Source organism: Marinisporobacter balticus (assembly GCF_004345705.1).
In the GTDB taxonomy this organism is placed as follows: Bacteria; Bacillota; Clostridia; order Peptostreptococcales; family Thermotaleaceae; genus Marinisporobacter; species Marinisporobacter balticus.
Genome location: NZ_SLWV01000005.1, coordinates 114,042 through 165,891 on the forward strand (window position 1 = coordinate 114,042; position 51,850 = coordinate 165,891).

Here is a 51,850-nt window from a genome sequence, read left to right on the forward strand (position 1 = left end):
GAGGTTTAATGATGGAAAACATATTAGAAATAAAAAATGTCACTAAAACTTTTAAAGGCTTTGAATTAAAAAATATTGGTTTTCACTTAGAGAAAGGCTATATTATGGGATTTATTGGTCCAAATGGTGCAGGAAAAACAACGACCATTAAACTTATTATGAATCTTATAAAAAGGGATACAGGCATCATAAAAGTTTTTGGATTAGATAATATAAAGGATGAACAATGCATAAAAAATAGAGTGGGTTTTGTTTATGGTGAAAATTATTTTTATGATGAACTTTCTTTATTAGAGATGAAAAAAATTGTTGCCCCTTTCTATTCAAGTTGGGATGACAAACAATTTTATCATTATATAAATAAATTTAATTTACCTTTAAACAAGAAAATTAAAGCACTTTCAAAGGGGATGAGAATGAAGTTTGCATTGGTGCTAGCCCTTTCTCACAATGCAGAATTTATTATTATGGATGAACCCACTTCAGGATTAGACCCTGTTTTTCGAAATGAACTTTTAGGAATATTATACGATCTTATGCAGGACGAAAATAAAGGCATCTTGTTTTCTACGCATATTACAACCGATTTAGATAAAATAGCAGATTATATTACTTTTATTAATAATGGCGAAATTATTTTTAGTGAGCAAAAGGATGCATTACTTGAAAGCTATGCCATTATTAAAGGTTCTAATGAGATTTTAGATAAGGATATAATGAAAGAATTTGTAGGGGTCAAAGAAAATCGCTTTGGTTTTGAAGCTTTAACAAAAGATATAGAAAAAGCGCGTCAAATTTTTAAAAATAGGGTAATCATTGAAAAACCTTCTTTAGAAGATATTATACTTTATACCGTAAGGGGGAATGTATAATGTTTCATTTAATCGTGAAGGAGTTACGTATTCAAAAAAGAAGTTTTCTACTTGCACTTTTTTATCCGATCTTTGCTATTTATGTTTTTGGTAAACCAGAGTTTTCAGAGTCTATATATATCATGATAGCTGTAGCAATCAGTTATATATTCGCATTAACAGCACTTGCTTATGATGAAAAAAACAATAGTGATGTCCTTCTTTTAAGTTTACCCATTAAGAAACGTCATATTGTAATCGCTAAATATTTATCTATATTTGTATTTTGTATAATCGGTATTGTCATTTCTGGAGGTATGGGCGCAATCCTTCACTTAAGTGGATATTTTTCAGATTTAAGATTTATCAATTTTATAGATATGATTGCTGTATTTACGAGCATGGGAATCTTAATGGCTTTGTATTATCCTTTTTATTTTAAATTTGGTGCCAATCACATACGATTATTAAATATTTGTTTCTTTATGCTAGTTTTCTTTGCGCCTAGTACACTGCTAAAGCTTTTACTTAAAAATGATAGTTCTCCTTTTATGCAACAGTTAATAAAAGTAATTACCCATATGTCTTCCAAGGTCTTTGGTTTATTTATGTTTATCATTGTTATGATCATCATGGCAATTTCTTTACTCATTTCTCTTAAGATTTATGAGCATAAGGATTTTTAATAATATTCATTTTTCATATTTTCAGCTTATAAATAGCCTATTGGGTTATTTGTAATAAATTATAAAATGGAGGGATAGAAATGAAAAACAAAAAAATCACTTTGCTGATGGTGCTAGTACTCATGGTATCTATGACCATCACATCTATGGCACAGGGGGAAATAACAAAAGACGGTTTGACTGCATCAGAAATGCTTATAAAAGCAAGTGAAACCATGGATACCACATATCATACCTTTAAGTTCAGCGGTACCATGAATATAAATACAAAAATTACAGGCTCTATGGCCACTCCCAAAACAGACGCTGAAGGAAATATAATTGAAGAAGAAAAGAAAATAGACAAAAATACAGAAATGATAATGACCCAAGAAGGAATCTTTCAAAAGCCTCAAAAGGTATATGTGAAAACAATCGCTTCATTAAAAAATATGCCAGAAGGACAAAATCAGACTTCTGAAGTATTCATGGAAAATGGATCTATGTATATGCGAACAGCCAAAGGTGAAAAATGGATCAAAATAGATATTGATCCGATTATGCAAGAATTTCAAAGCATGTTAGGCAGTAATTCATCTAATATAGCTCTAACAAAAGAGCAGATGGATCTATTTGGCATGTATGCTTCTTATGATGCGGATGCAGTCGTTGATGGTAAATCCTATTATGTGATGGATGTTACGATGAATAGTGCTGCTTTAAAAGAATTGTGCAGTAAAGTTGCTGATAAGATGTTAGATCAGATACAAAAAACAGAAACACAAACAGAAAAAACGGATGCCAAAACAGCACCGAAAATTAGTCAAGAAGAATTAAAACAACAAATACAAGAAACATTTTCTAAAATGAAGATGGAGATTACATACAAATACTATATAAACCAAGAAACAAAAATGTATGAATTTATGGATATTGCGCAAACAATAGATATGGATATGGAAAAAATGCATACAAATACCGTTTCAAATGGAAAATATAAATATTATGATTTCAACAAGGAAGTTACTTTCCCTGTAATCAACCCTGAAGATATCCAAGATCTCAGTCCATTAAAATAGTTCCTTAAAGCATATGAAAAACAACCTCTTTTACTTTTTATTTAGAGGTTGTTTTTTTATAAAAAATAATATAAGTAATTTGATATAAGCACCTTCCCTATTTGTTCAACCACAAAATAGATAAATTTAAAATCCCTGCAAATGCTACCCATACAATATAAGGTATGAATAAATACCCTGCAACCTTGTCTAATCGATAAAACTTGATACAAGTTATAATGATCAGTATTAACAATATGAGCAATTCAATCAATGCCAATCCCCTTAATGCCAATCCAAAGAAAAGGATAGACCAGAAAAAATTGAAAAATAATTGTAGCCCATAATAAAATAACGCATTTTTCCCCCTGGCTTTTTCTGATTTTAACATCCAGATTCTATAGCTAGCAATGCCCATAAGAAAAAATAAAATTGGCCAAACAACCCCAAATACCCACGGTGGTGGCGCAAATTTAGGTTGAATCAGATTTTGATACTTTCCATAAGCATCTTTCGTTAGAAAACCACTTAATAGTCCCACTAGTTCAGGTATAAAAATGCACACAATCAATGTAAAAATATTTTTCTTTCCTCTCATTTTTATAATATTTGGCATGATCCTTCCCTCCATTCATTGCAAAGGTCTTCTATTATTATAAGATATGTAATAAATTCTTAAAATATTATGCTTTCAAAAACTCTCCCGATACAAATGAAACTTTAAAAAATTATCGAGCAAGAAATTTTTGGATCTGATTTTAAAAATTGATACATTTTGTAGACAAGTTTTGGAAACACTTTTACTATACTAGAATAGAGGAGAGTGGAACTTGTTTATGAATACTACCGTTTCTTTGTCAAATGAACCCATTCATGTTGACTCTGCTACTGCTGTTTATGATTTTGATAAAATGTTTACAGCATATATAGACACTTATTTTACAAGTCAGTATAAGGATTTGGTCATTATATGTATTGGTACGGATCGGTCTACCGGAGATGCTTTAGGTCCTTTGATTGGACATAAACTAGAAAAATCTTTAAAAAGACATGATAATGTTTTTGTTCATGGCACATTAGATCAACCTGTCCACGCTAAGAACCTTGATACTTCCATTGATTTTATTTACAAAACATATAAAAGCCCCTTCGTCATTGCCATTGATGCTTGCCTAGGCAAATTAGAAAGCGTTGGCCGTATTCGTATAGGGAGTGGTCCATTAAAACCAGGAGCTGGTGTAAATAAAACGCTCCCTTCTATAGGAAATATGCATATTACAGGAATTGTAAATCTTGGAGGTTTTATGGAATACATTGTATTACAAAACACAAGGTTACATCTTGTCATGAAAATGGCAGATACGATTGCAGATGGTATTCAATATAGTCTATGGAAATATTTAAAAAGGATAGAAAAAGAGCAGACTATGATTAACTAAATCATAGTCTGCTCTTTTTTTACTTACTTAGGAAAGTATCACCTTTTTTAGAATAGGGATTCATACGCTCTCTTTTCTATCGCATAAATAATTTCATCCATATGCTTATTTTTTATATTGATTACAATAGCCCCTTTATCCATATCGATTACATTATCAAAATTACCCAGATAACTTAAGGAACTTTGATCACTATCATAAAGAATGGCATCTACAGTTCCTTCATAGTTTTCATATACCACTTTATATCCTCTTGACACTAATTCATTCTCTATACTTTTAAGATTATTTTGTACAGCCACGACCTTCGGCATATAAATACACCTCCTAGTTGTATTATTACTAGAAGGTTTTATTTTTATACTTTTCTATCATGCTATTTTTACGTATTCATCTAAAGATTTATTTTTTGCTCGATCTAATGCTTGAAGTTCCTCAGCTGAAAGCGTATGGGTCGATTTTCCATCTTTTATCGTTTTTCCATAAACGATACTATTATTTCTACTATATATATTTGTTAAAATAAATCCTGTGTTTTGCTCATTTAATAATGCAATCGTAAAGCTTAAGCTTCCTCCTACATCATCAAATGCATTGTATTGTACAAACCCTACCTTTTGAATACTATAAAGTAACTTTCTTTCAACGTTTTCTATGAGTGCATCCATTTTGTTCATTCGAATATCTAGATGATCTATCTTTTGATAGTACTCATGGATAATTTCTTCAATATTTTTCCCTTCAATATTATTAGATAATCGTTCATATTTTTTCTTTAACTTTGAAAGCTTCGCTCCTTGTATACATAAAATCACTAATGATAATATGCTTATAATAACGCTATACAACACAATTATTTCAAAATTCTGTTTTATAAAACTAAATATATAATCCATAATTTCCCACCCCTTCTAAATACTTTTCTATCCTCTATATTATCTCATGGAAACCCCAAAAAATAAATAGTATGTGCGATTTATTTTCACACATACCATCCTTTCCCATCAAGGAATTTATGCTTGCTCTAATTCATCACAAATTTTTTTTAACGCATCTACTGCTTTTTCTATATCATCCTTTGTTGTAAAATATCCTAAACTAAATCGTACGACGCCCTGCTCAAAGGTTCCAATTGTTTTGTGAGCAATAGGTGCACAATGGAGTCCTGCGCGAACAGCTATATTAAAAACTTTATCGAGTACATAGCTTACTTCTGATGAATCTTCATCACCAATATTTATTGCGATGACAGCTGCTTGTTTTTTTTCATCTTTTGGACCGTATATACGTATTTTTTCAATTTTCTGTAATTCTGAAATCATATATCCAGTCAATGCTTCTTCATGTTTTTGAATCTTGTCTAGTCCTTCTTTTAAAATAAATTCAATGCCCGCGCCTAGACCCACGATCCCTGGGGTATTCGGTGTTCCACTTTCATATCTATCAGGTATGATTTCTGGTTGGGTCAAGAGTTCTGATTTGCTTCCTGTCCCACCTTCTTTCATTTGCTGTAAAACTACACCTTCTCTTATATAGAGTATCCCCGTACCTTGAGGTCCTAGTAATCCTTTATGTCCTGGAGCAGCAAGTAAATCTATATTCATCTTCTCCACATCGATCTTATAAACGCCCGCTGTTTGTGCAGCATCTACTAAGAATAAAATATCATTTATTTTTGCAATTTCTCCTATTTTTTCTATTGGCATCAGGGTTCCTGTTACATTTGATGCATGGGTAGTTGCAATAAGTTTTGTATTCGCTTTTATCTCTTTTTCAATCCGTGTTGGATCAAGCATACCTGATACATCACATTGAACCATTGTATATTCTACCCCTAAAGCTTCAAGGGTAACGATCGGACGAATCATTGAGTTATGTTCCATACTTGTTGTAATCACATGGTCCCCCGGCTTTAGTATTCCTTTCAATGCCAAATTCAAAGAATCTGTAGCATTACAAGTAAAAATAAGTTGCATAGGATTGTCAATATTAAATAGTTTGCAAATTAATTCTCTTGTATTATGAATGGCTCTCCCTGCCTCTAATGCTAATTTATGGCCGGATCTTCCAGGATTTGCACCATATTCTCGCATGCATTTATCCATGGCTACATATACATTTTCTGGCTTAGGATAAGTGGTTGCAGCATTATCTAAATAAATCACCCTAAATCCCCCTCGTATTTTATTCATCTTTTTTATCATTGTATGCATAAAAAACTTCACATGAAACGCAATTATATTGCTTGGGCTACAATAATAATATTAGATACCTCAAATATTTTTTTGATTAAATCAAAATACTCTCGAATAATAATCGCTCTATGGTTTTCCCCATGGGTAATAATAATCATATCTTTTTCATGCTTTTTTATTTTAATCAAACTATTAAAATATTTTTCAAAATCTTTTATTTCTACTGTTTGTTTTAATTTTTGAAAAGCTTCTTCTATATTTGTATTCTTTAGTCGTTCTTCCATAGGTGTAAATTTCTCCATATATATTTCTTCTGGAATATCTAGGAATGACTTCATATATACATCTTGATTCATCATTTTCCTCCTCATAATTCTGATTTACGTATATTATATCAAATGTTCTTCCATCCTATCATAAATTTTTTCTATGATTATTAAAGTAGTATAGAATGATTTTGAAAATTTCCTAGGAAATATCCAAAAACTTTAAACAATCCACTAATTTTCAAGCATATTATTGTTTATTTCATAAAATCAATACCTATGTTTTTCTTTCGACTTATTTCAGGGTGTTTATGCAGTAAAATAATAAACCATATTCCTAATGTAACACCTTTTACTATGCTGCTGATGCTAATACTCCACCATACACCATTTAAGCCAAGTAACCTACTCGATGATAAAATCATGGCTGCTGGCACACGAAGTCCAGTAAATAATATCCCCACAATAGATGGTGGAATAGTTCTTCCAAGTCCATTAAACGCACCTGCTGTAGCAAGTTCTATACACATAAAAAGCTGGGATAAACCTAAAATTTTCAAATAATCTATACCATACAAAATAGCTTTTTCCTCTGGAATAAAAATAGAAAACACAGGCCTTGCCCCAAATATTAAAAGACCCGATGCAATAATACCAATCACACTTACAATCCCTATGCCTATGAAATAACCTCTATAAACACGGTCTCCTTTTTTTGCACCATAATTTTGACCTACAAATGTGCCAATAGCAGTTGAAAATCCCCCTGCGCTCATCCAAGAAATCGCTTCTATTTGAGATCCTACCTTTTGAACAGCTATGGGAATTGGCCCCCACTGCGCAATAATCCTCGCTATAAACATTGAAAATATTGTGAACAGCCCACTTTGCAATGCTACAGGAAATCCAAGATTTATAATTTTTTTTATGTAATTTCTATTCGGTAAATCGAATAATTTAAAACCCGAAAACAACAAGAATTTTTTTCTTATACTATAGATAAAAACTATTGTCACAATAAATTGCGCAATAATTGTTGCAATAGCAGCACCTTTTACCCCTAAAGCAGGAAATGGTCCCATTCCAAAAATAAGCACAGGATCAAGAATCATATTTACAACTAATCCTATCCCATTCATTATAAATGGTGTCTTACTATCTCCATATCCATTATAAATTCCTGTAAACACTGGATTAATAAAGTAAAAAACAATGCCAAAAGTCACAATCACCAAATAGTCAATAGCCATATGTATAACTTGTATATCTCCTAGATTGAAAAAACCAATCAATTCTTTTCGAAAAATCAAAAGACAACTTCCATATAATATTGCTAAAACAATATCTATTTGAATCGTATGCCGTGCATAGGATTTTGCACCTTCTAAATCATTTTTCCCTACTGACTGAGCTACCCCAATTTCAGCTCCTACTTTGGGTATAATGATAAAAGCCACTGCAAGCCAAGTAAAAAACCCTGCTGTTCCAACAGCCGCAACAGATTTACTTCCTACTCTTCCAATCCAAATCATATCTGTCATATTATAAGCCATTTGAACAAAAGAGGTTCCCATAATGGGCAACGCTAATTTTATTAATGCTTTTAAAATATTTCCTTCTGATAAATTGTTGCTTTTAATCATTTTTTCTTCCTTCTTTCAAGTTAATCAAAAAACTACTACCAGGTACTTTTATTTTTCCTAAAATACATGGACAGGCTATATAAAATGGTTATCCCTACACTAATATATATACCTGTATAATAAAGATTAGCTATTCCATAATTTTCAATAATCCATCCCCCTCCATAGCTTCCAGAAATACCGCTCATTCCTATAAATACAGCTGACCCAACAGTTTGTGCTGTAGCTTTAAGCTCCTGTGGCGCTAAGGAATCCATATAATAAACTGCTCCTGTTAGGAAAAGTGCAAAGGAAAATCCCTGCAGCATTTGAATCAATATGATATGAATAGGTGAAGAAGCAATATAAAAAAGGATTTGGCGTAAAATAAAAAATATAGTTGAAAACAAAAGAATATAAATGGGTTTTACCCTATAAATAAATTTCTTTGAAAAAAGAAATATAGGGACTTCACTAAGTGCCATAGTAGATAATGCAATCCCTAAATGCACTTTATTTCCTCCAACTGCATCCATTACTCTAGGTAAAAAAATAAATGCTGCTCTATGCGGAATAAAAAGAACCATTGCAAATACTAAAAAAGCACTATAATCATAATTCTTGAATAACCGGCTTATTTTAAGATTTTTTGTAACTTTAGATGCAATTGGATCATCTACATTTACTCTGGAACATAAAAAAATAGTAATGATCCCCAAAAAAGCATAACCAACATATAGTATCCAGACACCCTTTATTTCTATCAATTGCCCAAAAATATATACCATCAAAGCAAATCCTAAAGATCCCCATAACCGAATCGTTCCATAAGATATTTCTGATTCACTTTGAATACTCATGATAATCCAACCATCTAGTAGTGGGGCTAATGCCGTTTCAAAAAATGTAATGACAACAAATATAATTCCCAATAAAATAACGCCTTCATAGAAAGGAAGGGAACCAATCAAAATAACTGCAATCGATAAAAGGATGATGAAAACCTTTTTTATAGATTGCATTCGATCACTCACCATCCCCCAAAAGGGTTGTGCAAAAATAGCAATAAATGAATTTATTCCTAAAATGGTTCCGATTTGAATATTATCAAGTCCTTTACTGTCAAGGAAAATGATCAGATAAGGATAATACGTAGCAAATGTAGCCCAAAAAAAGAACTCTAATGTACAAAACCGCATTAATCTTTTATTATTTTTCATTTTTTCTCCTAATTTATGTTATCAATTCTACTTTCTACTATATTTTAACATGAATATTGAATAAAGCACCTCTTTCTTTTTATAAATTTTTAAGAAAAATTTAAAGTGTGACTGCAAATAAAATCCCTAAAATTTGGGTAAATAAGCATGGAAAACTGGGAAAAGTTCAAGAAATTTATTTTCCAAATTTTCTCTAAATGTGGTTGATGTTTACAGCATACCTGTGATATATTGTAAATATGTAAAAAATTGTATCAATAAGTGAATAAAGGGGTGTTTTTATGAAAAAATTATTGGTAGTTATATTAACTGTAGCTATTATATTCTCTGGTTGCACAACACAAGAAAGTGAACAAAACGAAAAGGAATCGCAAGAAAGTACGCCAGTAGTAAAAGAAGATCCACAAATCACAAATGAACAAGCAGAAAAAATTATGCTTGAGTATAATGAATTGCTTACAAAGGGGAAACCTTATGAAGTTCTAGAATTAATGGATCAATCTATTGGAAAACTATCAGAAGAAGATGCAAACGAAATGATTCTAGAATTAGAAAAAGTACAAAAACAATACATGGCTGAATATACAGATGCTTTATTTGAAAACGATTATGAAAAACAAAGTCAATTGCATAAGATTTTTGGATCTAAATTTAATAAAGATAAAGTGGAATCTATAGAGGATGAAAATTTAAAGTCTCTTGTTGTAGAAATCCTTAAGGGCGGATATCAATTTGTTTCATTAGAAGGTGACTTTTATCCAACGATCAATTATCAATACCTAAAAAGATATATACCCTATTTATCTAATGACCTGAAAGATTATATAGATCTTGCTGCTATAGAATCAACTGAACTTACTTTTAGCGATGGAGCAGTAGCGATATCTTGGGATGCATTAGCTAATAGAGCACTAAAAGCTGAAGCATATTTATCAAAATATCCCGAAGGGGCAATGAGAAAAGAAGTAGGGGAATTGTATACCATGTATATTGGTGCATATATCAATCCTATGTATGATTTTGAAACACACAAATTAGATAATACATTTATAGATAGCTATAAAAAGTTGATTTCTCAGGGTGAAGGAACAGTAACTGCTGAAATTACAAAAGAATATCTTATTTTTATAGAAAAAAATGATTACGCAGAAAGTGATCTGGTAAGAGACGAGTCAAACCGTCTTTATAAGAAGGCTCTTGAAAATCTGAATCTTGGAGAAGGATCTGCAGATTATAATGCACAATAATAGAGATAGAATCATGTAGTAAGTACAAAAACTTGCGTAATTACCGCAAGTTTTTGTTTTCTACTCGATATTGTTTGGGTGTAGCTTTTATATATTTTTTAAACATATATCCAAAATAACTCATATTGTTATATCCAACTTTTTTACTTATTTCAGCGATCTTAAGTTCCGTATTTTTTAAGTATTCTTTCGCTTTCTCTATCCTAATTTTATTAATATAATCCGTTAAGGATATTTTATTTTGTTCATTAAATAGGGTACTTAAATAGTTAGGACTTACATAAAATATATTTGAAATTAAATTTAATGTCAAATCTTTATAATAGTTTTCATTGATATACGTATTCACTTTTTCAATTAAATTGTATGTCCCATTTAAAAGAACATGTCTAAGCAAATCAGTCATCTCCGTAACAAATAGAATCATACATTGTGTTAAATCTTCATAGGTCTGGCTATAGAAGATAGATCCTTTATATTTTTCTCTAATTTTAGACATAATCTCAATATCATCAGTTTCCCTATATAACATCCTGCTTATAACAGCAACCATCTCATCGAGGATGTTTTTTGTTTTACTTAAAGAAATATTTCTATCTTTATAATAAAATATTATTCTTTTAACAACTTGAATACTATTGTTTTCATCTAAAGCTTGTATATACTTTTCTAACCCTATTTCCATCGAAAAAGGATATTCTATTTTTTCAATCGTTGAAAATACACCTTCAGCTTTTCTTGGTAACTTTAGATTGGACGTTACCTGTGTTTTTAAAAGCTTTAAGTTTACTTGCTTTAAAGCATCTTCTAAATATAACTTTTCTTGTGTTTTTTCTAATATTTGGTTATTTTTCTCGCGCAACTCTTTTTCAATCATGCTATTTATAATAATTTCAGTTATATATTTTGCTACAATAGTAAGGGCTTCAATCAAAGCATACAATCTACTTTTAAGAACGATCGGTAAGCTTTCGTAGGCTTCTAATATTTCTTCATAGGCTATATTTTCTTCCTTAGATAGGGCTAACAATTTTTCTTCTATATCTTTTAATTTATTAATTAGTAGATTTCCACACTTTACATATCCTATAATTTCTCCATTTACCATAATGGGAATGGATAGCGTAATCACATTATAATAACACGTAAATATCTTATGGTTATTGTTTAAGGATTGATTTAAACTTGAATAGTCTTCTTCCTCACATGATTTATGCTTTGCGCACAATGTACAAAAACAATTTAAATAAGTACCCTCTGTGATTTTTTTATTTTTTTCATCGGTTATAACAATCGATAGATTTAAGAGATTGGATATTTCTTCTTGAATATTTTCTAATATTTCTAAATCAACACTTTTTAATGTATAATGTTTACTAATAATAGATAGGTTTTGGTGAATGTCCTCTAATTTTGATGGGGTATACACAATAAGAAGAATGAGTTCCATATCTTCTGTATTGATGACCTCATGGGAAGAATACGGAGGACAATGAACGATCATTCCTTCATATATATCTTTCTCTTGATCGTTTACCTTATGCAAACCCTTCCCTTTTAGAACATATAACAATTGTTCTTCCCCTAAGTGAAAATGGCTTGTATGCTTTGACTTTGAAAAAATCTTAACAAGTGCAGCACTTAAACGCTGGTTTTCAACATTTGATGGCTCATGAAGCCACAAAACTTCACCCCAATCAAATGTTTGTGTGTTTTCATTATTATCTGAAAAAAATATATTTTTATTCATTTATAACTTCACCCTTTGATATACATAATTTGATTGAGAAATAATTTGAAACTAAATTCTTTAACAATATTAATTTTTTTATTATCCTCAATTTTATTATACCATATCTATCAATAGATGTTATTTTCACAATATTTCCAAGCCTTTTATCCTATCTACTAAAACAGTACTAACTTTATCCTTTTTTAATCATTGAAAAAATTAATAGCAGTTCATAAAATGAACCGCTATTAACAAATAAAATGTTTCTATTTCTTTTTTTATGAAATAAGAATCTATTATTATTTTAATACAGCACCCGTATTGGCAGAAGTAACGAGTTTGGCATATCTCGCTAAATATCCCTTCGTTACCTTTGGTTGAGGTTTTTTGAAATTCGCTTTTCTTATATTTATTTCATCATCACTTAATTTTGCTTCTATCTTTTTATTTGGAATATCAATTTCTATCCTATCTCCATTTTTTATCAATGCGATTAGTCCATCTTCCATCGCTTCTGGAGAGATATGTCCGATTGCAGCTCCCCTTGTAGCCCCAGAGAATCTTCCATCTGTTAGGAGTGCTACATCCTTATCAAGTCCCATCCCTGCTATTGCAGCAGTAGGGGCTAACATTTCCTTCATACCAGGACCACCCTTGGGTCCTTCGTATCTTATGACAACTACATCACCTTTTTCTATTTTTCCATCAAAAATAGCTTTTACCGCCTTCTCCTCCGAATCAAATACTTTTGCAGGACCTTCATGGCTTAACATTTCTTGTGCTACAGCAGCTTCCTTTACAACGCAACCATCTAATGCTAAATTTCCTTTTAGGATGGCTAATCCTCCTGTATTTCTATATGGCTCATCAATAGGATGGATTATTTTATAATCTCTCACAGATTTATTTTTAATATTTTCACCTACAGTAGCCCCTGTAACGGTAATTAAGTTCTCATGAATCAATACTTTCTTTGAAAGCTCATTCATCAGTGCAGGAATTCCTCCGGCTAAATGCAAATCCTCCATGTGATGAACCCCACTAGGACTTAATTTGCTTAAATATGGCGTCTTTTTACTAATCTCATCAAACAAATCTAATTCTAAATCAATCTCTGCCTCATGTGCGATGGCTGGCAAGTGAAGTACAGTATTGGTTGATCCAGCCATTGCCATATCTACAGTGATTGCATTTTCAAAAGCATCTATTGTTAAAATATCAAGTGGTCTTATATTTTCTCTAACTAAATCCATAATCTTCATCCCTGCAGTCTTTGCAAGTCTTATTCTTTCTCCCGAATGCGCCATAGCTGTTCCATTGTATGGTAATCCCATGCCTAAAACTTCTGTTAGACAGTTCATACTGTTTGCTGTAAATAAGCCAGAACAAGAACCGCATCCTGGACATGCATTCATCGCAATATCTTCTAATTCTTCCTCAGTAATTAATTCTTTTTGATATGCACCTACATTCTCAATGCATGTACTAAAATCAATTTCCTCATCATTGTGTTTCCCAGCTCGCATAGGACCTCCGCTCACTACAATAGAAGGAATATTTAGTCTTGCCGCTGCCATAAGCATCCCTGGGATAATCTTATCGCAGTTAGGAATCAATACGAGTCCATCAAATCCATGTGCACTTGCCATTGCTTCAATTGAATCTGCTATTAATTCTCTACTTGCAAGAGGATAACGCATGCCATCATGTCCCATAGCAATACCATCACAAATCCCTATAGCAGGAAATTCTATAGGTGTTCCCCCTGCCATTGCAACACCCTTTTTTGCTGCCTCAGCGATTCTATCTAAATGTATATGTCCAGCTATAATTTCATTATGCGCATTTACGATACCAATAAGAGGTCTATCAATTTCTTCTCTCGTATAACCCATTCCATAAAATAATGATCTTGCTGGTGCTCCTTTTGATCCTTTTTTTACAATATCACTTCTCAATATGTCCACGCTCCTTTATTCTATTATATATTGATAGAATGTTGATAATTTACTGAAAACATCTTCTTTATTTTAGAGATTTTTATATAAAAATATTCATATTTTTTATAGATATATTAAGAAATGCCTCGTGTTTTCTAACTCCTTGACGCATAGTCATCTTTCTTTACTCTTTAATTGTATAGATACCCATGGGTATATTTGCTCTAGCATATTCCTCTTTGTCATAAATTGTCTTAATCAATCCACTTAATACTGGCTTACGTGCCAAGGAATTGTAACTAAAAAAAATACTGCCCTTTACTTGCATAAATTTACTATTCAATTCAAGCTGTCTTTCCATTTCAGAAAATCCGTACCATGGACTATCTAGACTTTCATTTCCGGCTTTGTAGGCAGCTTGTCCAATATATAAATCAACATTTGTTCCTTCAGTTGTTTCCATCCACCAATTTAATATTTTGCTATAATCCGCAACAGCAAATCCAATATGCCAATATATCTGTGGTGCAATATAATCTATCATTCCTTCTTTTACCCATTTTCTGGTATCTGCATATTGTTTATAATAGGATTGCATTCCCTTTGTATCACTACCGAGGGGATTCGTAGCTTTATTTGCCCATATGCCAAAAGGACTAATCCCAAAGCGAATATTCTTGGATGCATCCTTAATCGCCCTCGATACATCTCCTATAAGTAAATTAACGTTTTCTCTTCTCCAATCATCAATATTTATAAAACCACTTCCATACTTCTCGTAAGAGTCTTTATCATTAAAATCCTGTCCTGGATAGAAATAATCATCAAAGTGAATCCCATCCACATCATAATTTTCTATGATCTCAAGAACACCATCGATAACGAGTTTCCTTACTTCTGGAATTCCTGGATCAAAGTATAAATTTCCATCCGAATGCATTACTACCCAATTGGGGTTATATAAAGCAGGATGATTGCTGTCTAAAGAAGCAAAATCATGCTTCACCTCATTCATCGTTTTTTTAGTTATTCTATAGGGATTCACCCATGCATGCAACGCAATCCCCCTTTTATGTGCTTCATCTACCCAAAACTTAAGTGGATCAAAGTCATCATTGGGCATTAACCCCTGTTTTCCTGTAAGGTATTTAGACCATGGAAAATATTTAGATGGATATAAAGCATCCCCAGAAGGTCTCACCTGTAAAAATACTGCATTTAACCCCATATTTTTCACATGATCTAAAATGTCAATCGCTTCTTTTTTTAATATACTTGAGTCAGTAGTTGGTTTTGAAGGATAGTCTATATTCAGCACTGTAGCCACCCAAATTCCTCGCATCTCTTTTTTCTCTATCCTATTTGATTGGGGTTGTGCAAAAACAAAAGATCGTTGAAATATAACCATCATCAGTAATATACATATAGCTGTTTTTAAATTTTTTTTCATAATATCCCCCCTATTGTCTTTTTATAAAGATTCTTTATCTATTATTTCGTCAACTTTAGTCAAATTACCTTTTAATATTTTACTATAAATGCGCAAACTCATCTCTAAGCTCTCTTTAATGTTTTTAAAACAGCCTCTAAATGAACATTGCTTTTGACACATGAGGACATTTAAGAAATATTATCTATTTATATAATAAAATTTCGAATGTATAAAAAGATTAATTTTTGATATTACAAAATTGTAAGATTATCGTGCTCTTTTGTAAGGTAAATAGATAGATAGATACTACACACCAATTATTTAAAAATAAAAATATGTTCTATTAATTTTATGGGGGTAATCCAATATGAAAAGAGTTGTAGTATTTATACTTTTACTCGTTATGAGCATAGGCATTATAGCAGGTAGCTTCATTGCAGTAAAAAAATCCAACGAATTCTTCAAAAAATCTTCTATTGCGCATACTTTATAGTACAATAGTTATATAAACATGATCATAAAATTAGGAGGTTTTGCGTTTGAAAAAAAGAGATAAGCACGTCACTGAATGATTTAAATGAAATGCCTAAAAATCATAGATTCAAAAACAAAAGAAAAATTTAAACCAATCATTGAAGATACTTTAAAATATATAGAGTAGGTGAATAAGATGGAAAACAGAATTAGAAGATTACTACTTCTTTGTGGCATCCTTTTTATAAGTACTGGAATATATCGTAAAGAAGTAGGAACTGTTTTTATAAAAGCAATAAACATCTGCCTAGAATGTATCGGAGTTGGATAAGATGAAAAGGAAAATGGTTCAAATAATCACTACCCTCATCACAAATAGTAACTTTAAAGGATTTACGGAAGGAAAAATTTATAGAGGAAATATAAAAAAAGTTTGTGTTCCAGGTCTTAACTGTTATTCTTGTCCTGGTGCATTAGGCTCTTGTCCTATAGGATCGCTACAAGCAGTTATAAGCTCTATAAAATATGAGTTTTCGTTTTACATAGTTGGTATTCTTCTACTCCTAGGTACTTTGTTCGGCAGATTTATATGTGGATGGCTTTGCCCTTTTGGACTTTTCCAAGAACTCCTTAACAAAATTCCATCTCCTAAGTTTAAGGTAAGTAAAAAATTTCAACATTTAAAATATGTTAAATATATTATTTTAGTTGTATTCGTATTTCTCCTTCCTATGTTTTTTGTAAATGATATAGGCCTAGGAGATCCTGCCTTCTGTAAATATATCTGCCCTGCTGGAACATTAGAAGGCGGTATTCCTCTTGTTTTATCAAATGATTCCTTAAAGTCTGCTATTGGTTATTTATTTGCTTGGAAGATGGCGTTATTAGTTATTTCCATTATTTTATCTATCATTCTATTTAGACCTTTTTGCAGATTTATTTGTCCTCTCGGAGCTATCTATGCACTATTTAATCCTATTAGTCTATATCGATTAGAAGTAGATCAACATAAATGTACATCTTGTAGATTATGCAGTAATAAGTGTAAATTAGATATTGATGTTTATAAAAACCCAAACAGTCTAGAATGTATTCGATGCGGTGAATGTGTTTCTATTTGTCCTCAACATGCAATAAAAAGTGCCATAACGCATTCTAATAAACATAATATCTAAAAACTATAGCCATTTAAAAAATTCTCATGTAGCTATCGTAGCTGCTGATTTTACCAATAAAATTTCTATAAAATATTACAAATTTATAATATAAATCAATGGTATAGCTATTTTTTTCTATATATAATAGATTATGCAATCAAATGCTGAGAGGAGATTACATATGTTAAAAAAAATATTGGTAACTTTACTAATTGGAACAGTCGCTTTTACTACTATAGGATGTGGAAAATCTAACTCAAAAGCCAAAGAGAAACAAGATGTGAAAATAGAAAAAACAAATGAAGAGATTGCTTTAGTGGAAGATCTTCAATCTGATACTTTTAAAATGAATGCGTTAGGCTTTAGCTTTGTGCAACCAGAATCTTGGAAAGATAATGAATATATTGATGGTTTAGTTTTAGGTGCATCTGAAGACAAAAATGATTTTTTTTATGGTGGCGTACAGCTTTCATTTGTTCCAAAGGAAACAATGGCTAAAATGGAAATAATGATGGCAGATAATAAACAGCCTAGTGAAGAGGACTCTAGAAAATTACAAGAAGAATTCATGAAATTATTTAATGACTTTAAACCTTTGGTACACTTCAATATCTACAAAAAAGACGTTCTTGCAAAGAAATCTATAGCATCATTATCAAATCTCAAAAACAATGTTTCATTAGGCGAAAAGGATAATCTTATATATTATCTTTCTTATCCAAACAAAGAAGATCTAACAGAATTATCTGTAGAATCTCAAAAAATGTATGATGTATTATACAGCGAAATTGAAAATGTAAAAACATCTGTGAAAATTTTCAAACCTATATTACCTAAATACGCGATCAAAGCTATAAATACTTTTCCGCCATTTCACGCACAAGATATCAACGGCAACGATGTAAGCAATACTATTTTCTCAGAAAGCAAGCTTACCATGATCAATGTATGGGGAACATTCTGTGGTCCTTGCATTAATGAAATGCCTGATTTGCAAAAACTTTATGATGTAGTAAAAAAAGAAAATGTAAATATTGTTGGTATTATTGGAGATGCTGAAGGTAATGAACAAACCGCAAAGGATATTATTACAAAAACAAAAGTAGCTTATGTAAATATTGTTCCTAATATAGTTATTCAAAATGCATTCTTAGAAGATATATCTGCTTATCCGACAAGTATTTTTGTTGATGCAAAAGGAAATATCGTAGGAGATCCTATTATTGGCGCAAGAAGTGAAAAAGAATATAAAGAAATTATCATGAAAACCCTAAAGATAATTGGAAAATAAAATTGTTTATACCATTTAGAAAACCTTTCTAAAAAACTGTAGTTTTTGCTCTCTACAGTTTTTTTAATTCATTCATATTTGAACAAAATATTAAAAATCAACGATGTAACCGTAACCCCTATAATTCCTCCATTTATAACAGAAACAATATGACTTCCCAAGTAATTTAAATTGAAACCTCCTAATACAAAATATATTCTATAGTAAACAATTGCTATTGCTATGAATAAACTGAAGCACCAATAGATCCATTTTATTTTTGAAGAAATCAGACGTCTCATTCTTTTATATAAATTCCGGTTCACATAAAGATATGAAAATATAATTGCAAATCCTATCAACGTACTACTATGTTGTAAAAATTTATAAATAGGTATCTCATAATGCATAAATGGAATATATTTTGACAATAGCGGTATCTTTGTTACAAAAAATCCGCCTCTATGGGTAAAAGAATCCCATACTACATGAGAAACCATACCGATTAATGATGAATAGATAAAAACAACTAGCGCGCTTAAATCTTTTATGCGCCATTGCTCAAACGCTACAACATAAAACCAACGTTCTATAGGTTTTGGCATATTTAAAAGAAACGGCTTTTTTACAACAAAATGAAATACATGGGCAATGATGAAGCATAAGGGCAAGTTAAAATAAAAAAATCCAAGAAAAGTATGTCCTATTTCCCCCATTGGCTTAAATCTCAAAAAATACTCAAAATCTGGTGCCATACTTCCAATAATTAGTGCTGTAATGTTAAAATATTTCTCCCACTTTTTAAAAGGAATAATAATTGCTGGATGTGCAAAGGTAAACGGCATTCTTTTTCTCCTTTTTTTAATAAAAACATAATATAAGTCTATATCTTCTAAATAATCCGCTTTTATATCAAACACCTGATTTTGTCAATCTAAACATTAATTAGATCGCTATAAACCAATTGTTTATTCATATATCATAACCCCTTCAAGAGTAATGATGGCCTTCCCTCCAACTTTTACGATTAAGTTTTCTTTATTCCCTTCTAATTGAACCACAATCTTGCTAGGTCTTCCCATATAATATCCCTGTTCACAAATCAATGTAATGTCTTTTTCGAATTTGATAATATTATTATTTACAAGATATGCTCCTAAAGCACCATTTGATGTACCTGTTGCAGCTTCTTCATCAATCCCAGCAGCTGGTGCAAAATTTCTGCATGCAAGGGTAGAATTTTCTTCTTCTGCTTCCATTGTAAAAGCATGAACCCCTATTACACCGTGTTTATCACTATATGCTGCTAATTGATGCTTATTAGGGTTTATCTTTTTCAATACTTCTAATGATTTTACTGGAAGGATAATATCTGGAAGTCCTGTTGAAATCGCTTGTGGTAACAGATCATATCCATTTAATCCTATATTCTCTGCTTCTAAACCCATAATCTGCGCTAATTCATGTATATCTTGGACCTCAAAAATACATTCAGGTTTTGCTTGTGTCATTAGTATATGCTCTATTTCATGATCTTTAAAATAGATTTCAACAGGTAGATTTCCTGCTCTTGTTTTTTGGGTAATAATTTTTTTATTTCTATCGCCTTCAATATATCCTTTTTTAACCAATGTGAAAAAGGTTGCAATGGTAGCATGTCCACATAAATCCACTTCCTGAGTCGGTGTGAAAAATCTTACTTGAAAATCTGCTTCATCATTTTTTAGTGGAAAAACAAATGCTGTTTCTGATAAATTCATTTCTCTAGCTATTTTTTGCATTTGTATAGGACCTAGACCTGTAGCATCAGGCACAACACCAGCAGGATTTCCTCCAAAATGCACATCTGTAAAAGCATCTACTTGAAATATTATTTTATCCATTAATAGTCCCTCTTTCCTAAATGTTTCACGTGAAACATCAAGTAATATTTCCTTGTAACAATTCTACTAGTCGTGTTAATTCCTCTTCACTATAGTATTCAATCTCTATTTTACCTTTTTTCTTTCCTTTGATAATACTTACTTTTGTCCCTAATCTTGTTTTGAGTATATCTTCTATAAACGTCAATGTATCCTCTTTTGTTTTTTGTTTTTTAGGTTTTTCCTCTTTTCTATCTACAATCTTTTCAACCAAGCTTTCTGTTTCTCGAACAGATAAATGGTTTGCAAGAATATTTTCTCCTATTTCTCTTTGTAATTTAGCGTCTTCAATTCTCAAAAGCGCTCTAGCATGTCCACTAGATAATAAATTATTCATTACCATCTCTTGTGCTTTTTTTGTGAGATTAAGGAGTCTTACTGTATTAGCAATATAAGGTCTACTTTTCCCAATGCTATATGATATTTGTTCTTGGGTTAGTTTGTAATTTTCCATTAATGTTTTATATGCGAAAGCCTCTTCAATAGGGTTCAAATCTTCTCTTTGTAAATTCTCGATCAAAGCAATTTCCATACGTTCCTTTTCATTCAGTTCTTTTATAATACAGGGTATTTCTTTCAATTCTGCTTGCCTACTAGCTTTCCATCTTCTTTCTCCTGCTACAATCTCATACCCCTGATCGATAGGTCTCACCACAATAGGTTGAAGGATACCATGACTTTTAATGGATGATACTAAAGCATCCATCCTTTCTTGATCAAAATGCTTTCGTGGTTGTTCTTTATTGGGTTTAATCATATCTATATGAATTTTTTGTATTTCTCCTTTATTAGAACTTTCTATTTCACTCTTCTTTCCTTCAGGAATAAGCGCACCAAGCCCTTTTCCTAAACCGCTTCTTTTTTTCACCAACTATATCACATCCTCATCAAGTTCTTCTTGTAAGTATAAAAATTCATCTGCAAATTCAGAATATGCTTCTGCACCTTTTGATTTAGGATCATATTCAATAATAGATAATCCATAACTAGGTGCTTCCGCCAATCGAACATTTCTAGGAATTAAAGTTGTATATACTTTTCCCTTAAAATATTTTTTTACCTCATCAACAACTTGTATTGAAAGATTTGTTCGTCCATCAAACATACTAAGCACTACACCTTGAATCTCTAAATTTGGGTTTAAATTTTCTCGTACAAGCCCAATCGTATTCATTAGTTGGCTCACACCTTCTAAAGCATAATACTCACACTGGATAGGGATGAGTACACTATCTACAGCTGTTAATGCATTAATTGTTAGCAATCCAAGTGATGGTGGACAATCTATAAAAATATAATCATATTCTTTTTTGACTTGATCAATGGCAGTCTTCAATTTCCCTTCTCTTCCATCCATTCCTGTCAGTTCTATCTCAGCACCTGCTAATTGCATACTTGAAGGAATAATAGAAAGATTTTGACGACTTGTTTCGAGAATACACTTATGAATATTTACTTGGTCTATGAGAAGATCATACATCGTCATATGTACAGCTTCTTTATCTATTCCAAAACCACTTGTAGTATTTCCTTGTGGATCAATATCAACTACTAATATTTTTTTATCTTTGGTTGCCAAACAAGCACTTAAGTTTACATTTGTAGTTGTCTTCCCTACACCACCTTTTTGATTGAAAATAGCAATTACTTTTCCCATCCTTACCACCCCACAACTTTTATAATAATAATAGATTTCGTTACAACTTTTTCTATTCCTGCTCAAAATTTTAATATTATGAAAATAATATAACGAATAACCACATCTTTCAAATGTAATTTTTCCCTATATGTTATAAATAATAACATTCTTGAATATAATTTAACGGTATTATTTTATAAAAATCGAATAATTGATCTTTTTTTAGGGGGAGGAAATAGATGTTAAAAATTATTATCACTTCATTTTGGGTAGTACTTCTAGCAGAATTAGGAGACAAAACCCAGCTTCAAACCATGCTACTCGCTACACAATCAAAGTCTATATTAGGTGTTTTCATAGGTGCTTCATGCGCTTTGGTCTTAAGTTGTTTATTAGGAGTTCTTGCAGGTTCTTACATAACAAAATTTATACCCACTAATTATTTACAGATGGCTGCTGGATTTGCTTTTATCATCATTGGATTTTTAACGTTGTTTGGTAAAATATAATAAAACAAAAACAGTCTCAAGGTATTTTCCCTGCGACTGTTTTTATAAATAACGTATAAAATATTTTTTATGAATGCTTAGGTATTTTTACAACAACTTCTATGTATTCTCCTTTATCTACTTGCTTATATTCCGCATTCAAGCCTGTTTCTTTAATCGCATTATATGCATTTTTTAAAGTATTTAAATAAATTTTGAAATTAAAAGCACTTTTAATGCGTTTTTTTGTATTTTCTTCATCAGGTTTTGTAATTTCTTCTAATATTTCATTGATTCTTTTTTCCGTCTTTTTTACATTTAAATCTTTATTTATGATTTCTTTTAAAATCATTTGTTGCAATTTTTCATCATGTAGCTTTAATAAAGCACGTCCATGTCTTTCTGTTAATCCATTTTCGATTAAACCGTCTTTTACCTCACATGGTAGCTTTAATATTCTTAATTTATTAGCAATGGTTGATTGATTTTTTCCAACTTTTTGCGCAATATCCTGCTGCGTAAAATCATGATCTTTCATTAAGTTTTTATAACCTTCAGCTTCTTCTATAAAATTTAGATCTTCTCTTTGTAAGTTTTCTATCAAGGCAAGAACTGCTGAATCTTGGTCTGTCATTTCCGATATAATTGCAGGTATAGTTTGTAATTGGGCAAGTTTTGCAGCCCGCAGTCGCCTTTCTCCTGCTACTAGTTCAAAACGATCCTGGCTAATTTTTCTAACACTGATGGGCTGTAGCACCCCATATGCTTTTATAGATTCACTCAATTCTTCCAAATTACCTTTTTTAAAAATTTTTCTTGGTTGATAAGGATTTGGCAAGATCGAATCCACAGGAATTTGTAGCACTGTTGTACTTTGGTCTTTCATCATTATTAATCTTCCCCTCATACATAACTATTCTAAATAATAACATTCGTCAAAGAAATCTAACTTCCTTCCCTTTTTTTAAATTTTCTAAGATTTTTATTCTACAAAATATTTAATCCTAGTATTAGATTAAAGGTTCTTTCGTTGGTGTTCCAGCTTTTCTAGGGTATTTTGTCGGAGTCTTTTTTATTTTTTTAATGACAATAATATTATGAGTAATGTCACAAAATGGAAGTTTTACATCTTTCTTTTCAATAAATCTACCTCCTAATAGGTCTATGGCTTTTTTTGCATCTTCCATCTCGACATCCACATTAGGACCTTTTTGACAAATAAAGTAACCTCCAAGCTTTACAAAAGGTAAACAATATTCACATAATGTATTGAGTGGTGCTACTGCTCTAGCGACAGCAACATCATAGTTTTCTCTGAAGTTTTTATCTTTCCCTACATCTTCAGCACGTCCATGCTCAAAAGATACATTTTCAAGTCCGATGTTTGAACAAACATCTTTTAAAAAATTAATTCTTTTGTTTAATGAATCTAATAAAGTTAAATGTACCTTTGGATAATAAATATTTATAGGAATACCAGGAAAACCAGCGCCCGTTCCCACATCTATTACTTTATGATTATCATTTATGTAGGGCAGTATCATACAAGATATAGAATCTAGAAAATGCTTAATCATAACCTCTTTGTCTTCTGTAATAGCTGTTAAATTTATTTTTTCGTTCCATTTCACCAACAGATCTTTATATTTTAAAAACTGATCAATTTGTACATCCTTTAAGGATAATCCCAGTTTTTCTGATCCTTCTTTAAGGATCTCTATATTATTCATCTCTATCACCTCTTTTTCTTCTCTGCTGCTCAAGATATACCAACAACACAGAAATATCAGCAGGTGATACACCTGATATCCTTGATGCCTGTCCAACAGACAAAGGTTTTAGTTCATTTAGCTTTTGTCTCGCTTCAATTCTTAGCCCATCAATTTTACTATAATCGATATCCATGTCTAATTTTCTCATTTCTAGCTTTTTGAACTGGCTAATTTGTTTTAATTGCTTTCCAATATAACCTTCATACTTAATTTGTACCTGGCATTGCTCTACCACTTCTAACTGAACATTTGGTCTATTTTCATCAATTTCTTTTAAATCTTCATAGGTAATTTGTGGTCTCTTCAACAGATCATATATGGAAACACCACTTTTAATAGTAGCGGTATTCATTTTTTCTAAAAATTCATTCGCCATAGAAGGGGTCACACAAGTCTCTTTTAATCGTTTCATTTCTTTTTCAATATTGTCTTTTTTCTCTAAAAATTTTTGATATCTATCTTCTTTTACAAGTCCTATTTGATATCCTTTTTGTGTAAGTCTTAAATCTGCATTATCTTGTCTCAGTACCAATCTATATTCCGCACGCGAAGTCATCATTCTATAAGGTTCATTAGTTCCTTTTGTTACCAAATCGTCAATCAATACACCTATATATGCTTCTGATCGATCTAATATGAAGGATTCTTTTCCTTGGATCTTTAAAGCTGCATTGATTCCAGCAATAAGTCCTTGTGCAGCAGCTTCTTCATAGCCAGAACTACCATTAAACTGTCCCGCTGAAAATAAATATTTAATATCTTTACATTCTAACGTCAATTTTAATTGTAATGGATCAATACAGTCATATTCTATGGCATAAGCAGGACGCATAATTTTTGAATTTTCAAGACCTGGGATACTTCTATAAAATCTCACTTGTACATCTTCTGGAAGGCTCGTTGACATGCCTTGTACATACATTTCATTTGTATTTAATCCTTCAGGCTCAATAAATAACTGGTGCCTATTTTTATCAGAAAATCTTACGATTTTATCTTCAATAGAAGGACAATATCTAGGTCCTGTCCCTTCTATTTCTCCGCCATAAAGGGCAGAACGATGTATATTTTCTTTAATAATCTCATGGGTATTTTCATTTGTATAAGTAAGCCAACATGGAACCTGTTTTTTTTCTAAATGGTCATTCATAAAAGAGAAAGGAACAATTCTTTCATCTCCAGGCTGTTCTTCCATTTTAGAAAAATCTAAAGTTTTTTGGTCTACTCTTGCTGGCGTTCCTGTTTTAAACCGCCTCAGCTTAAGGCCTATATTTTTTAAGTTCTTAGGTAATTCTTTTGAAGAAGCTAAACCATTAGGTCCACTCTCATAGTTTACCCCACCAATAAATATTTTTCCGCCCAAATAAGTTCCGGTCGTAAGAATCACTGCTTTTGAACCATACACAGCGCCAGTGCTTAGTACAACCCCTACTACAATGTCATTTTCTATGACTAATTCAATGACCTCTCCTTGTTTTATATCAAGGTTTACATTATTTTCTAAAACTTTTTTCATTTCTATATGATAAAGCTGTTTATCTGCTTGAGCTCTTAATGAATGTACCGCTGGACCTTTTGCTGTATTTAGCATTCTACTTTGTATAAATGTTTTATCTATATTAAGGCCCATTTCTCCACCTAATGCATCTATTTCTCGAACTAGATGTCCTTTTCCTGTTCCTCCAATAGAAGGATTACACGGCATCATAGCAATAGAATCTAAATTTATGGATAATAATAAGGTACTACATCCCATTCGAGCTGAAGATAGGGCTGCTTCACATCCAGCATGTCCAGCACCAATTACAACAACATCATAGTTTTCTGCTTTAAATTTTTCTAGCATCCATATTCCTCCTATTTTCCTAAACAAAACTTGGAAAATATTTGATCAATTACATCTTCTCCCACTGTATCTCCTGTAATTTCACCCAAATATTCCCATGTATTTTTTACATCTACTTCAATGAAATCTAGGGCTAGTTCTTGCTTTATTGCATCTATGCCCTCTTCTATACTCATTTTTGCTTTTTCTAGTGTATCTTTATGTCTCACATTAGTAATAAAAGAAGCTTCCTTCTGTTTTATTTGTCCCCCATAAACCATATCTACAATGGTGTCCTCTAATTCTTTTAAACCTTTTTCTTCTACGATAGATATTTTAATAATTTTTTTATTTGGAAGTAAATTTTTTATTTCTTCTTCTTCTAAAACTATTGGTAAATCTGTTTTATTCATCAAAACAATCGTTTTTCTGTTTTGAAGTAATTCAATAATTTTTTTATCTTCCTCTGTTAAAGATTCCGAAGCATTTACTATAAAAATAACCAAATCCCCTTTATTAAAAAATTCCTTACTTCGTTCTACACCAATTCTTTCAACAAGATCTTCCGTTTCTCGAATCCCCGCTGTATCAATGATTTTTAGTGGAATTCCTTGAATACTCAAAAATTCTTCAATAATGTCCCTCGTTGTTCCTGGTACTTCCGTAACAATGGCTCTAGATTCCTTAAGAAGTGCATTCATTAGCGAAGATTTTCCCACATTGGGTTTTCCTATAATCACTGTATTTAAACCTTCTTTTATAATTTTTCCCGTATATGCACTTCTAAGGAGCTGCTCAATGTCTTTTTTAATATGATTCGCACCTTTAAGAAGTTCTTGATATGTAATTTCTTCAATATCCTCATCTGGATAATCGATATTCACTGTAATATTGGCCATCATTTCTAGTAGTGTGTCTGTAATCTTTTTTACTTGCTTAGACAATGACCCTTCTAGCTGTCCAAAAGCAACATCAAAGCTCTTATCTGTCTTTGCACTGATTAAATCCATTACAGCTTCTGCTTGTGAAAGATCCATTCTTCCATTTAAAAAAGCTCTTTTCGTAAATTCCCCAGGTTCTGCCATCCTCGCACCACATCTAAGGACTAATTCTAATATTTTTCGTACAGGAACAATGCCTCCATGACAATCTATTTCCACCACATCTTCCGCAGTATAAGTGAAAGGTGCTTTCATATATGTAACCAATACCTCATCCACAACCTGCTTTGTTTTAGGATCTATAATTTTCCCATGAGTAAGTCGCCTTGACTGATATTCTTTTATAGAATTCCCTTTCGTAGGCATAAAAATATGATCTAATATTTCCAAAGACTTTTCCCCACTTAATCTTACAATGCCAATACCTGCTTCTCCTGGAGCTGTAGCAATGGCTGCTATTGTAGCATTCATTTTGTCACCTCTTTATTTAGGTATCCCTAAAAATAATATAAATAATTTATTTTTTTTTATTATCTATTAATTATAATATTTTTTATTATAATTTAATAGATATTTCGCATTTTATAAAAATTTAGTGATTTTAGTGCATGCATAATTTTAGCAATCTCTGCTTATATCTATTAGTATTCCAATATATCTGCAAACAATAACAAAACCCAGTAATCGCTACTGGGTTTTTAAAAATTATTTTGCTGCAATTACAACTTTTCTAAAAGGTTCTTCCCCTTGACTTTTTGTCTGTATATAGGGGTTACTTTGTAATGTTGAATGGATAATTCTTCTTTCATAAGGGTTCATCGGCTCAAGCACAATATCTTGCTTTTTTATTTTTACTTGGTTCGCTAACTTGTTTGCGAGCCTAATCAACGTTTGTTCTCTTTTTCTTCGATAATCTTCTGTGTCTAATACAACTCTTATATACTTGTCTCTCTGTTTATTAATTACAAGGCTTACTAAATATTGTATAGAATCTAAAGTCTGGCCTCTTCTACCTATTAGCACACCCATATCTTTTCCAAAAACTTCAATATATAAGGTTTCACCTTTTAATTTCGTTTTATATTTAGCTTCGATTTCCATATTTTCCAATACACTACTTAGAAAATTAACAGCATCTGATTCTGGACTATCTACAACTGTAACCTTTACTTTTGCCAATCTTGTTCCAAACATACCTAAAAAGCCTCTGCTAGGTTCTTCTATTACGTCAATTGCTACCTTATCTTTTGCAACCCCTAATTCTTCAAGAGCATTTTTCACAGCTTCTTCTACAGTTTTTCCTGTTTTCTCTGTGAATTTCATATTATCTTAATTCCTCCTTAGCCGGTGCAGCTTTCGGCATAAAATACTGCTGAATCATTTGGAAGGTATTACTTACAACCCAATATAATGTTAATCCTGCCGGAAAACTTCCTGCCCAATAAAAAATCATAAAAGGAAAGATCATATTCATGGTTTTCATCGTTTGGTTTTGAGCAGCTGTTCCAGTACTTGCACTACTCATTGAGAAGTATGTTGTAATCGCTGCTAATATAGCACCTATGGATAAGGATAAATTCATTGGAAGTCTAGGTATTAAACTTGGATCTGGTAAACTTAAATTTGGTATCCATAGGAAGGATTCCTTTATGGCTGTAAGAAAAATAGGGTCTGAAATATACTGAATAGGTTGTCTTAGTAATGTGAATAGTCCGAATATTATTGGTATTTGAATCAATAGTGGTAAGCATCCACCCATTGGATTTATTTTATGTTCTTTATAAAGCTCCATCGTTTTAACATTTAGTTTTTCTTTATCATTTTTATACTTTTCTTGAAGCTTCTTAAGTTCCGGTTGTATTTGCGACATTTCCCTTGTACTTTTGAGTTGTTTTATTGTTAGTGGCAATAGAATTAATTTTACAACAATTGTAAATAGTATGATGGACACACCATAACTTCCCACTAATTTATACAATGCTAATAGAAGATACCCCATCGGTTTGGCTAAAAAACTCATTAAATTATTTACCCCCTATCGTATCTATTTTAAAGGGTCATATCCTCCACAGTGGAAGGGATGACATTTTAAAATTCGTCTTATGCTTATGATCGTGCCTTTGATTGCGCCATATTTTTCTAAAGCTTGTAACGCATATTGAGAACATGTCGGATAAAATCTACAAGTTGGTGGCTTTAAAGGTGAAATATACCTTCTATATATTTTCACCATCCCTATAAGGATCTCCTTCAAATTTCTCACCTATTTCAATAATTTTGATTTTTTTAAGATATGCACCATTGCTTTTTCTACATCTCTATACGCTGCATCTTTCATATTTGCTCTTGCAATAAATATAAGGTCATAACCTTTATCAACTTTTGAGCTATATAAACGAAAGCTTTCTTTCATCAATCTCCTCGATCTGTTTCTGACAACGCTGTTTCCTACTTTTTTGCTCGCAATAAATCCTACTTGATTATATATTTGCTCTTTCTTCATATAGAATAGTACCAAGTATCTATTTGCTAATGAAGATCCCCTAGCATAAACCTTTTTGAAATCAGCCTTTTCTCTTAACCGCAACGTATCTTCCATAAATTTATCCTTCTTTCAAAATACAAAAAAAATTAGTACCCTTAGATAAAATAGCCTCTTTTATAGAAAAAGGCCACTTTATGCGGCCCTTATGCAGTCAAACTTTTTCTACCTTTTAATCTACGTTTTTTTAAAATATTTCTTCCTGCTTTACTGCTCATTCTTTTTCTAAATCCATGTTCTTTCTTTCTTTGTCTCTTTTTTGGTTGATAAGTCATTTTCATGTAGATACACCTCCTTCAAAAACTCATGTATATATTAAAATACCTATACTTTACTAAAATTGAACATTTACTAAATAATTATAACTTTGTATTGAAAATATGTCAAGAACCTTATTTAAATGACTTTTTGTGGATAAAATAATAATAAAATACTTTTATTGTGGATAATTTTCTTCATATTATTGAAATTCTACAGCTTATTTGATATGATTAAATAAACTTGTTGATATGTGGAAAATTATTAAACATATCCACTTTTATGCACAGTGTGTGGATAGTTCTGTGTATAACTTTTATAAGTAGCCTATACTTTCTTTTTTTTTCTATATATTTTTTTGTGTGTATATTTTTTCTTGTCACTTTTAAAAATGTGTAAAACTTTCTATATGTTTTATTTTATTAAATAGATTATCCACAGAATTATTTATTTCCTCGTTTATAAAATTTATACAACAATCACTCATTTTTATAAATTCATCCACAATTTCTGTGGATATTTTGTGGATATTTGCTTTATATCACTTAAAAAAATATTTTTCTTCTATAATTTTACAATTTTTTTATCTCATTTTCAAGGAGGTTCGCTTATGCGTACACATCTGTCCGAAATATGGCAAAAATCATTAGATTTAATCAAAACTGAACTAACAGAAGTTAGCTATAATACTTGGCTTAAACCTATAGAACCCTTATCTATAAACGGAAAAACGATCGTTTTAGCTGTTGCCAATGATTTTTCAAAGGGAATCTTAGAAGCAAGATATGCAACACTCATTATTAATGCTATCAAACAAATCACTTCTGAAGAATTTAAATTAGTATTTACGGTCCCTGGCAGTGAAACCTATTTAAAAGCTTCTCGAGCTCCCTCTAATAATGAAAATAATAAAGATTCATTTGATGCACTAAACCTAAATCCTAAATATGTTTTTGACACTTTTGTAATCGGCAATAGTAATCGCTTTGCACACGCAGCATCCCTTGCAGTTGCTGAATCACCTGCAAAAGCATACAATCCTTTGTTTATATATGGAGGTGTTGGATTAGGCAAAACCCATCTAATGCATGCAATTGGACATTTTATACTCGGTCAAAATCCAAATTCAAAAGTTGTATATGTTTCCTCAGAAAAATTTACAAATGAATTAATTAATTCTATTCGAGATGATAAAAATGTAGAGTTTCGAAATAAATATAGAAATGTAGATGTACTACTAGTAGACGATATTCAATTTATTGCTGGTAAAGAACGAACGCAAGAAGAATTTTTTCATACCTTCAATGCACTTCATGAATCAAATAAGCAAATTATTATCTCTAGTGACAGGCCTCCAAAAGAAATTCCTACACTAGAAGATCGTCTACGTTCTAGATTCGAATGGGGACTCATTACAGATATTCAAGCACCCGATCTAGAAACAAGAATTGCTATTCTTCGTAAAAAAGCGGAAATTGAAGGGATCGATGTTCCCAACGAAGTCATGCATCATATTGCAAAGAAAATTCAATCCAATATTCGAGAATTAGAAGGTGCCTTAATACGAATTGTTGCCTATTCTTCCCTTACGAATAAAGACGTAACAATAGACTTAGCAAGCGAAGCTTTAAAAGATATCTTTGCTTCTAGTAAGCCAAAACAAATTACGGTATCTCTTATTAAGGAAGTCGTATCCGAACACTTTTGTATTAAAATAGATGATTTTAATTCAAAACGTAGACCACGATCCATTGCTTTTCCAAGACAAATTGCCATGTATTTGTGTAGAGAACTTACAGATTTATCTCTACCTAAAATTGGGGATGAATTTGGAGGAAGGGATCATACTACAGTAATTCATGCATATGAAAAAATTTCAAAAGATATTGTTTCAAATTCAGATATAAAAACAAAAATAGAAAATGCAATTAAAGATATTAGGGGTAAATAATGAACATACCTTTGTGTGTATCATCTTAATAATATGTTTGTAACTCTCAGATGATGAATTTTGTTTGAATATGTGGATAAGTATCTACTAGATACCCACATCTTATTATTCTCTATAGTCAGATAAATTTCAACAGTTTTAGGGCTTATCCACAAATTCACAGGCCCTATTACTATTACTACTAAAAATTTATATTATTTATGTGTTATTATATAAAAGGAGGTTATCCACAAATGAAACTTATTTGCAATCAAAGAGTATTTTCTGCATGTATAAATACTGTTCAAAAAGCGGTATCATCCAAAACAACTTTACCTATACTAAAAGGTATTTTAATAGCAACCTATGGACAACAATTAAAGTTAGTGGGTACAGATTTAGAAATTGGGATAGAAAATTATATAGATGCAGAAATACTATCCCCAGGTGCTGTTGTTTTATCTTCAAGAATATTAGGAGATATCATTAGGAAATTACCTGATGCCGATATCGAAATCGAAGTAGATGACAATAATACAACAACAATTAGATGTGAAAATTCAGAGTTTACATTGGTAGGGCAACCTGCCATTGAATTTCCAGAACTATCAAGAGTTGAAGAGGAAGAAGGTTATAGGCTTCCACAGGACCTTTTCAAAAACATGATCAAACAAACTGTATTTGCTACAGCAGTAGATGAAACAAGACCGATCCTTACAGGGGTATTAATGGAATTACAAGAAGAATCTATAAATATGGTTGCGTTAGATGGTTATAGATTAGCTTTAAGACAGGCAAATACAAGAAATAGTCACAATAATAAAGCAGTTATTCCTTCAAAAACATTAAATGAAATCAATAGAATATTATTAGAAGAAGAAAATACAGATGTTGAAATTTTCTTTACGGACAGACATGTTTTATTTAATATGAATAAAATAAGAGTGATCTCAAGATTATTAGAAGGAGATTTTATAAATTATAAACAAATCATCCCCAAAGAATATAAAGTACGGGCAAAGGTGAACACAAAAAAATTATTAAATAGTATGGAAAGAGCTTCATTGCTTGCAAAAGAAGGAAAAAACAATTTAGTGAAATTTTCTATAAGAGATGAAATAATGAATATTACCTCCAACGCAGAAATAGGAAAAGTATTTGAATCTGTTTCTATAGAGTTAGAAGGAGAAGATATTGATATTGGTTTTAACTCGAAATATTTTCTAGAGGCATTAAAGATTATAGATAGTGAAGAAATTTATTTAGAATTTACAACCAGTGTTAGCCCTTGTATTGTAAAACCGGTAGATCATAGTAATTATACATATCTTATATTACCCGTTAGACTTGTAGGATAACATAAAGGAGTGCTCGAATTTAAGAGCACTCCTTTTTAAAAATATCTAGGAGGTTAAGGCATGAAAAATAAAGAAAGATGGAGTAGATGGCGTACATATGGAAAAAGAAAATTTGTATTTTTCTATGCTTTATTTTGGGCTACCATTGTTTGTAGCCTTGGAATATGGATCAATGGATTTTTATTTCATGATTTCGATTTTGAACTTTCTATAATAAATATAGCTACTGAATTTTTAGCAAGATTTCCTTTTTTCTTTATAGGAGGAATAATTGTGGCTTTCAGTGTTTGGAAAGGAAATGAGAAAAAATACCAAAAGTATATTTAATGATAATATCCATAAAATAAAAAAAGGAGTGGATGATTTATGCAAGAATTAAAAATTGAAGGAGAATATATACAATTAGACAAAGCACTTAAACTTGGAGAAATTGCACAAACAGGTGGACATGCTAAAATCCTTATACTAGAAGGCGAGGTAAAAGTGAATGGAGAGGTTGAATTAAGACGAGGAAAGAAATTAAGAGATGGAGATATTGTAGAGATAGACGGAGAGAAAATAATGATAAAGGGGATTTAAATTTTTGTTTTAATCAGAAGAGCAGCATAAATATCATACTGAAACGAACAGAAAACCCCTTAGACGGCTTTTTTATAGCTATAGCATAAAGAAGCATGTCTAATATTTTTCATGTCTAAAAACAGCTCAAGGGAAGTCAAAAAACATTTTCTAGCATGTCTATAAAATATATTGTATGATTAAAATAAAATAATCATAAAGGGGAGATTTTCATGTTTAAAGTAAATGAATATTTTGATGGGAAAGTAAAATCTATGATCTTTAACCCAAGTGAAGGTCCTGCTACTATCGGGGTAATGGCAGTTGGTGAATATGAATTTGGTACATCTACTAAAGAAATTATGACAGTTACAAATGGGAAAATGTCTGTAAAACTTCCTGGAGAAAATGAATGGAAAGAATTTAAGCAAAATGAAACATTTATTGTAGAAGCAAATCAAAAATTTCAAGTAACTGTTCTAGAAGAAACATCATATCTGTGCTTATATAAATAATAAGGAAATGTGATTCTTAAGGATCACATTTTTATTGAAGAGGCATATAATAATAGTGAAATAAAGAATAATAAAGGGGAGTAGTTCACAAAACATCTGCTTTGTCCACTGGCTGCAACATACTGGTGAAAATACCCGCTTCAGTGCAAGTTTTATCTTGGAACGAGACCTTTATTTTAAGAGCACAAATATTTTGATGCTCTTAAAATAAAGGTCTTATTTATTTTCAATAAATAAGTAAAAGGAGGAATAGTATGTTATCGCCACCATCTGTTGTAAAAGCTTTAAGAAAACTTAATCAGAATATATATATAGAATATAAACGATATGAAGGGGTTTATTTAACAGAAGCTATAGAAAAATTTTTGGATTTCTATAAAAATAGGGAAGATACGCATTGGAGTGAAGCAATTGATCAATAAAAAAAAACACGAAAAAGTGTGTTTCTTTCTATTTCTATCTTATAATATGAACCAATTGTGTTATAAAAAAACATGTAATGAAAGCAATCAGTGTAGGCATGATTGCAGCAAACAAGGTCCATTTTGAACTGCCACACTCTTTTTTTATGGTCCAAAGCGTAGTAGCACAAGGAAAGTGAAGTAATGAAAAGATCATTACATTTAAAGCAGTCAACCAAGTCCATCCATTGGCTATAAACAAATCACCCATTGCTTGAAGACTATCTAACTCTAGCATAGCTCCTTCTGACATATAACTCATAATTAAAATAGGCAATACAATTTCATTTGCAGGAAGGCCAAGGATAAAAGCCATTAAAATAAAACCATCCATACCAATAAGATGCGCCAAAGGTTGTAGGAATGCTGCCATATGGGATAATATGCTTAGGTCTTCAATAAATACATTGGCTAAAATCCAAGTAATAAGACCTGCTGGCGCTGCTACAACGATGGCACGACCTAACACGAAAATCGTTCGATCTATCAAAGAATGATATAGGATTTTCAAAAATTGTGGTTTTCTATAGGGGGGTAATTCTAATGTAAAAGAAGATGGAACCCCTTTTAATAATGTTTTTGAAAGCCCCCAAGAAATGATTAATGTCATGAAAATACCTAATAATACGAGTGTACATACGAAAAAGGACGCAATGATTGTACTGTAATGACTCGCTACGGCACCACCCACAAAAACAGTGGATATAGCGATTAATGTAGGGAAACGACCGTTGCAGGGAACGAAATTATTGGTTAACATGGCAATAAGTCTTTCCCTTGGTGAATCAATAATTCTACAAGCAATAATTCCTGCTGCATTACATCCAAAACCCATGCTCATTGTAAGAGACTGCTTTCCATGAGCACCTGCTTTTTTAAACAATTTATCAAGATTAAAAGCAACGCGAGGGAGATACCCTAAATCTTCTAATAGTGTAAACAATGGAAAAAATATAGCCATAGGAGGCAACATAACAGAAATGACCCATCCCAAGGTTCGATACATACCGAGTATAAGGATGCCATGGAGCCACTGTGGCGTGTTTACTGACATAAAAAGGGTAGTAAGTTTTGATTCTATACCAAACAAGAAATCAGCTAACATAGAAGATGGTACATTGGCACCTGTTACTGTAATCCAAAATACAAGACCTAACAAAAAAAACATAATGGGATAGCCTGTAAATTTTGAAGTCAATATGTCATCTAATTTATGATCCCAATCATATTTTTTTGTATGACTTTTTGTAACGACTTTTTCTGCAATCGCTTCTGCTTGTGTATAAATGCTTTTGACCATACTATCTCTAAATTTACATTGATTTTCATTAGAGATTTCATTTTGAATATCAACGAGTATTTCATAGGGGTTTGAAGTTTGACTACTCATAAAAACAAGCCACCTCCGTATCCTTATTTGAGTATATTTCAGTATATAAAAACTGATGTATAGAATCTAATAGGGTTTGATCTCCCTCCAGTAGTCTTAAGGCAACCCACCTAGGATTTAGTGTATTTCCGAATATATTTTCTAACTTAGGAACAAGTCCTTTAATTTCTTCTTCAATATCTTTTGAATAGTTAATGTTTTTAGGAGAAGTTATTTTTAATCCTAATGAAATATCATGCACTTCATCCATTAAGTTAGTAAGTCCTTCACCAGATCTAGCAGTAGTACCTACTACAGGAATACCTAAGCTTTTTTGTAAAGTATCAAGATCTACAGATATGCCTTTTCGCCTAGCTTCATCCATTAAATTTACACAGAGTACTACATGATCTGTCAATTCCATAACTTGTAGCACTAAATTTAAATTTCTTTCAAGACAGGTTGCATCTACAACCACAACTGTAGCATTTGGTTTTCCAAAACAAATAAAGTCCCTAGCTACTTGTTCTTCAACAGAATTAGCTAAAAGAGAATAGGTTCCTGGTAAATCTACTAACATAAATTCTTTATCTTTATGGGTATAATGTCCACGTGCATTTGTTACTGTTTTTCCAGGCCAATTACCTGTATGCTGTTTTAATCCTGTTAATGCATTAAATACAGTACTTTTCCCTACATTGGGATTGCCTGCTAAGGCGATTACGAATGCTTCATGATTGCCTAATTTTATATTAAATTTATCATTTAATAAAGCTTTTCCACATGATTGACACGTTAGTCCCATGGATCCATTCCTCCTTGCTATGATTCTAAATTGGATTTACTAAAATTTGAGAGGATTCTTCTTTTCTTAAGGCAATGGTAGCCCCCCTTATGTTGTAGGCAATAGGGTCTCCTAAAGGACTTTTTCTTAGAACATTTATAATGGTTCCTGGAACAATTCCTAAATCTAACATTCTCCTTCTAGACAAACCAGTGGTCTTTAAATCTAAAACTTGTACAGTGGTTCCTACAGTAATGTTAGAAAGAGGAATAGGGTCTTGTGATAGTGTACTATTTTTCATAGTTTCCCTCCTTTAAAGGCATTAGCTGAGCCTAAGAAAATATTAAAGTGCTTTTAAATTAGTTTTGGCTAACAAATTGTATAATCTAATATACATAATATGTAAGAAATAATTTTCTGTTACAAATATGGAAGCATTCAAATTACTTTAGGGATTTAGGAATCTTTGCTTTTGGCTATGCAGTTACTTATTTTTCATTAGGATATTTGTTTAAAGTAAAACAAAGCAGGATATTTTAAATAAAAGAAGAATTTATAATAGTCAGCCTATAGAAGCTTACTAGATAAAATCTAAATCATATAGATAAAAAATGATCAACTAGCTAATTTTTATGTCTAAAAACAGTAATAATACAGTTATATGATATAATAAATTGTTGTTAATGAGATCAATCGAAGACAGGAGACGCTTCGAGCAAAAGGAGCGGTAGATTTCGTGTATTTAGAAAATTTAAAACTAATAAATTTTAGAAACTATAACAATCTTACATTAAATTTTCATGCCAAAATCAATGTATTTGTTGGCAATAATGCGCAAGGGAAGACAAATATATTAGAATCCATATACTTGACAAGTGCAGGAAAATCTTTTCGAACCACTAAAGATAGAGAATTAATTAAATTTGATAAAGATCAGGCCTATATAAAAGTAGAAGGAAAAAAAAGATATACAGATATTGTTGTGGCGTTAAAGTTAGATATGAATAAAAAAAAGCAAATTAAAGTAAATGGTGTAACTTTAACAAAAAATGCAGAGATTCTCAATAATGTTTATGTGGTGGTTTTTTCACCTGAAGATCTAAAGTTAATTAAAGAAGGGCCAAGTGAAAGAAGAAAGTTTATAGATAATGAAATATCTCAGATGAAACCTAATTACTTCTATCACTTAACCCAATATAATAAAGTATTAATGCAAAGAAATAATCTTTTAAAGAAGATAAATCACCATAGGAAATACATGGATACCCTTCATGTATGGGATGAAAAGCTACTAGAATTAGGAACACGGTTAATAAAGGAGCGTGAAAAGTTTGTTCAAAGAATCAATCCGCTAAGTAGATTGATTCATAGAAAAATAACAGAGAGCAAAGAAAACCTTGAAGTAAAATATATGACAAATATTGATGTGAAAAATACTTTTGAAGCTACTATGGAAAGCTTTCGATGTAAATTAAAAGAATCTTTAACAATAGATTTACAAAGAGGAAGTACGACTGTTGGGCCTCATAGAGATGACTTAGGTGTGTTTGTCAATGAAGTGGACATAAGGAGTTTTGGTTCACAAGGGCAGCAAAGAACTTCAGCGCTTTCATTAAAACTTGCAGAGATTGAATTGATAAAGGGAGAAACTGGTGAGTATCCTATCCTTCTACTAGATGATGTTATGTCAGAATTAGATATTAATCGGCAAAAATTTTTAATTAAAGCCTTAAGGGATGTGCAAATATTCATTACTACAACAGAAGTCGATTATTTGAATCAATTGGAACTGAATGAAGAATATGTGTTTTATGTAAAAAATGCAGTTGTAAGGAATGCATCTATATAAAATTTTTTTATCAAATAAAGTTTGACTTTTATATTTTTCTATAAAAGGATATAATGGAATGTGGAGTAATTTTAAGGAGGTTTTTAAATGTTCCTTCATTTAGGAAAAGATGTTGTTGTCCCTATTAAAAATATTATATCTATTATAGATGTAGATGCGATTAAAAAATCAAAAGATAGTAAAGCCTTTTTTAAAATAGCTGAAGAAGAAGGTTTTATAAAAAGAATAGCTGACGAAAAAGTAAAATCGTATGTTATTACTGAAGAAATACAAAAAAATAAAAAAGGTGTACAAAAAATGATTCAAACTGTGATCTATTATTCAGCAATATCATCTACTACACTTCAAAAAAGAGCGAATTTCATAGATGATATTCATAATGCAGATAAAATTTACTTAAAATAAATGAAAGAACTATGATAGATTGTAGTAAGGCAACGGAAGAATTAGGATATAAAAGAATCCGTAGCTTTTTTTATGTGGAACAATACTCACAAAAGTAGGGGGTAGAAAAATGGTAGAAAAAATCAATGAGGAATACGGAGCAGAACAGATACAAGTATTAGAAGGCCTTGAGCCAGTCCGAAAAAGACCAGGAATGTATATCGGTACTACAGGACCGAAGGGGCTTCATCATCTTGTATATGAGATTGTAGATAATAGTATTGATGAAGCTTTAGCAGGATATTGCAGTAAAATAGACGTGGTTATTAGAAATGATAATTCTATTATGGTAAGAGATGATGGTAGAGGCATGCCAGTAGACATGCATCCAAAGATGGGAAAACCTGCTGTAGAAGTTATTCATACAGTACTGCATGCAGGAGGAAAGTTTGGCGGTGGCGGATACAAGGTATCAGGAGGACTGCATGGGGTTGGTGCATCTGTTGTAAATGCATTGTCAGAATGGATGGAAATAGAAGTTAAAAGAGACGGAAAAATTTATCATCAACGCTATGAAAGAGGGCAAACTATTACAGAACTTACTGTAATAGGAGAATCAAATGAGACAGGTTCTAAAACAAGATTTTTACCTGATAAGGAAATTTTTGAAGAAACGGTTTTTAAATTTGAAACATTAGAACACAGATTAAGAGAAATGGCATTTTTAAATAAAGGGATTCGTATTGTACTGACGGACGAAAGAGAAGAAAACGCTCGTTCGTTAACCTTCCACTATGAAGGTGGAATCAAAGAATTTGTGAAACACTTAAATAAAAATAAAGATGCCATTCATAAAAATATTATTTATTTTGAAGGAAAAAAAGAGACTTCAGAAGTTGAAATAGCTATGCAGTATACGGATAAATATACAGAAAATATTTTTTCATTTGCAAACAATATTAATACGCATGAAGGTGGGAGCCATCTTGTTGGATTTAAATCAGGACTTACGCGTGTCGTAAATGATTATGCTAGAAAAAATAATTATTTAAAAGAAAAAGATGAGAATCTTACAGGGGAAGATATTCGAGAAGGATTAACCTGTATTATTTCTGTAAAACTAACAGAACCTCAATTTGAAGGTCAAACGAAGACGAAGCTTGGCAATAGTGAAATAAGAGGAATTGTTGAAAGTGTTACTAGTGAAGGATTACAAATATTTTTAGGAGAAAATCCAAATGAAGCGAAAATAATTTTAGAAAAATCTATTAGATCAGCAAGAGCGAGGGAAGCCGCTAGAAAAGCAAGGGAGCTTACAAGAAGAAAAGGTGCTTTAGACGGTTTAGCCTTGCCAGGAAAGCTTGCTGATTGTTCAGAGAAAGATCCAGCATTAAGTGAAGTATTTATTGTTGAGGGTGATTCTGCTGGGGGATCTGCAAAACAAGGAAGAGATAGAAGAACACAAGCAATTTTACCACTAAGAGGTAAAATTCTAAATGTTGAAAAGGCAAGATTAGATAAAATATTGAGTTCAAGTGAAATAAGAGCCATGATCACTGCTTTTGGATGTGGGATTGGAGATGAATTTGATGTGATGAAATTAAGATATCATAAGATTGTGATTATGACAGATGCAGATGTAGATGGGGCACATATTAGTACATTGTTATTGACATTCTTTTATAGATATATGAAGCCACTTATTGATCAAGGGCATATATATCTTGCGCAACCGCCTCTTTATAAGATAAAAAAAGGAAGACAAGAGCATTATGTTTATTCCGATAAAGAACTAGATAAATTATTAAATGAAATTGGTAGAAATGGCATCGCGATACAAAGATACAAAGGGTTAGGGGAAATGAATCCTGAACAATTATGGGACACTACAATGGATGCTGAAAAAAGAACATTAATTCAAGTGACCGTAGATGATGCTGCAATAGCAGATGAAACTTTTACGACACTTATGGGAGATAAAGTAAAGCCTCGTAGAGAATTCATTGAAGCCAATGCAAAATATGTAAGTAATTTAGATGTGTAGTAAGGGGGAAGATCAATGACAGAGGAAAAAAGTAAAATTATTCAAGTTGATATAGAAGATACCATGAAAAAATCCTATATTGATTATTCAATGAGTGTAATCGTAGGACGTGCATTACCAGATGTTAGGGATGGTCTTAAACCTGTTCATAGAAGAATTCTTTATGCAATGAATGAATTAGGACTTGACCCTAGTAAACCGCATAGAAAGTCTGCACGTATCGTTGGGGACGTTTTAGGTAAGTACCATCCACATGGGGATAGTTCTGTTTATTATGCAATGGTAAGAATGGCACAGGATTTTTCAACGAGATATTTATTAGTGAATGGGCATGGAAACTTTGGTTCTGTAGATGGAGATAGTGCTGCTGCCATGCGTTATACAGAAGCAAAGCTTACAAAATTATCGGTAGAACTACTTCGCGATATTGGAAAAGATACAGTTGATTATATACCAAACTTTGATGAAACATTAAAAGAACCAGCAGTACTACCTAGTAGATTTCCAAATCTTTTGGTAAATGGTTCAAATGGTATTGCAGTAGGAATGGCTACATCTATTCCACCTCATAATCTAGGCGAAGTAATTGATGCAACTGTAAAATTAATTGATGATAAGGAAACAACAGTAGAAGATCTTATCAAAATTGTAAAGGGTCCAGATTTTCCAACTGGGGCGACAATCATGGGAAAAGAGTCCATAAAAGAAGCCTATAGAACAGGTCAAGGAAAAGTAGTTGTTCGAGCAAATGCTGAAATAGAACAAACAGCAAAAGGTAAAAATCAGATTATTGTAACGGAAATTCCATATCAAGTAAATAAAGCAAGATTGATTGAAAAAATAGCAGATTTGGTAAGAGATAAGAAGATAGAAGGAATTTCGGATTTAAGGGATGAAAGTGATAGGAAGGGTATGCGCATTGTTATAGAATTAAAAAGAGATGCCAACTCAGGAGTAGTATTAAACAAGCTTTATAAACACACACAGCTTCGAGATACTTTTAGTATTATTATGATTGCGCTCGTAAATGGACAACCTAAAATATTAAATTTATATGATATGATTTATCATTATTTAGAACATCAAAAGGATGTTGTTACAAGAAGAACTAAATATGATTTAGCAAAAGCAGAAGAACGTGCACATATATTAGAAGGATTAAAAATTGCGCTAGATCATATAGATGAAGTGATTAAATTGATTCGGGCTTCTAAAAATGTAGCAGAAGCAAAACAAGGATTGATCGATACCTTCCATTTATCAGAAAAACAAGCACAAGCAATACTTGATATGCGACTTCAAAAGCTTACAGGACTAGAAAGAGAAAAAATTGAAGAAGAATATGAAGAATTGATAAAAATAATTAATCACTATAAAGAAATATTAGCCAATGAAAGATTACTTTTAAATATTATAAAAGAAGAAATATTAGAAATAAAGGAATTATACAATGATGATAGAAGAACAGCCATCGAAGCTGTTGCAGATGAAATAAATATGGAAGACTTAATAGATGAAGAAGAAGTTGCAATTACATTAACCCATTTAGGATATATTAAGAGACTTCCAGCAGATACTTACAAAAGTCAAAGAAGAGGTGGAAAAGGGATAACTGGACTGACTACAAGAGATGCGGATTTTGTAGAACATCTATTTATTACTTCAACCCATAATTATATTTTATTCTTTACAAATAGAGGAAGAGTTTATCGCTTAAAGACTTATGAAATTCCTGATGCGAAGAGACAAGCAAAAGGAACAGCCATTGTAAACTTACTGCAGTTACTGCCAAATGAAAAAGTAACAGCAGTTATTCCTGTTAAGACTTTTGAACCAAGTAACTATTTATTAGCAGCTACACAAAAAGGAATTATCAAAAAAACAGATTTATCACAATTTGATACTTCAAGAAAATCAGGTTTAATTGCGATTAATTTAAGAGAAGATGATGAACTCATTAGCGTAAAATTAACAGATGGTAATAAAGAAGTGATTATGGTATCAAGAGAAGGAAAAGCGATTCAATTTAAAGAAAAAGATGTTAGAGATATGGGTAGATCTGCAATGGGTGTGAAAGGAATGAACTTAGATAAAGATGATTTGGTTGTAGCAATGGAGCTTGTAGAAGATGATAGTGAATTACTCGTTGTTAGTGAGTATGGATTTGGCAAGAGAACATCCTTAGAAAATTATAATACGCAATCTAGAGGTGGAAAAGGATTAATTACCTATAATAAAAAAGAAAAAACGGGTAAATTAGTAGGCGCTAAAGTGGTAAAAAATGATGATGAAATCATGCTTATCAATACAAATGGTGTTATCATAAGATTAGAGGTAAAAGAAATATCTACAATGGGTAGAAATACACAAGGGGTAACATTAATGAGAGTAGGACAAGATGTGAATATTGTCTCTATCGCTAAGGTTATTCAAGGCGTAGAAGTAGAAGAATCGGAAGAGGAATAAGAAGAAACTTTTATACGCAAAAGTAAATTCACTTTTGCGTATTTTTATATTAAACTTTAAAAATAAGATGAAAATAAATTTTCTAAATATACTTGTGATTGAATTAAGTAAATAATAACAATAAAATTTTTTAATATTATCCTGTATGTGTTTAAAAGTAAAAATACAGGGTAATATTAAATTAGGAAAAAACGGAAAGGGGTTTTGTTGTGGCACTTTATATCAATAAAAATTACAATAAAGAAGAGCAATTATGGATGATAAATATTGCTGGAGAAATTGATATCTATACAGCGAATCAACTAAAAGAAACATTGATGAAAATGTTAGATGAACACAATGAGAATATTAAAATAAATTGTTTAGAATTAGATTATATTGATAGCACTGGTTTAGGTGTTTTAATAGGCGCTTTGAAAAGATTAAAAAAAGAAAACAAAAGCATTATTATCATAAATCCTAAGAAAAATATTTCAAAATTACTTACCATAACTGGACTTAATAAAATTTTTATTATAGAAGGTGAATAACAAATGATGGAAAATACAAAATGTATAGAGAAGGTGGAGAAAAAAGTGTGTGATCATTTTTCGATATCGGTTCCAAACAAACCAGAATATGTGAATGTTGTTCGATTAACTACATCAGCCATAGCGAGCAGAATGGGATTTAATATAGAGCAGATTGAAGATATAAAGGTAGCAATTGCAGAAGCTTGTACCAATGCCATTAAACATGGCTTGTGCAATCATAATCAAAATTTTGATATAAATTTTTTTATAGATGATGAGAAAATAATCATTGATGTGATTGATAAAGGAACTGGATTTGCAAGTAATGAAATTGAAAAACCAGATTTGACAAGTCCAAAAGAAGGAGGTTTAGGAATATTTATCATTCAATCATTAATGGATAAAGTAGAGATCGTATCTGAGATTGGAAAAGGTACAAGGTTGCAAATGATAAAATATCTGGGGGATGATATTTGATGGAAAGTACAGTAAAAAAGATAGACGAAGGTACAATAAATATCCATTCCCTAAAGCAGTATAATGAAAAAGAATTATTTGAGATTTATAACCAAACAAAGGATAAAACAATCAGAAATGAATTAGTGAATCGATATTTATATATTGCTCAGATTTTATCTAAAAAGTATATAAACAAAGGGATTGAATATGAAGATCTTTACCAAATTGCTTCATTAGGTCTTATTTTTGCCATTGAGCGGTTTGATATTACAAAAGGGTTTGAATTTTCAAGTTTTGCTACGCCTACAATTATAGGAGAAATTAAGAAATATTTCAGAGATAAAGGTTGGGCTATAAGAGTGCCTAGAAGAATACAGGAATTATCAAAAAAGATAAGTAATACAAGAAATGTATTGACGCAAGAATTGCAAAGAACCCCTAAAGTCATAGATATTGCAGAGTATTTAGGATGTACAGAAGAACAGGTATTAGAGGCAATGGATGCCAGTCAAGTATATACCCCAAAGTCTTTGGATATAAGTTATGATAATAGTGGAGATGATAAAGATGTACAGCTTAAGGATTTGATTGGAGAAAATGATAAATATTTCGATATATTAGAAAACAAGGATTTTATAAAAGAAAGCATGAAAAAATTAAATGAATTAGAGGTAAAGATTATAAAATACCGTTTCTTTGAGAACAAAACCCAATCACAAGCTGCTAAATTATTAGATGTATCTCAAATGACTATTTCTCGAATGGAAAAGAAAGTGATTGATAAATTTAAAAAAGAATTAAATAAAATGGAAGAATAAAAGATAGGGGGAAAAAAGATGTTTGAATGGAAGAACGAATATAAAGTTGAGATTACTGAAATTGATAGGCAACATAAAAAGCTTTTAGAAATTGGAGAAAGACTTTCTGATTTATTAAAATTGAAAAATGATATGGATCATTATGATGAAATCATGGATATTTTAAGAGAACTAAGAGAATATACAGAATATCACTTTGCGCATGAAGAAAAAATGCTAGAAAAATATGGATATGAGGATCTACGATTACAAAAGAGAGAACATAGATCCTTTGTAAATAAAATTATTCAATTAGAAAATCAAGATATTGATCAAAAACAAACAGGAATTGAATTATCTATGATAGAATTTCTTGCAAATTGGATCGAAAACCATATATTGAAAACAGATCATGAGTATCAAGATTTTCTTCATGAAAAAGGTGTATATTAAAAACCTATTACAGCGCAATGGAAATTGAATTGATGAAATGAAGCGTTGTAATAGTGTATGCTGATGTGGTACAAAGAAAAAATAAATATAAAAAGCCGAGAATTCTTTTGAAAGGATTCTCGGCTTTTATGATTATATAATGCTTTATTTGCAAATAATCTATATATGTAACACAGAAAAGTAAGATATATTTAAACACAGGTATATTTTGAGATTATATAGAAGGTAGGTTTTTAATTTGATAAAAACATCTGAAGTTTTAAGAATGAAGAATATAATAGGTATGTCTCTTGTAGAGAAGGAATTATATAATATATTAAAGGGTAGTCATAAAAACACATCAAGAATCTGTAAGAATCTCATTGTTTCTGGAGGAAAAAGAATTCGTCCTGCACTTGTTTTATGTACATCGCAATGTTTCGGTAAACTTAATAAAGAAGCAATTAAGGGTGCAGCAGCTTGTGAGTGTATTCACATGGCATCACTTGTACATGATGATATCATCGATGAATCTTTAATGAGACGCAATCAACCTACTGTGAATGCAAAAAGAGGGAACTATACAGCTGTATTGGTAGGAGATTATCTATTTGCAAAAGCATTTGAAATTCTTTCTAAAAATAATTTGATTAGAAGTATGGAAGTGGTAGTAGATGCGATTAGTAAAATGTGTGATGGAGAAATTTTTCAAGCAGAAAATAAATTTAATTTAGAACAAACCAACAAAGATTACTATAATCGTATCTATCAAAAAACAGGCGTATTACTTTCTGCATGTACACAAGTAGGCGCAATTTCAGCAAATGCACAGGAAGAAGAAATCAATGCATTCAAACTTTACGGAGAAAATTTAGGATATGCTTATCAAATAATAGATGACATATTAGATTTCACAGGAGATGAAAAAATTTTAGGAAAACCAATCGGCGCTGACTTAGTAGAAGGAAATATAACATTACCCATACTAAAACTAATGGAGCAAGGAAAATACAAAGATTGGCTGAAAGAAATATTTGAAAAAGGATTGATCAAGGAAAAATATAATGGAATTATAAAATTACTAAAAGATAGCTATGTATTAGAAGAATCTTATCTTGAAGCAGAACTTTGTGTAAAAAAGGCAAAAGGAGCATTAAGTAGTATAGAAGATTCTATTTACAAAGAGCTATTATTAGGAATTGCAGATAAAATCTTAATAAGAAAGTATTAACATTCGTTGGTATGAGACAAGATATTTTATGATAAATATACAAAAACTATAAAAGCCCTGAATTTTCAGGGCTTTTATAGTAGTTTTATATATTAAAATATAGATTCTATTTTATTATAATTTAACTACGTTAGTAGCTTGAGGTCCTCTAGCACCTTTTTCTACTTCGAATTCAACACTTTGTCCTTCATCTAAAGCTTTGAATCCATCTCCTTGGATAGCTGAGAAATGTACGAATACATCATCTTCTCCTTCTACTGAAATAAATCCAAAACCTTTTTCGCTGTTAAACCATTTTACTACGCCTGTTTTCATTAAAAATCCTCCAAAAATTTTATTTGTAAACTTAATTACTACCTAAGAATATCACTGAAACCCGATACTGTCAAGGTAAATAAAAAGAATTTTTTATTATAGGATTAGCCCGAAAATATATTATAAAAAGGTGAAATGAATATTTATTAAAGAATAAATGTTGAAAAATATTCCATATTGATATAAGATAAAATTAGGGTATAGTGCAAAAACTAGGGTTTTATTTTTTGTATATCTATTAATATATAATGAAAGAAGTGAGTATATGAAAAAGTACATAAAGTGTTTTATTACTTTTATACTAATGACAGGGTTAATATTTAATTTAGCAGGCTGTAAGGTAACATTAAAAGCAGGGATAGTAAAAAATACAAATCAAGAAGAAACAAAAGAAATATCAGAACAATTAGATGAAGAAAAAGAAACATTAAATACATTATGTAATCAATTGATAAATCAAGATGAAGCATCAATTAATGAAATTTTAAAAGATTTTAAAGAAAATAAATTGAAAAATGTAGAGCGTTTATATTTTGCAAAAGAAGATTCAAATGAATTTTATACGTATCCAAACATGGAATTACCAGATGATTATGATGCAAGAAAAAGATCATGGTATATAAATGCAAAAACAAATGAATACTATACAAGTGAATACATGGATACTGTAACGAATAAATATATTGTTACAGTATCCAAAGCATTATATAAAGAGGACGTATTGATGGGTGTAGTAGGAATAGATTTTATGAAAGAAAATAATTGAAAAGCATTGAAAAAACAGATATAATAAAAAAAATGGTTTATATCATAAAGCGATGACGAAGCGTAGTAAATATAAAAAAGGTGATAGCGATTTGAGGAGGGTGTAAGCTCAAAACCAATTTTTATATTGAATGGACTTCTGAGTACAAATCTGAAATAACAGTAGGGTTTGTCGGACATCCACCGTTATGGATTAAGAGGACATTTGTCAATCAGAGTGGTACCGCGGGATAGAACTCGTCTCTATTATTAAATAGAGACGAGTTTTTTGTATTTAGAATAAAAATTTTGAAATTATATCTAAAAATTATAGGAGGAAAAAATTATGGACGAGAAAAAAATAATATTTAGTGGGGCACAGCCTTCAGGGAAATTAACACTTGGAAATTATCTAGGCGCATTAAAAAACTGGGTGGCTTTGCAGGAGGATTATCATTGTTATTATTGTATCGTAGATTTACATGCTATTACGGTACCACAAGAGGCTAAAAACTTAAGAAAAAATTCATTAGAAGCACTGGCTCAATACATCGCATGTGGATTAGATCCACAAAAAAGCACTATATTTATTCAATCTCATGTAAGTGCACATACTGAGCTTTCTTGGGTATTAAGTTCTATGACCTATATGGGTGAATTAAATAGAATGACCCAATTTAAGGAAAAATCCCAAAAAAGTGAAGCAAATTTAAATGCAGCATTGTTTACCTATCCCGTACTGATGGCTGCTGATATTTTATTATATCAAACAGACCTAGTTCCTGTAGGAGAAGATCAAAAACAACATCTAGAGTTAGCTAGAAATTTAGCGCAAAGATTTAATAATCGATATAGTGATACATTTAAGGTTCCAGAACCTTATATTCCAAAGGTAGGAGCTAGGATTATGAGTCTTCAAGAACCTAGTAAAAAAATGTCCAAATCAGATGAAAATGTAAATGGCTATATAGGACTTGTTGAAGATTCGGATTCCATTGCAAGGAAAGTAAAAAGATGTGTAACAGATTCATTAGGGATCGTAAAATATTCTGATGAACAGCCTGGAATCAAAAATTTAATCAATATTTATTCCAAACTTTCAGGAAAAAGTGTTGCTGAAATAGAAAACATGTATGAAGGAAAAGGATATGGAACCTTTAAAAATGATGCAGCTGAAGTTGTTGTAGAAGGATTAAGACCAATTAAAGAAAAATATGAGGCATTACTTAGCAATAAAGATTATTTAGAAACAATTTATGCAACTGGTGCAGAGAAGGCAGAAAATGTAGCAAGAAAAACGTTGAGAAAAGTTTATAAGAAGGTAGGATTTATTCCAAGGAAATTTTAAAGCATAAAAAGCCTAAGAAAATAGCACAGAATAGAGATCTGTTATTTTCTTAGACTTTGCTAAACAGAGCTTATTATGCTTTTTTTTCTTAATAGTTTACAAATAAAGTATAAAGTGTTTGCTGTACAAGAAGCATTTTTCAATATTTTTCTAGTAGTTATTTTTTCGGGAAAAGCATTTGTTTTTGGATCAGAAAGATACATGGCAATTAATCCTTCTATGACGGTTAGATGAAACAATGGATTTTTTAAGTGAAAAGATTTATTAAAGGATTGATTTAAGAAATAAATCAATCTTTTTTCTTTTTCTTCTTTATTCTTATAATAGGATACAAAATTCAAATCCCCCGTAGAAAGATCTTCCTTCTCATCTATAAAATAGTCTAACAATATGTGTAATCCGCATATAGAAGGAAAGTAAGTATTCATTACTTTTTTTACTTCGTTTTGGTCTAGATTTTTATCTTCAGCGAGGGTACAAAGTAAAAATATGCCAAGTGTTGATCCTGCTGCTGAAGAAAATTCCCATGTAGATAAACCGTCGTATAAATAAAGATATTTACTCGCCCAAGTATGCATGGCTTTTTCTCTTTTACTTAAAGCGATATGCTTATAGCTTTGCATCTCTCCATATAATTTTCCTAAATATAAAGTATTTTCTTGAACGAGATTATAATTTGGAAGGGTTCGTATATAGCATTTACATGTATTTACTAATGCATATAGATAATTCCCGTCTTCTTTATAAGGATAATCCTTATAATAATCAGAAAAATGAGTATCTGGATTCAGTGCATTTGTAATGGCTTTATGAAGATTTAAAAAGGATACTTCATCTTCCACACCAACCCGATCACACAAATTGTCTAGATAGTCGCTAATGGTTTGTAATGCTACGATAAATTGAATCGCCCTTTTGTTTATTTGATGATCGTATAGGCTATAGATACAGCCGCCTTGCGCATGAAAGGATTTCTTTTGTATACTTAAAAGGGCTTGCTGTGATAATACTTGATCAGGAATGGTATGGGCATAATTTTTCCAATGATTTAATTCTTTTTTTACTTTTGGAAAAACTTTTTTTACAAAGTTGTAGATGAGTTTAGATTGATAAATGGTTTTATGCATAAGCATCATTCCTTTACTTTTATAAAATACGTATTGTCTATAGTATTTTAGACAAATAAATATAAATTCATGCTATGATAAAGGGAATAGATCATTATGAGGAGCGATTTTTATGTATACTTTAGAAGAAGTGAAAGCTTTTGCTTATGGGTGCAAAAAATGTAAGCTACATAAAGAGCGAACAAAGGTTGTTTTCGGACAAGGAAATGCGCATGCAGAGATTATGTTTATTGGAGAGGGACCAGGACAACAAGAGGATCAAAAAGGAATTGCTTTTATTGGGCCAGCTGGACAACTACTTACAAAAGCCATTGAAGGAATCAATATGACAAGAGATGAAGTCTATATTGGAAATATTGTGAAATGTAGACCGCCAAACAATAGAAATCCCATGGATGACGAAATGGAAAAGTGCCTGCCTTATCTTAGATGGCAGGTGAAACTAATAAGGCCAAAGATTATGGTATGTTTAGGATCTGTTGCTTCAAAAAAAATTATTGATTCGAATATTAGCATTACAAGGGAAAGAGGAAAGTGGCACTATAAAAAAGGAATATGGATATTGCCTACTTATCATCCTTCTGCTGTTCTTCGAGATGTGCTTAAAAAGAGATTCTTTTGGGAAGATTTTAAAGAAATTAAAATGAAATATGATGCAATAAAAGAAGATAAAAAATAAACTTACACTAGTTTACAAGTAAATTAAGCTACATCTGTTCCATAAAGAAAAGATTCAATAGCTTTAGCAACACCGGAATAAATTTTAGTGCTTTTGAGTGAATTTGCGAAACCCTCGAAAATTAATTCCTGCGTCAAAGCATTAGAAATAGTACGTTTTATTTTTTGAGGACTTTCAAATTGATATTTTGAAAAACTTTCATTAATAAACGGCAATACAGAAACAAATGTGAATGTGATTGCCAATAGATTACAATATCGTTCGATAGCAGCTTTGTTACGTACCATATAATTACCAAATGACCAAAAAAATTTGTGTTGATAAAAAATCACTTCAATATTCCAACGCAAACTGTATGCACATAGTGGTAACTGATCATTTTGAGTCTGATCAAATTTCACATTTTGTACAGTATTATGCTTAAATATTTGTAGATCTTTTGGATTAATTGTACAGATAAATGCTCTTACTTTTGAAACATCTTCTTTATCTTTTGTTGTAGCTGTCATGTAAATTGGTTTTTTGAAGAGATT

At 31.2% G+C, this 51,850-nt stretch carries 57 protein-coding genes, 1 pseudogene and 1 other annotated feature (1 of these 59 running past the window's edge); of the genes and pseudogenes, 29 read left to right on the top strand and 29 right to left on the bottom strand.

Going from position 1 to position 51,850, the window contains the following annotated elements:
- From EV214_RS05915 to EV214_RS05930, 4 genes are all read left to right on the top strand, one after another.
- Positions 1–9 carry the end of a GntR family transcriptional regulator gene (locus tag EV214_RS05915; RefSeq protein ID WP_132243696.1) on the top strand. 366 nt of this gene lie to the left of the window's left edge, so 9 of the gene's 375 nt are visible here — the last part of the coding sequence; its start codon lies off the left edge, out of view; it ends in the stop codon at positions 7–9.
- A gap of 2 nt (positions 10–11) precedes the next feature.
- Entirely contained in the window at positions 12–872 is an 861-nt protein-coding gene (locus tag EV214_RS05920) for an ABC transporter ATP-binding protein (protein WP_132243698.1), read from the top strand.
- The gene (locus EV214_RS05925) at positions 872–1,537 is read left to right on the top strand and encodes an ABC-2 transporter permease (protein ID WP_132243700.1); all 666 of its coding nucleotides are present in this window, start codon (positions 872–874) and stop codon (positions 1,535–1,537) included. Before EV214_RS05920 ends, EV214_RS05925 begins: the two co-directional genes overlap by 1 nt.
- 80 nt (positions 1,538–1,617) lie before the next feature.
- Positions 1,618–2,595 carry a hypothetical protein gene (locus tag EV214_RS05930; RefSeq protein WP_132243702.1) on the top strand — a complete coding sequence of 326 codons (978 nt, stop codon included), beginning with the start codon at positions 1,618–1,620 and terminating at the stop codon, positions 2,593–2,595.
- Positions 2,596–2,692: 97 nt separating this feature from the next.
- Here the strand turns inward: EV214_RS05930 and EV214_RS05935 are convergent, their stop codons facing one another.
- Entirely contained in the window at positions 2,693–3,190 is a 498-nt protein-coding gene (locus EV214_RS05935) for a TspO/MBR family protein (protein WP_132243704.1), read from the bottom strand.
- Between the two features lie 220 nt (positions 3,191–3,410).
- Here EV214_RS05935 and yyaC point away from each other — a divergent pair, with 220 nt between their 5' ends.
- A complete protein-coding gene (yyaC, locus tag EV214_RS05940; RefSeq protein WP_132243809.1) occupies positions 3,411–4,013 on the top strand; it encodes a spore protease YyaC in 603 nt (200 codons plus the stop codon).
- Between the two features lie 47 nt (positions 4,014–4,060).
- On the opposite strand, the gene EV214_RS05945 is transcribed toward yyaC, so the two are convergent.
- The 6 genes from EV214_RS05945 to EV214_RS05970 form a co-directional block, all read right to left on the bottom strand.
- Positions 4,061–4,327: a YkuS family protein gene (locus EV214_RS05945; RefSeq protein ID WP_132243706.1), complete on the bottom strand. Its 267-nt coding sequence runs from the start codon at positions 4,325–4,327 to the stop codon at positions 4,061–4,063.
- A gap of 57 nt (positions 4,328–4,384) precedes the next feature.
- Positions 4,385–4,909, bottom strand: a complete 525-nt coding sequence (locus tag EV214_RS05950; protein ID WP_132243708.1) for a DUF4446 family protein — start codon at positions 4,907–4,909, stop codon at positions 4,385–4,387.
- 117 nt (positions 4,910–5,026) lie between these two features.
- Positions 5,027–6,178, bottom strand: a complete 1,152-nt coding sequence (locus EV214_RS05955) for an aminotransferase class V-fold PLP-dependent enzyme (protein ID WP_132243710.1) — start codon at positions 6,176–6,178, stop codon at positions 5,027–5,029.
- 71 nt (positions 6,179–6,249) lie between these two features.
- On the bottom strand, positions 6,250–6,564 hold the full coding sequence (locus tag EV214_RS05960) for a hypothetical protein (protein WP_132243712.1): 315 nt from the start codon (positions 6,562–6,564) through the stop codon (positions 6,250–6,252).
- A gap of 167 nt (positions 6,565–6,731) precedes the next feature.
- Positions 6,732–8,117 carry an MATE family efflux transporter gene (locus tag EV214_RS05965; RefSeq protein ID WP_132243714.1) on the bottom strand — a complete coding sequence of 462 codons (1,386 nt, stop codon included), beginning with the start codon at positions 8,115–8,117 and terminating at the stop codon, positions 6,732–6,734.
- A gap of 35 nt (positions 8,118–8,152) precedes the next feature.
- Positions 8,153–9,316 carry an MFS transporter gene (locus tag EV214_RS05970; protein WP_132243716.1) on the bottom strand — a complete coding sequence of 388 codons (1,164 nt, stop codon included), beginning with the start codon at positions 9,314–9,316 and terminating at the stop codon, positions 8,153–8,155.
- Positions 9,317–9,597: 281 nt separating this feature from the next.
- Between EV214_RS05970 and EV214_RS05975 the strand changes: the two genes are divergently transcribed.
- Entirely contained in the window at positions 9,598–10,563 is a 966-nt protein-coding gene (locus tag EV214_RS05975; protein ID WP_132243718.1) for a hypothetical protein, read from the top strand.
- A 40-nt stretch (positions 10,564–10,603) separates the two neighbouring features.
- On the opposite strand, the gene EV214_RS05980 is transcribed toward EV214_RS05975, so the two are convergent.
- From EV214_RS05980 to EV214_RS05990, 3 genes are all read right to left on the bottom strand, one after another.
- Entirely contained in the window at positions 10,604–12,313 is a 1,710-nt protein-coding gene (locus tag EV214_RS05980; RefSeq protein WP_132243720.1) for a PocR ligand-binding domain-containing protein, read from the bottom strand.
- A gap of 281 nt (positions 12,314–12,594) precedes the next feature.
- Positions 12,595–14,253, bottom strand: coding sequence for a dihydroxy-acid dehydratase (gene ilvD / locus EV214_RS05985; protein WP_132243722.1), 1,659 nt, complete (start codon positions 14,251–14,253; stop codon positions 12,595–12,597).
- A gap of 166 nt (positions 14,254–14,419) precedes the next feature.
- Entirely contained in the window at positions 14,420–15,685 is a 1,266-nt protein-coding gene (locus EV214_RS05990) for a glycoside hydrolase family 10 protein (RefSeq protein WP_132243724.1), read from the bottom strand.
- A 349-nt stretch (positions 15,686–16,034) separates the two neighbouring features.
- On the opposite strand from EV214_RS05990, the gene EV214_RS19335 reads away from it, so the two are divergent.
- The 4 genes from EV214_RS19335 (at position 16,035) to EV214_RS06000 (ending at position 18,589) form a co-directional block, all read left to right on the top strand.
- Positions 16,035–16,160, top strand: coding sequence for a hypothetical protein (locus EV214_RS19335; RefSeq protein ID WP_279233105.1), 126 nt, complete (start codon positions 16,035–16,037; stop codon positions 16,158–16,160).
- Positions 16,161–16,337: 177 nt separating this feature from the next.
- Positions 16,338–16,472 carry a CD1871A family CXXC motif-containing protein gene (locus tag EV214_RS19340; RefSeq protein ID WP_279233106.1) on the top strand — a complete coding sequence of 45 codons (135 nt, stop codon included), beginning with the start codon at positions 16,338–16,340 and terminating at the stop codon, positions 16,470–16,472.
- A gap of 1 nt (position 16,473) precedes the next feature.
- Positions 16,474–17,316 (top strand): 4Fe-4S binding protein, encoded by an 843-nt coding sequence (locus EV214_RS05995; protein WP_132243726.1) that lies wholly within the window; start codon positions 16,474–16,476, stop codon positions 17,314–17,316.
- Between the two features lie 163 nt (positions 17,317–17,479).
- Positions 17,480–18,589, top strand: coding sequence for a TlpA family protein disulfide reductase (locus tag EV214_RS06000; RefSeq protein ID WP_165916263.1), 1,110 nt, complete (start codon positions 17,480–17,482; stop codon positions 18,587–18,589).
- Between the two features lie 68 nt (positions 18,590–18,657).
- Here EV214_RS06000 and EV214_RS06005 read toward each other — a convergent pair whose 3' ends face one another.
- From EV214_RS06005 to EV214_RS06020, 4 genes are all read right to left on the bottom strand, one after another.
- On the bottom strand, positions 18,658–19,413 hold the full coding sequence (locus EV214_RS06005; RefSeq protein ID WP_132243730.1) for a DUF4184 family protein: 756 nt from the start codon (positions 19,411–19,413) through the stop codon (positions 18,658–18,660).
- A 123-nt stretch (positions 19,414–19,536) separates the two neighbouring features.
- The gene (locus tag EV214_RS06010; protein ID WP_132243732.1) at positions 19,537–20,451 is read right to left on the bottom strand and encodes a PhzF family phenazine biosynthesis protein; all 915 of its coding nucleotides are present in this window, start codon (positions 20,449–20,451) and stop codon (positions 19,537–19,539) included.
- A 37-nt stretch (positions 20,452–20,488) separates the two neighbouring features.
- Positions 20,489–21,358, bottom strand: a complete 870-nt coding sequence (locus EV214_RS06015) for a ParB/RepB/Spo0J family partition protein (protein WP_132243811.1) — start codon at positions 21,356–21,358, stop codon at positions 20,489–20,491.
- A 3-nt stretch (positions 21,359–21,361) separates the two neighbouring features.
- Positions 21,362–22,147: a ParA family protein gene (locus EV214_RS06020; protein ID WP_132243733.1), complete on the bottom strand. Its 786-nt coding sequence runs from the start codon at positions 22,145–22,147 to the stop codon at positions 21,362–21,364.
- Positions 22,148–22,368: 221 nt separating this feature from the next.
- Here EV214_RS06020 and EV214_RS06025 point away from each other — a divergent pair, with 221 nt between their 5' ends.
- Complete coding sequence (locus tag EV214_RS06025) at positions 22,369–22,638, top strand: TMEM165/GDT1 family protein (RefSeq protein WP_132243735.1); 270 nt, start codon at positions 22,369–22,371, stop codon at positions 22,636–22,638.
- 67 nt (positions 22,639–22,705) lie between these two features.
- Here the strand turns inward: EV214_RS06025 and noc are convergent, their stop codons facing one another.
- The 9 genes from noc to rpmH all read right to left on the bottom strand — a co-directional run bounded on the left by noc (position 22,706) and on the right by rpmH (position 29,978).
- Complete coding sequence (noc, locus tag EV214_RS06030; RefSeq protein ID WP_132243813.1) at positions 22,706–23,503, bottom strand: nucleoid occlusion protein; 798 nt, start codon at positions 23,501–23,503, stop codon at positions 22,706–22,708.
- 124 nt (positions 23,504–23,627) lie between these two features.
- Positions 23,628–24,347 (bottom strand): 16S rRNA (guanine(527)-N(7))-methyltransferase RsmG, encoded by a 720-nt coding sequence (rsmG, locus tag EV214_RS06035; protein ID WP_132243737.1) that lies wholly within the window; start codon positions 24,345–24,347, stop codon positions 23,628–23,630.
- On the bottom strand, positions 24,340–26,235 hold the full coding sequence (mnmG, locus tag EV214_RS06040; protein WP_132243739.1) for a tRNA uridine-5-carboxymethylaminomethyl(34) synthesis enzyme MnmG: 1,896 nt from the start codon (positions 26,233–26,235) through the stop codon (positions 24,340–24,342). Before mnmG ends, rsmG begins: the two co-directional genes overlap by 8 nt.
- 11 nt (positions 26,236–26,246) lie before the next feature.
- Positions 26,247–27,626, bottom strand: a complete 1,380-nt coding sequence (gene mnmE, locus EV214_RS06045; protein ID WP_132243741.1) for a tRNA uridine-5-carboxymethylaminomethyl(34) synthesis GTPase MnmE — start codon at positions 27,624–27,626, stop codon at positions 26,247–26,249.
- Between the two features lie 234 nt (positions 27,627–27,860).
- Entirely contained in the window at positions 27,861–28,478 is a 618-nt protein-coding gene (jag, locus tag EV214_RS06050; RefSeq protein WP_132243743.1) for an RNA-binding cell elongation regulator Jag/EloR, read from the bottom strand.
- Position 28,479: 1 nt separating this feature from the next.
- Complete coding sequence (locus tag EV214_RS06055) at positions 28,480–29,175, bottom strand: YidC/Oxa1 family membrane protein insertase (protein WP_132243745.1); 696 nt, start codon at positions 29,173–29,175, stop codon at positions 28,480–28,482.
- A gap of 24 nt (positions 29,176–29,199) precedes the next feature.
- Complete coding sequence (gene yidD / locus EV214_RS06060; protein ID WP_132243815.1) at positions 29,200–29,409, bottom strand: membrane protein insertion efficiency factor YidD; 210 nt, start codon at positions 29,407–29,409, stop codon at positions 29,200–29,202.
- A gap of 9 nt (positions 29,410–29,418) precedes the next feature.
- A complete protein-coding gene (gene rnpA / locus EV214_RS06065) occupies positions 29,419–29,754 on the bottom strand; it encodes a ribonuclease P protein component (protein WP_132243747.1) in 336 nt (111 codons plus the stop codon).
- Between the two features lie 89 nt (positions 29,755–29,843).
- Positions 29,844–29,978 (bottom strand): 50S ribosomal protein L34, encoded by a 135-nt coding sequence (gene rpmH / locus EV214_RS06070; RefSeq protein ID WP_132243749.1) that lies wholly within the window; start codon positions 29,976–29,978, stop codon positions 29,844–29,846.
- Between the two features lie 587 nt (positions 29,979–30,565).
- On the opposite strand from rpmH, the gene dnaA reads away from it, so the two are divergent.
- From dnaA to EV214_RS18690, 6 genes are all read left to right on the top strand, one after another.
- Positions 30,566–31,906 (top strand): chromosomal replication initiator protein DnaA, encoded by a 1,341-nt coding sequence (gene dnaA / locus EV214_RS06075; RefSeq protein WP_132243751.1) that lies wholly within the window; start codon positions 30,566–30,568, stop codon positions 31,904–31,906.
- 233 nt (positions 31,907–32,139) lie between these two features.
- Positions 32,140–33,243, top strand: a complete 1,104-nt coding sequence (gene dnaN / locus EV214_RS06080) for a DNA polymerase III subunit beta (RefSeq protein WP_132243753.1) — start codon at positions 32,140–32,142, stop codon at positions 33,241–33,243.
- A 60-nt stretch (positions 33,244–33,303) separates the two neighbouring features.
- Positions 33,304–33,570, top strand: a complete 267-nt coding sequence (locus tag EV214_RS06085; protein ID WP_132243755.1) for a hypothetical protein — start codon at positions 33,304–33,306, stop codon at positions 33,568–33,570.
- A gap of 39 nt (positions 33,571–33,609) precedes the next feature.
- On the top strand, positions 33,610–33,822 hold the full coding sequence (locus tag EV214_RS06090; RefSeq protein WP_132243757.1) for an RNA-binding S4 domain-containing protein: 213 nt from the start codon (positions 33,610–33,612) through the stop codon (positions 33,820–33,822).
- Between the two features lie 212 nt (positions 33,823–34,034).
- The gene (gene ppnP, locus EV214_RS06095; protein ID WP_132243759.1) at positions 34,035–34,316 is read left to right on the top strand and encodes a pyrimidine/purine nucleoside phosphorylase; all 282 of its coding nucleotides are present in this window, start codon (positions 34,035–34,037) and stop codon (positions 34,314–34,316) included.
- Positions 34,317–34,570: 254 nt separating this feature from the next.
- Entirely contained in the window at positions 34,571–34,738 is a 168-nt protein-coding gene (locus EV214_RS18690) for a helix-turn-helix domain-containing protein (protein WP_165916264.1), read from the top strand.
- Between the two features lie 34 nt (positions 34,739–34,772).
- Here the strand turns inward: EV214_RS18690 and EV214_RS06100 are convergent, their stop codons facing one another.
- From EV214_RS06100 to EV214_RS06110, 3 genes are read right to left on the bottom strand one after another with little or no spacing between them, the layout of a single operon-like run.
- Positions 34,773–36,167, bottom strand: a complete 1,395-nt coding sequence (locus EV214_RS06100; RefSeq protein WP_132243761.1) for a nucleoside recognition domain-containing protein — start codon at positions 36,165–36,167, stop codon at positions 34,773–34,775.
- Positions 36,160–36,951, bottom strand: a complete 792-nt coding sequence (locus EV214_RS06105) for a FeoB small GTPase domain-containing protein (RefSeq protein WP_132243763.1) — start codon at positions 36,949–36,951, stop codon at positions 36,160–36,162. The genes EV214_RS06100 and EV214_RS06105 overlap by 8 nt, the downstream gene beginning before the upstream one ends.
- Before the next feature lie 25 nt (positions 36,952–36,976).
- Positions 36,977–37,231: a FeoA family protein gene (locus EV214_RS06110; RefSeq protein WP_132243765.1), complete on the bottom strand. Its 255-nt coding sequence runs from the start codon at positions 37,229–37,231 to the stop codon at positions 36,977–36,979.
- 435 nt (positions 37,232–37,666) lie between these two features.
- Between EV214_RS06110 and recF the strand changes: the two genes are divergently transcribed.
- From recF to EV214_RS06155, 9 genes are all read left to right on the top strand, one after another.
- Positions 37,667–38,779 (top strand): DNA replication/repair protein RecF, encoded by a 1,113-nt coding sequence (gene recF / locus EV214_RS06115; protein WP_132243767.1) that lies wholly within the window; start codon positions 37,667–37,669, stop codon positions 38,777–38,779.
- Positions 38,780–38,866: 87 nt separating this feature from the next.
- Complete coding sequence (remB, locus tag EV214_RS06120) at positions 38,867–39,184, top strand: extracellular matrix regulator RemB (RefSeq protein WP_132243769.1); 318 nt, start codon at positions 38,867–38,869, stop codon at positions 39,182–39,184.
- A gap of 109 nt (positions 39,185–39,293) precedes the next feature.
- Positions 39,294–41,207 carry a DNA topoisomerase (ATP-hydrolyzing) subunit B gene (gene gyrB, locus EV214_RS06125; RefSeq protein ID WP_132243771.1) on the top strand — a complete coding sequence of 638 codons (1,914 nt, stop codon included), beginning with the start codon at positions 39,294–39,296 and terminating at the stop codon, positions 41,205–41,207.
- Positions 41,208–41,222: 15 nt separating this feature from the next.
- Positions 41,223–43,673, top strand: a complete 2,451-nt coding sequence (gyrA, locus tag EV214_RS06130; protein ID WP_132243773.1) for a DNA gyrase subunit A — start codon at positions 41,223–41,225, stop codon at positions 43,671–43,673.
- A 209-nt stretch (positions 43,674–43,882) separates the two neighbouring features.
- Positions 43,883–44,203, top strand: coding sequence for an STAS domain-containing protein (locus EV214_RS06135; RefSeq protein ID WP_132243775.1), 321 nt, complete (start codon positions 43,883–43,885; stop codon positions 44,201–44,203).
- Positions 44,204–44,206: 3 nt separating this feature from the next.
- Positions 44,207–44,662: an ATP-binding protein gene (locus EV214_RS06140; protein ID WP_243116568.1), complete on the top strand. Its 456-nt coding sequence runs from the start codon at positions 44,207–44,209 to the stop codon at positions 44,660–44,662.
- Positions 44,662–45,462, top strand: coding sequence for a SigB/SigF/SigG family RNA polymerase sigma factor (locus EV214_RS06145; protein WP_132243777.1), 801 nt, complete (start codon positions 44,662–44,664; stop codon positions 45,460–45,462). The genes EV214_RS06140 and EV214_RS06145 overlap by 1 nt, the downstream gene beginning before the upstream one ends.
- 18 nt (positions 45,463–45,480) lie before the next feature.
- A complete protein-coding gene (locus tag EV214_RS06150) occupies positions 45,481–45,894 on the top strand; it encodes a bacteriohemerythrin (protein WP_132243779.1) in 414 nt (137 codons plus the stop codon).
- 265 nt (positions 45,895–46,159) lie between these two features.
- Positions 46,160–47,104 (top strand): polyprenyl synthetase family protein, encoded by a 945-nt coding sequence (locus EV214_RS06155; RefSeq protein ID WP_165916265.1) that lies wholly within the window; start codon positions 46,160–46,162, stop codon positions 47,102–47,104.
- A 114-nt stretch (positions 47,105–47,218) separates the two neighbouring features.
- Here EV214_RS06155 and EV214_RS06160 read toward each other — a convergent pair whose 3' ends face one another.
- Entirely contained in the window at positions 47,219–47,419 is a 201-nt protein-coding gene (locus EV214_RS06160; protein WP_132243783.1) for a cold-shock protein, read from the bottom strand.
- Positions 47,420–47,684: 265 nt separating this feature from the next.
- Here EV214_RS06160 and EV214_RS06165 point away from each other — a divergent pair, with 265 nt between their 5' ends.
- Complete coding sequence (locus EV214_RS06165) at positions 47,685–48,185, top strand: cache domain-containing protein (protein WP_132243785.1); 501 nt, start codon at positions 47,685–47,687, stop codon at positions 48,183–48,185.
- A gap of 43 nt (positions 48,186–48,228) precedes the next feature.
- Positions 48,229–48,432, top strand: a binding site (T-box leader).
- Between the two features lie 77 nt (positions 48,433–48,509).
- Positions 48,510–49,511, top strand: coding sequence for a tryptophan--tRNA ligase (gene trpS / locus EV214_RS06170; RefSeq protein ID WP_132243787.1), 1,002 nt, complete (start codon positions 48,510–48,512; stop codon positions 49,509–49,511).
- Positions 49,512–49,570: 59 nt separating this feature from the next.
- Here trpS and EV214_RS06175 read toward each other — a convergent pair whose 3' ends face one another.
- Positions 49,571–50,638: a tetraprenyl-beta-curcumene synthase family protein gene (locus EV214_RS06175; RefSeq protein ID WP_243116569.1), complete on the bottom strand. Its 1,068-nt coding sequence runs from the start codon at positions 50,636–50,638 to the stop codon at positions 49,571–49,573.
- Between the two features lie 112 nt (positions 50,639–50,750).
- Between EV214_RS06175 and EV214_RS06180 the strand changes: the two genes are divergently transcribed.
- On the top strand, positions 50,751–51,317 hold the full coding sequence (locus tag EV214_RS06180) for a uracil-DNA glycosylase (protein ID WP_132243791.1): 567 nt from the start codon (positions 50,751–50,753) through the stop codon (positions 51,315–51,317).
- A 23-nt stretch (positions 51,318–51,340) separates the two neighbouring features.
- Here the strand turns inward: EV214_RS06180 and EV214_RS06185 are convergent.
- A pseudogene (locus EV214_RS06185) lies at positions 51,341–51,850 on the bottom strand (IS701 family transposase); the annotation flags it as partial.

What these genes read in the sequence shown, in the direction of transcription:
- EV214_RS05920 (WP_132243698.1), top strand. Translation starts at nt 12, where the DNA reads ATGGAAAACATATTAGAAATAAAAAATGTCACTAAAACTTTTAAAGGC.
- EV214_RS05925 (WP_132243700.1), top strand. Translation starts at nt 872, where the DNA reads ATGTTTCATTTAATCGTGAAGGAGTTACGTATTCAAAAAAGAAGTTTT.
- EV214_RS05930 (WP_132243702.1), top strand. Translation starts at nt 1,618, where the DNA reads ATGAAAAACAAAAAAATCACTTTGCTGATGGTGCTAGTACTCATGGTA.
- EV214_RS05935 (WP_132243704.1), bottom strand. Translation starts at nt 3,190, where the DNA reads ATGCCAAATATTATAAAAATGAGAGGAAAGAAAAATATTTTTACATTG.
- yyaC (WP_132243809.1), top strand. Translation starts at nt 3,411, where the DNA reads ATGAATACTACCGTTTCTTTGTCAAATGAACCCATTCATGTTGACTCT.
- EV214_RS05945 (WP_132243706.1), bottom strand. Translation starts at nt 4,327, where the DNA reads ATGCCGAAGGTCGTGGCTGTACAAAATAATCTTAAAAGTATAGAGAAT.
- EV214_RS05950 (WP_132243708.1), bottom strand. Translation starts at nt 4,909, where the DNA reads ATGGATTATATATTTAGTTTTATAAAACAGAATTTTGAAATAATTGTG.
- EV214_RS05960 (WP_132243712.1), bottom strand. Translation starts at nt 6,564, where the DNA reads ATGAATCAAGATGTATATATGAAGTCATTCCTAGATATTCCAGAAGAA.
- EV214_RS05965 (WP_132243714.1), bottom strand. Translation starts at nt 8,117, where the DNA reads ATGATTAAAAGCAACAATTTATCAGAAGGAAATATTTTAAAAGCATTA.
- EV214_RS05970 (WP_132243716.1), bottom strand. Translation starts at nt 9,316, where the DNA reads ATGAAAAATAATAAAAGATTAATGCGGTTTTGTACATTAGAGTTCTTT.
- EV214_RS05975 (WP_132243718.1), top strand. Translation starts at nt 9,598, where the DNA reads ATGAAAAAATTATTGGTAGTTATATTAACTGTAGCTATTATATTCTCT.
- EV214_RS05980 (WP_132243720.1), bottom strand. Translation starts at nt 12,313, where the DNA reads ATGAATAAAAATATATTTTTTTCAGATAATAATGAAAACACACAAACA.
- EV214_RS05990 (WP_132243724.1), bottom strand. Translation starts at nt 15,685, where the DNA reads ATGAAAAAAAATTTAAAAACAGCTATATGTATATTACTGATGATGGTT.
- EV214_RS19335 (WP_279233105.1), top strand. Translation starts at nt 16,035, where the DNA reads ATGAAAAGAGTTGTAGTATTTATACTTTTACTCGTTATGAGCATAGGC.
- EV214_RS19340 (WP_279233106.1), top strand. Translation starts at nt 16,338, where the DNA reads ATGGAAAACAGAATTAGAAGATTACTACTTCTTTGTGGCATCCTTTTT.
- EV214_RS05995 (WP_132243726.1), top strand. Translation starts at nt 16,474, where the DNA reads ATGAAAAGGAAAATGGTTCAAATAATCACTACCCTCATCACAAATAGT.
- EV214_RS06000 (WP_165916263.1), top strand. Translation starts at nt 17,480, where the DNA reads ATGTTAAAAAAAATATTGGTAACTTTACTAATTGGAACAGTCGCTTTT.
- EV214_RS06005 (WP_132243730.1), bottom strand. Translation starts at nt 19,413, where the DNA reads ATGCCGTTTACCTTTGCACATCCAGCAATTATTATTCCTTTTAAAAAG.
- EV214_RS06010 (WP_132243732.1), bottom strand. Translation starts at nt 20,451, where the DNA reads ATGGATAAAATAATATTTCAAGTAGATGCTTTTACAGATGTGCATTTT.
- EV214_RS06020 (WP_132243733.1), bottom strand. Translation starts at nt 22,147, where the DNA reads ATGGGAAAAGTAATTGCTATTTTCAATCAAAAAGGTGGTGTAGGGAAG.
- EV214_RS06025 (WP_132243735.1), top strand. Translation starts at nt 22,369, where the DNA reads ATGTTAAAAATTATTATCACTTCATTTTGGGTAGTACTTCTAGCAGAA.
- noc (WP_132243813.1), bottom strand. Translation starts at nt 23,503, where the DNA reads ATGAAAGACCAAAGTACAACAGTGCTACAAATTCCTGTGGATTCGATC.
- rsmG (WP_132243737.1), bottom strand. Translation starts at nt 24,347, where the DNA reads ATGAATAATATAGAGATCCTTAAAGAAGGATCAGAAAAACTGGGATTA.
- mnmG (WP_132243739.1), bottom strand. Translation starts at nt 26,235, where the DNA reads ATGCTAGAAAAATTTAAAGCAGAAAACTATGATGTTGTTGTAATTGGT.
- mnmE (WP_132243741.1), bottom strand. Translation starts at nt 27,626, where the DNA reads ATGAATGCTACAATAGCAGCCATTGCTACAGCTCCAGGAGAAGCAGGT.
- jag (WP_132243743.1), bottom strand. Translation starts at nt 28,478, where the DNA reads ATGAAATTCACAGAGAAAACAGGAAAAACTGTAGAAGAAGCTGTGAAA.
- EV214_RS06055 (WP_132243745.1), bottom strand. Translation starts at nt 29,175, where the DNA reads ATGAGTTTTTTAGCCAAACCGATGGGGTATCTTCTATTAGCATTGTAT.
- rnpA (WP_132243747.1), bottom strand. Translation starts at nt 29,754, where the DNA reads ATGGAAGATACGTTGCGGTTAAGAGAAAAGGCTGATTTCAAAAAGGTT.
- rpmH (WP_132243749.1), bottom strand. Translation starts at nt 29,978, where the DNA reads ATGAAAATGACTTATCAACCAAAAAAGAGACAAAGAAAGAAAGAACAT.
- dnaA (WP_132243751.1), top strand. Translation starts at nt 30,566, where the DNA reads ATGCGTACACATCTGTCCGAAATATGGCAAAAATCATTAGATTTAATC.
- dnaN (WP_132243753.1), top strand. Translation starts at nt 32,140, where the DNA reads ATGAAACTTATTTGCAATCAAAGAGTATTTTCTGCATGTATAAATACT.
- EV214_RS06085 (WP_132243755.1), top strand. Translation starts at nt 33,304, where the DNA reads ATGAAAAATAAAGAAAGATGGAGTAGATGGCGTACATATGGAAAAAGA.
- EV214_RS06090 (WP_132243757.1), top strand. Translation starts at nt 33,610, where the DNA reads ATGCAAGAATTAAAAATTGAAGGAGAATATATACAATTAGACAAAGCA.
- ppnP (WP_132243759.1), top strand. Translation starts at nt 34,035, where the DNA reads ATGTTTAAAGTAAATGAATATTTTGATGGGAAAGTAAAATCTATGATC.
- EV214_RS18690 (WP_165916264.1), top strand. Translation starts at nt 34,571, where the DNA reads ATGTTATCGCCACCATCTGTTGTAAAAGCTTTAAGAAAACTTAATCAG.
- EV214_RS06100 (WP_132243761.1), bottom strand. Translation starts at nt 36,167, where the DNA reads ATGAGTAGTCAAACTTCAAACCCCTATGAAATACTCGTTGATATTCAA.
- EV214_RS06105 (WP_132243763.1), bottom strand. Translation starts at nt 36,951, where the DNA reads ATGGGACTAACGTGTCAATCATGTGGAAAAGCTTTATTAAATGATAAA.
- EV214_RS06110 (WP_132243765.1), bottom strand. Translation starts at nt 37,231, where the DNA reads ATGAAAAATAGTACACTATCACAAGACCCTATTCCTCTTTCTAACATT.
- remB (WP_132243769.1), top strand. Translation starts at nt 38,867, where the DNA reads ATGTTCCTTCATTTAGGAAAAGATGTTGTTGTCCCTATTAAAAATATT.
- gyrB (WP_132243771.1), top strand. Translation starts at nt 39,294, where the DNA reads ATGGTAGAAAAAATCAATGAGGAATACGGAGCAGAACAGATACAAGTA.
- gyrA (WP_132243773.1), top strand. Translation starts at nt 41,223, where the DNA reads ATGACAGAGGAAAAAAGTAAAATTATTCAAGTTGATATAGAAGATACC.
- EV214_RS06140 (WP_243116568.1), top strand. Translation starts at nt 44,207, where the DNA reads ATGATGGAAAATACAAAATGTATAGAGAAGGTGGAGAAAAAAGTGTGT.
- EV214_RS06145 (WP_132243777.1), top strand. Translation starts at nt 44,662, where the DNA reads ATGGAAAGTACAGTAAAAAAGATAGACGAAGGTACAATAAATATCCAT.
- EV214_RS06150 (WP_132243779.1), top strand. Translation starts at nt 45,481, where the DNA reads ATGTTTGAATGGAAGAACGAATATAAAGTTGAGATTACTGAAATTGAT.
- EV214_RS06155 (WP_165916265.1), top strand. Translation starts at nt 46,160, where the DNA reads ATGAAGAATATAATAGGTATGTCTCTTGTAGAGAAGGAATTATATAAT.
- EV214_RS06160 (WP_132243783.1), bottom strand. Translation starts at nt 47,419, where the DNA reads ATGAAAACAGGCGTAGTAAAATGGTTTAACAGCGAAAAAGGTTTTGGA.
- EV214_RS06165 (WP_132243785.1), top strand. Translation starts at nt 47,685, where the DNA reads ATGAAAAAGTACATAAAGTGTTTTATTACTTTTATACTAATGACAGGG.
- trpS (WP_132243787.1), top strand. Translation starts at nt 48,510, where the DNA reads ATGGACGAGAAAAAAATAATATTTAGTGGGGCACAGCCTTCAGGGAAA.
- EV214_RS06175 (WP_243116569.1), bottom strand. Translation starts at nt 50,638, where the DNA reads ATGCATAAAACCATTTATCAATCTAAACTCATCTACAACTTTGTAAAA.
- EV214_RS06180 (WP_132243791.1), top strand. Translation starts at nt 50,751, where the DNA reads ATGTATACTTTAGAAGAAGTGAAAGCTTTTGCTTATGGGTGCAAAAAA.